The sequence below is a fragment of the Bradyrhizobium huanghuaihaiense genome (assembly GCF_007830635.1).
Classification (GTDB): domain Bacteria; phylum Pseudomonadota; class Alphaproteobacteria; order Rhizobiales; family Xanthobacteraceae; genus Bradyrhizobium; species Bradyrhizobium huanghuaihaiense.
The window spans coordinates 110,589-165,462 of sequence record NZ_VLLA01000011.1; the positions used below are offsets into that span (position 1 = coordinate 110,589).

The following is a 54,874-nucleotide window of genomic DNA, read 5'->3' on the forward strand; positions in this document are numbered from 1 at the left end:
CACCCGGCCTGACCTCGAATCCGGCCCCCTGGGAGGCTGAACCGGTTGATATCTCTACATAGTATAGGGCGGGGCGCCACGCTTGCCATTGCGCGTCCCCGGAATTCGACGTAACCAGCCGCAAACCCACTGGAAATCGGGCATGACCGACCGCAAAAACGGCCTCACTTACGCCGATTCAGGCGTCGATATCGATGCGGGCAACCGCCTGGTCGACCTGATCAAGCCGATGGTGCGCGCCACCGCGCGCCCCGGCGCCGACGCCGAGATCGGCGGCTTCGGCGGCCTGTTCGACCTCAAGGCGGCCGGTTTCAAGGACCCTGTCCTGGTCGCCGCCACCGATGGCGTCGGAACCAAGGTGAAGATCGCGATCGAGACCGGCCTGCATGGCGGGATCGGCATCGACCTCGTCGCCATGAGCGTCAACGACCTCGTGGTTCAGGGCGCCGAGCCGCTATTCTTCCTCGACTATTTCGCCTGCGGCAAGCTCGACCCGGAGGCCACCGCCGCGATCGTCGCGGGCGTCGCCGAAGGCTGCCGGGAATCCGGCTGCGCCCTGATCGGCGGCGAGACCGCCGAGATGCCCGGCCTCTACAAGGACGGCGATTACGACCTCGGCGGCTTTGCCGTGGGCGCCGCCGAGCGCGGTACCTTGTTGCCGCGCAAGGATATCGCCGCGGGCGACGCCGTGATCGGTCTCGCCTCGTCGGGGGTGCACTCCAACGGCTTCTCGCTGGTGCGCAAGATCGTGGAACAATCCGGCCTCGGCTTCGAGGCTCCGGCGCCGTTCGCGCCCGTGATGACGCTGGGCGGCGCGCTGCTGACGCCGACGAAGCTCTACGTCAAATCCTGCCTGCGGGCGATCCGTGAGACCGGCGCGGTGAAGGGGCTCGCCCACATCACCGGCGGCGGCTTCACCGACAACATTCCGCGCGTCCTGCCGAAGGACCTCGGCGTCGGCATCGACCTCGCGCACCTGCCGGTGCTGCCGGTGTTCAAATGGCTGGCGGCGCAGGCCGGCATCGCCGAGTTCGAGATGCTGCGGACTTTCAACTGCGGCATCGGCATGATCGCGATCGTCGAGCCCGACAAGGTCGACAAGGTGATCCAGGTGCTCACCGACGCCGGCGAGACCGTGGCGCAGCTCGGCACCGTGATTCCGGCCGAGGGCGAGCACCGCGTCGTCTATAACGGTCACCTCGATCTGGCGCTGTGATGAAGCGCCGCGTCGCCATCCTGATCTCCGGTCGCGGCTCCAACATGGCCGCGCTGATCAAGGCCGCAAGCTCGGCTGATTTCCCGGCGGAGATCTCGCTCGTCATCTCGAACAAGGCCGATGCGCCCGGGCTCGAACGGGCCAAGGCGAGCGGCGTCAAAACGCTGGTGATCGAGAGCAAGCCGTTCGGCAAGGACCGCGCCGGCTTCGAGAAAGTGCTGCAGGCCGCGCTCGACCAGCACGGCATCGAGCTGATCTGCCTCGGCGGCTTCATGCGCCTGTTCACGGCCGAGTTTACCAGAGCCTGGTACGGGCGGATGCTCAACATCCATCCCTCGCTGCTGCCGTCCTTCCCCGGCCTCGACCCGCACGGCCAAGCCTTGCGCGCGGGCGTGAAGCTGTCCGGCGCGACGGTGCACTTCGTCATCCCCGAGACCGATGCCGGCCCGATCGTGATGCAGGGCGCGGTGCCCGTCGGCGACCACGACACGGCGGACACGCTGTCGGAGCGCATCTTCGAAGTCGAGCACCGCATCTATCCCGAAGCGCTGCGGCTGCTTGCGACCGGCAAGGTCCGGATCGAGGGTGATGTCTGCAGGACGGCGGGAAGCTCTGCGTCGGAGAATTTTCTCGTTGCGCCGGTGGTGGGCTGAGGCGGGCACCTCAGGCTTACTCGATGTAACCTGCTACCTCGCCATTGCGGATATATCCGTAGATTCTGAAACCCGCGGCAGTTTGCTCTCCAGCAAATCGGATGCGGCCTAGGATTGCGCGGACAAGTTCGCGTTGATGCGCCGTCTCGGTAGATAGCTCGGCCCATTCCATCCATTCCCATCCGCCGCTCGTCCAGTGATGGAACCATTCGCCATCCCACTGGCTCAGATTTCCCGTTTCCAAGTTCTTGCAACGAAATCGAGGTTGATCGGAAGGGGCAAGGGCGAGCATTGCCTCCCGCAACTCGCGCCATTTTGTGTCGTTGGCGACCGAATAATAATCGGACTGCTGAGCCATGCGCCCGCCCCAAACAAAATCCCCCGGCAGAGCCGGGGGCAACGTCATGATCTCTCGCGTGTCGCTTTTAGAAAAATCAGGAGACCTTGAGGTTCTCCGCGGATGCTTTGCCGCGGTTCTCCACGAGGTCGTATTCAACCACCTGGTTCTCGTTGAGGGTCGAGAGTCCAGCGCGCTCGACGGCGGAGATGTGAACGAACACGTCCTTGTCGCCACCATTCGGCTTGATGAACCCATAGCCCTTGGTCGGGTTGAACCATTTGACGGTGCCCTTTTGCGGCATCCTCAGTCTCCTCCACTAGATAGAAAAAAGACGCGGCCGCTTTTTCGCGTGCCACGCCACAAACGGGCTTCCGGAAGTCTGTTCGAGTCTCATCGTCGCGAAACGCACAGTCGAGCGGCCAATTCCGATTGTGTCGGATATTGCAACATGAAAATCGCGCGTTAGCAAGCCGCGCGCGATTTTCAAGAGCCGGGCGGGTGCCATTGTCTGCTATTTGCGACCTGTGGCCGCGGAACCACAATCGAGGCAATAGGCTCGGTAACGGCGTGCCAACAGGTTGACCCTCCGTGGCAGTTCGGCACAAATCGCCGCACACGCGAGCCGCTCGTGTTGCATTTTTGCGGACCGCCCTTTGCTTCGGGATTAGTCGTCATGCGCTGCACCTCGCAGCCCACCGGAACACGGCAGACGATCGGGCTGGACCGCGTCCGCCGGATCGCGGCAGCGGTCGCCAAGATCCTTGCAGCCAAGACCTTTGCAGCCAAGACCTTTGCAGCCAAGACCTTTGCAGCCGTGGCGGTGGTGCTGGTCGTGACGATGTCGGCGGTGACGCCCGTCCTCGCGCAAAGTCCGACACCCACTCCGACCCCGACGCCCACGCCGTCGCCGACCCCGGTCCCGATGCCCACCTCGACGAACTACGATCAGTCGGCCGGCAACAGCATGCTCAATTTCGGCTCGGGATTTCTGGAGCGGCTGGGCAACCAGGCTTCCGATGGTTTCAACCGGTCGTTCCGGACCAATCCCGGAGGCGGCGGCGCGTCCGCGACCACGGAAGATCCGCGCTACCGCACCTGGTTCGAGGGCTACGGCATCTCGGTCCGCACCGACGCCCAGGGCGACTTCGTCGGCGACAAGCGCAAGACCTTTGGCGGCGTCGCCGGCTTCGGCGCGCGCATCGCACCCGGTGTCAACATCGGCTTCTCGATCGACCAGAGCCACACCGACATCGACGTGCCGCTCGCGCTGCAGTCGGCAACGCTCGATCTGACCCAGCTCGGCTTCAACGGCTCGGTCGACAAGGGCCCGTGGACCTGGGCCTTCGCGGTGGTTCATGGGGTCGGCAAGGTCCGTTCCAGCCGGGATACTGGATTTGGTTTCGCGACCGCCGGCTATCGCGCCGCCGTCGACGGCGCGCTGACCGAGGTCAGTTACTACTGGACCAAGGATCAGATGCGCATCGTGCCCAAGGGTGCGCTCGAATATGTCCGCGCCACCAGCGCAGCGTTCCAGGAGGCCGGCGGGCTCGATCCGCTCAATGTGGGCTCGACGGCGCTCTCGCGCGCACGCGTGATGATCGGGGCGGAGGTCGGGCGCTATTTCATCTTCGACCAGAAGATCCTGGACCTGTCGGCGTACGGTAAGTTCGTCGACAATTTCTACCAGAACCTGGGATCGGTGCAGGTCAGCCTCGGGACCCAGAGCATCATTGTCCCCGGCATCGGCGAGAGCCGTTACGGCATGGATGCGGGCGGCTCGGCCTCGCTCAGCCTGACCAACACCGCGCGGCTCTACATCAACTACGATGGCAAGTTCCGCAACGAGTTCACCTCGCACCAGGGCACGGTCGGATTCGAATATCGGTGGTGATTTACGTCGGCGTTGCCGCGACGTAGCCGGTCAATCCAAATCCCTCGCGCGCGGCCGTCATCATCGGCACCAGCGCGTCCGGATGGATGAACTCGTCGCGGAAGCAGGGATAGGTCCTGGGATCGAAGATCTTCTTCAGCCAGTCGACCACGATTTTGTGGCGCTCGGAGGCGCGAAACTCCCTGTGATAGGTGAGCCAGAGATCGGCGTGGTGGCTGACGCCGAGATCGACCGCAACGAGCGGCGCGCCGAGCGCGATCGACACGGTCGGCAGGAAGCCGATGCCGGCGCCGCGCTCCACTGCATAGAGTACGCCGACCGACGAATTGGTCTTGATGCCGACGATGCCCTCGAGCGATTTCAGCCCGAGCACGCGGGCGTAGGCGCCATCGTCGACCTGCGGCGCACTCTGCTTGATGATGCGATGGTCCTGCAGATCGGCTAGCGTTGCCGGCAGGCCGTACAGCTTCTCGTACTCCCTGGAGACGAAGGGATAGATGTGCAGGCGGCCGAGCTTGGCGACGATCAGATCGGGATTGGTCGGCGGCTCGAGCTGGATCGCGATATCGGATTCGAGCCGCGCGACGTCGGCCTGCTCCATCGCGCAGCGCAGGTCGACGGTGATCTTGCGATAGGTCTTCTGGAAATCGATCAGCCGCGGCAGGATCCAGAAATTGCCGGGACCTTCCGTCACCGCGACGCGCACGGTGCCTGTCGTATCGTTCGACGAGCGCGATGCGCGGCGGAAGACGTTGAAGGCATGACGCTCCATGTGCGCGACGTCGGCGATCATCGCGGTGCCTTCGTCGCTGAGCGTGAGCCCGCTCTGGTCGCGCAGGAACAGCTTGCAGCCGATGCTCTCTTCGAGCCGATCGATCCGGCGCATCAGCGTCGTGGAGGTGAGGCCGAGCTCCTCGGCGGCGTTGCGGAAACTTTTATATTTTGCGCACGCTAAAAACAGCTTCAAATCATCCCAGGACGCGCCCAGGGCTTCTTCACGGTGCTGCATCATCGCAGCACCCCGGTGCAATAACTGCTGCATACTCCTGATCCCCAACCGCTAAGCTCGTCGTAGCGGGGCATGAAAGCCGCGAACGATAGAGGGACGATCCGGGTATGGAAAGAGGCTCGTTTGCCGCAAGGCATGATTTCGACGCGTTGCCGCTCAGTCCGGAGGTCGACGTCCGCTGCGCGCAATTTTCCGAAATTGCGATGCTTTCGGAGATGGCGCACCGGCTGGTGCCGGGCGTGCAGATCGGGACGGCGGAGCTTGCGAAATATTACACGTTCGATCCCCAGAGCATCCTGACATTCAGCCGGAAGGGCCGTCTGCTCGGCGGCATGGCCTTCCTGTTTCTCAACGACCGCGGACACGATGCGTTGCTGCTCGACGAGATCTGCCTCACCGCGCCCGAGACGCACTATCTCGCTTCCGCGCGGGAAGACGTTGCTGCGATCTATATCTGGGCGATCGCCGCGACGGGGCGCGGCATCGCGGGTCTCGGCAAGGCCGCGGCTCATCTGCGACAGGTAAGATTTCGCAGCGCGGATTGCTATGCGCAGCCGTCAACCGTGGCCGGACGCGACATCATGAAAGCGACCGGATTCGAGCCGGTCCCGAGCTTCCAACCCGACCTGTGGTGCTACGAACGCCCCTGGCATCGGCAGCCGATGCACATGCCGGGCGCGATCGTCCAAGCAAGGAGTTTTGCAGATGCACGGCACTAGGATTCCTCTCGCCAAGCCCGACTCTCGCGCCATTACCATCCGCCTCGCGCGCGATCCCAGCGATCTCATGCTGGTCACCGCCATCCGCTCGGCGGTCTATCTTGCCGAGCAGGATTGTCCGTTCGAGGAGGAGTTCGACGGCAACGACATGGTCGCGGCGCATTTCATCGGCTATGTCGGCAACGAGCCCGCAGGTTGCCTGCGGGTGCGCTTCTTCGGCGATTTCGCCAAGGTCGAGCGGCTCGCGGTGCGGCACCAATACCGACGCTCGCGCGTCTCGTTCAAGCTGGTGCAGGCGAGCGTCGACTATGTGAAGCGCAAGGGCTTTCGCAAGATCTACGGCCAGGCGCAGGATCGGCTGGTCGATTTCTGGGCCCATTTCGGAGCCAAGCCGCTCGGCCACAACCGCAAGATCACCTTCTCGGATTTCTCCTACACGGAGATGCTGCTCGAGATCGAGCCCGGGCCGGACGCCATCACGCTGGACAGCGATCCTTACGTGATTATCCGTCCCGAGGGCGATTGGGACCGTCCGGGCGTGCTCGACGCCTCGGCGGGGCGGGCAGTGACCTCGCCGCTGCGAGACCTCGCACTCGCCGATCGCTGAAACTGGTGCAGCCAAACGCAAGACAATGCTGGCCTCCATCACCGACGACCCGCCGATCCTGGTCTGTGCGGATCTCCAGGTCGAATATCTGACCCCCGGGCGGCGCCACGTCATCCTCGACGGCGAGGCGGCCACCATGCGCTGCCTGGAACTCGTGGCGCTATGGCGCGACAAGCTCTGGCCCGTGATGCATCTGAAGCGCATCGCCCAGGCCGCCTGGTTCAATCCGGCATCGAGGCTGACCGATTGGATCGCCGAGGCGAAGCCGCGGCCGGGCGAGATGACGTTCGAGCATCCGCTGCCCTCGGGCTACAGCTCGTCGCGGTTTGTGGACTACATGTCCAATATCCGCAATGCCCGCTGCGTGCTGGTCGGCTTCTCGCTGGACGAAACCATCCTGGCCACCGCTGTCGACGGGTTTCACCGCAGCCATCGCTACCAGGTGGTAGCCGACGCCGTGGCCTGCCGGCAGCCGGGCATGGGCGATGCCGCCGCCTATAAGCAGGCGGTGGTGAATGTTGTCGGAAATTTTGCTACAATCCAGTCCAGCGCCGAACTGATCAAAACCAGCGGCGCCGTTGCGGTGTAGGCGGCCGCGGTCGGCGGGTGGGGTGGGACATTGTCACGGGGAGAAGAGCTCAAGGAGCTGGCGAGCGAGCTGTCGCGCGCAGCCGAGAGGGCGCGCCGCATCGGCTTGCCCACGACGGTCTATCTGCTTTCGATGGCGATCGTCGAGGTGAGGGAGGCCGCCGTCGCGGCCGACGAGGGCGATGACGACAGCGCGGCCTGAGAACTGCCAAGTCTGAGCTACAAGTCTGCAAGCCACAAGTCTGCAAGCTACCCGTGTGCGGCTTTCTGCAACGCTGCTGAGCGCTTGCTGCCGACGAATTGGCGTTGCAAGTTTTCCCTCGTCGCAATAGCCAAGTCATTCGATCATCACGTGACGAAGCTGGCCGCGCCCGGCGACGCGACTATTCGAAGGATTTCGCAAATGTCCATGCTGCCCAATTCGCAAGAGGCCCGGGATGTAGCCTACCAGCTCCATCCCTACACCAACGCGCGCACCCATCAGCAGGCCGGTCCCCTGGTGATCGAACGCGGCGAGGGGCCTTACGTGTTCGACGCGGCGGGCAGGCGCTATTTCGAGGCGATGGCGGGCCTGTGGAGCGTCGGGCTCGGCTTCAATGAGAAGCGTCTGGTCGAGGCGGCGCACAAGCAGATGCAGGCGCTGCCGTTCTATCACACGTTCTCCGCCAAATCGCACGGACCCTCGATCGATCTCGCCGAGAAGCTGGTCGCGCTCGCGCCTGTGCCGATGAGCAAGGTGTTCTTCACCAATTCCGGCTCGGAAGCCAACGACACCGTGCTGAAGCTGATCGCCTATCGTTCCAACGCGCTCGGCCAGCCCCAGCGCAAGAAGATCATCAGCCGCCTGCGCGCCTATCACGGCGTCACCATCGCGTCCGCCAGCCTCACCGGTCTTCCGAACAACCACCGCTCGTTCGACCTGCCGCTGCCGAACATCCTGCACACGGGCTCGCCGCATTTCTACAAGGACGGCGCCCCCGGCGAGAGCGAGGAAGCGTTCGCCACGCGCCGGGCCGAGGAGCTCGATGCGCTGATCCAGAAGGAGGGCCCGGATACGATCGCGGCCTTCTTCGGCGAGCCGGTGATGGGGGCGGGCGGCGTCATCGTGCCGCCGGCGACCTATTGGGACAAGATCCAGGCGGTCCTGAAGAAGTACGACATTCTGCTGGTCGCCGACGAGGTGATCTGCGGCTTCGGCCGCACCGGCAAGATGTTCGGCTGCGAGACCTATGGCATCAAGCCCGACGCAATTGTGGTCTCCAAGCAGATCACCTCGAGCTATTTCCCGCTGTCGGCGATCATGATGAACGACCGCATGTTCGAGCCGATCGCGGACGAGAGCAACAAGATCGGCGTGCTCGGCCACGGTTTCACCGCGGGCGGCCATCCGGTCGGCTCGGCGATCGCGCTCGAGAACCTCAAGATCATCGAGGAGCGCGGCCTGGTCGCGCATGCCGCCGAGCTCGGCGGCTACATGCAGGGCAAGCTGCGTGAGCTCACCAGCCACCCGCTGGTCGGCGAGGTCCGCGGCGTCGGCATGATCGCAGCGCTCGAGCTCGTGCTCGACAAGAGCCGCAAGACCGCGGCGGCAACGCCCGGCGCGGTCGGCGGCATCGCCAGCCGCATGCTGCAGGAACGCGGCGTGATCTCCCGGAACATGCTGGATGCCATCGCCATCTGTCCGCCGCTGATCACGACCAAGGCGCAAATCGACGATCTGGTCGCCGCGATCGCGGGCGTGCTGAATGACATGAAGGGCGAAGTGGCGAAGCTGACGCCGGCGTAGGGCTGATCTCGTCAGCTTTGGACGAAGCGATACGCCATAAATTCGGTGTCGTCCCGGCGAAGGCCGGGACCCATACCGCGTGATCTATCGAGGTCGGGTAGTCGTCGTACCGATGAACAAGTAACCCCCAGTCTTCGCCAAACCACTCCCTGTGGTTATGGGTCCCGGCCTGCGCCGGGACGACGTTGGGGAGGGGTTACGGCCTACGCCCGCTGCACCCCGATCACGCGGCCCTTCTCGATCGCCAGCGCGAGCTCGCCGCGCTTGAGCTTCAAGGCGGCCTCGCCGAACAGCTCGCGGCGCCAGCCGCGCAAGGCGGGCACATCGGCTTCGTCACTGGCCGCGATCTCTTCGAGGTCGTCGACCGTCGCGATCACCTTGCTCGCCACGGCATGGCGCTCGGCGGTCATGCGCAGCAAGACCTTCAACAGCTCGACGATGGCCGCGCCGTTGGAATTGTTGCGCGGCTTCTCCAGCTTCGGCAGCGTCGCGAAATCCCGCGCCAGCCCGCGCTCGACCGCGGCGACGATGTCCGAACCCCATTTGGATTTCTCGAACCCCTTCGGCACCGAGCGCAGATGGGCGAGCTTCTCCAGCGTGTTCGGCGCGTGGGTTGCGATGTCGGTGATCGCCTCGTCGCGCAGCACGCGGCCGCGCGGTACGTCACGGCTCTGTGCCTCCTGCTCGCGCCAGGCGGCGACCTCCATCAGGACGGCGAGGTCCTTCGGCTTGCGCACGCGCGTCTTCAGCCGCTCCCAGGCGCGCTCGGGGTGGAAGTCGTAGGTCCTGGGCGAGGTCAGGATCTCCATCTCGATCGAGACCCATTCGCTGCGGCGACGCTTCTTCAGGTCGGCATCGAGCGCGGCGAAGACGTCGCGCAAGTGCGTGACGTCGGAGACCGCGTAGTGCATCTGCTCCTTGGTCAGCGGCCGGCGCGACCAGTCGGTGAATCGGTGGGTCTTGTCCGGGCGGTGGCCGGTGACCTTCTCGACCAGCTGGTCATAGGCGATGCTGTCGCCGTAGCCGAGCACCATCGCGGCGACCTGGGTGTCGAACACCGGATGCGGGATGATGTTGGCCTGATGCCAGATGATCTCGATGTCCTGCCGGGCGGCGTGGAAGACCTTCAGCACGCCCTCATTGGCCATCAGCTCGAAGAACGGCTTGAGGTCGATGCCGGGGGCGAGGGCGTCAATGACAACAGCTTCCTCGGCGCTGGCCATCTGCACCACGCATAGCAGCGGGTAATAGGTGGTTTCGCGCAGGAACTCGGTATCGACGGTAATGACGGGGTGCTTGGCCAGCCGGCTGCAGGCAGCCGCGAGGTCAGCGGTGGTGGTAATCAAATCCATGAACGGCCCATGACACTTGACATCAGCCGTTCTGCCGAAAGTGCTGTGATGTCAAGGGCCTTGGAGTGAATTCGAGCCTTGCATCGGGCCGGAATCGCCTCTTTCCGACGAAATTCCTATTCGTAGCGGATCCGGTGCGAGGATTTGCGGGCGCAGGGCAGTGCCACCACGACCACGCACATGGCAACCAGGGCCAGTCCCAGGAACTCGAAAACCAACAGATCCACGGCGAAATCTCCAGAAACATTGATAGATTTGTCGGGGGTGCGTTGAGGGTCTGTTAATTGCGATGGTTACCGCCGGCAGGGCGGGCCGGATGGTGGACGGGAAGTTAATGGAGGACGCGGTGCGTAGGGTGGATTAGCCGAAGGCGTAATCCACCACTGTTCATATCCGAGGACGCCGAAGAGGTGGATTACGCCCGCGGACTGCGCTTTCGCGCAGCCGCAGGCTAATCCACCCTACGAAGCCCCTTACGGCAGCTTCAGCGAGGTCTCCGCGTTGTACGGCTTCAGCGTCTCGTCCGCGGCCTTCTGGGCGGCGGCGAGGGCCTCCTTCGGCTGCTTCTTGCCGTTGAGGACCAGCATCACCTCGTCCTCGAGGTTCTTGCGGACCGGGACGGTCTTGTAGGTCGCAAACCACGGCTTTGCGACGTCGAGCTGCTCGACGGCGGTCTTGGCGTCCGGGTTCTTGTTGAGGAAGTCGACCATCTCGGGCGTCTTGTAGGCGGCCATGTTGGGCGCGAAATAGCCGGTGGCGCGGCTCCACCAGCCGCTCTTCTCGGGCGAGGTCATCCACTTGATCAGCGTCCAGGCGGCCTTCTGCTTGTCGGCTTCCTGGCCGGCCGGAACGATCAGCGAGGCGCCGCCGATCGGCACGGCGTTGCGGACGTTGCGCGGGATGAAGGCGACCTTGTAGGCGAACTTGGCGTTGTCGCGCACATAGGTCAGCGAGCCCGTCGACAGCATCATCATCGCGGCGTTGCCGGAGATGAAGGAGGTGCTGACGGCAGGGCCGGGCGTGGCGCCGGGCGGATGCACCTTGTGCTTGGCGACGAGGTCGTTCCACCAGGTCAGCGCGCCCAGCATCGAGGGCGTGTCGTAATAGACCTCGCCGCCGAACTCTTCGTTGTAGTAGCGCCCGCCATTGCTCATGGTGAGCGTTTCCATCATCCAGCCGCAATAGTCGTAGGCGCAGGGGATCGCGATGCCCCACTGGGTCACCTTGTCACCCTCGCGCCTGGTGAGCTTCTTGGCCCACTCGGTGAGCTCGGCCCAGGTCTGCGGCGGCTTGTTCGGATCAAGGCCGGCTTCCTTGGCCTTGTCGGCGTTGATGTAGAGCAGCGGCGTCGAATTGTGGAAGGGCACGCCGTAGACCGAGCGGTTGATCACCGCGTTGCCCTGCAGCGCCGGGAAGAACTGGCCGAGGAACTGGTCCTTGGTGGTGCCGTCGGCGGCGATCAGGGGATCGAGATTGGTGAGCTCGTTCTCGATCTGCATGTCGAGCAGGAAGTTCGCCGACATGATCACGGCGGCGGGCGGCTTGCCGGCCTTGATCGACGCGCGCGTCTTGATCAGCGTGTCGTCGTAGGAGCCGGTGTAGACCGCGGTCGCCTTGATCGCGGGATGGGTCTCGTTAAACTCCTTGATCAGGCTGCCCATGTCGCGGGCGAGCTTGCCGTCGACGGGAACGGGAAAGAACAAATCGATCTCGGTCGGACCTTCGCCGGCGAGCGCCGGGAAGGTGAGGGCGCCTGCCATAGAGCCTGCCATGGCGAGGCCAAGCATGAGCCTGCGGGAAAACAGCATCGAAGAATCTCCTATTTGATGCCTGAGGTGACGAAAGAGCTGATGAAGCGCTTCTGGAAGATCAGGAAGGTGACGAGCAGCGGCGCGATCACCATCAGCGTGCCCGCGGCGATGGTGCCCCAGGCCTGGGTGCCTTCGGCGGTCTTGGTGAACACCGAGAGGCCGACCGTGAGCGGCCGCTTGTCGGGCGAATTGATCACCATCAGCGGCCACAGGAAGTCGTTCCAGTGGCTGGTCACGGAGATGATGGCGAAGGCGGAGAAGCTCGGCATCGACAGCGGCACGTAGATGTGACGGATGCGCTGGAACAGGCTGGCACCGTCGATCAGCGCCGCGTCTTCCAGCTCGGTCGGGATCGCCTCGAACGCCTGGCGCATCAGGAAGGTGCCGAAGGCCGAAGCGAAGAACGGCATCATCACGCCGGCGAGCGTGTCGTAGAGGCCGAGCTGTGCCACCAGTTTCAGGTTCGGCACGATCAGCAGCACCGGCACCAGCATCAGCTGCATCAGGAACAGGTAGAAGATCAGCGTCTTGCCGGCGAAGCTCAGGCGGGCGAAGGCAAAGCCAGCCAGCGTGATCGTGAAGAACTGCACCAGGAGGATGCCGCTGCAGATGATCGTGGTGTTGAGGGTGTAGCGCGGGAAATCGCCGATCTCCCAGGCATCCCTGATATTGTCGAGCGTGGGCTTCAGGCTCGGCATCAGCTCGGCCATGGCGTTGATGCCGTCCGAGGCGGGGCGCAGCGTTGCCACGCCCATCCACAGGAAAGGGATCAGCCAGACGATCGCGAGCAGCACGGTCAGGAGGAAGCCGAGCTTGGGCGTGATCTCGCCGCGGGTGGCGAGCGGTGCGTCCTTCCACAGCGCATCGAACAGCTTCATGGCCCGCCCTCCCGGTTCGCCATGGTGCGGAAGGACAGTGCGGTGAGGCCCATCAGCGCGGCGAGCGTCAGCAGCGTCGCCGCCGAGGCCTTGCCGACGTCGTAGTGCTCGACCGCCTGCTGGTAGATGTAGAACAGCACGAGATTGGTCGAGTTGGACGGCCCGCCCTGGGTCATGACGAAGACGTGGTCGACCTGCGTCACCGCGTTGAGGATTGCGATGACGGTGACGAACAGGAAGGTGGGCTTGAGCTCCGGCAGGATGATGTGGCGAAACCGCTGATAGGGCCCCGCGCCGTCGAGATGCGCCGCCTCCATGACATCCTCGGGCACGGCCTGGAGGCCGGCGAGGAAGAACAGCATGTAATAGCCGGCGTTCTTCCAGACCGTGATGATCATGATCGCGTAGAGCGCGATGTCGGGGTCGCCGAGCCAGTTCGGCAGCACCGGCAGCAGCCGGCCGATGTAATAATCGAGCAGGCCGACATTGGGCAGGAAGATGAACAGGAACAGCGCTGAGGCGGCGACCATCGGGATCAGCACCGGCAGGAACAAAGCGGCGCGCAGCGCGCTGTTCACGGCATGGGTGCGGGACAGCGCCAGCGCGAACAACAGCGCAAGTCCGATGCTCGGGACCGCCGTGCCGATTGCGTAGATCAGATTGTTGACGACGGCGCCGGTGAAGGCGGGGTCGGTCAGCACCGCGCTGATATTATCGAGGCCGACGAAACGCACCGGCGCCTTGGGCGTGGCGCGCTGATAGAGCGCGTCGATGAGGACGCGTCCCATCGCGCCATAGGTGAACAGCGCGAGGAAGACCAGCGAGGGCAACAGCAGAAAATAGGCAGGCAGCGAGGCTTTGAGGCGGCTCGAAAACCGCTTCAGGACGTGCAGACGCGGTGCCGCCGACGTCGCGACCGGGAGAGCCGCGGGTTCAGCGAGGCTCATCTCATCGCGCCGGGAAATTGAGCGCATAGTCGCGGCCATCCACTCCTGCCGGTGGCTCGAAGGGGAAGCGCAGACTGGTGTCGAGGAAGTCGTGGCTGTGCACGACCAGGTTCTCCTGGTCGATCAGCACGACGCCATAGGCCGGCGGCTCGTGGCTGGCGAGGTGGTCGGTGGCCGCAGCGTCAAGCTCGAACCAGACCTGGTGGTTGGTGCCGCGCAGCGTCGAGAACGGGATCTTGCCGTAGCTGCCGAAGATCGGCCGGTGCACATGGCCGAAGAAGAGATGGCGGATGCGTGAGCGATAAGGCGCGATGACTTCCGCGAATTCGGCGCTCTGCTTCAGCGCGATCTCGTCCATCGCATGGACGCCGACCGGGAAGGGCGGATGGTGCATGAACACCACGAATTGCTGGTCCGTCGGCGCAGCAGCCAGCGTGCTCGCGAGCCAGCCGAGGCGCCTCTCGCACATCTCGCCGGCGTGGCTGGTCTCGTCCAGCGTGTCCAGGAAGACGAACAGGCCATGCTCGGTGGTGCGCGTGCCCTGCACGAAGCCGTTGGCATCGCGCGGCGCGGCTTTCAGGCTGTCGAGACAGGTCACCCGCTTGTCGTGATTGCCGACCATGGCGATGTACGGAATTTTCAGCGCCGCCATCGCCTCGGCGAAATTGGCATAGGATTCAGCTTCGCCCCAATGCGTGAGGTCGCCGGTCACCACCGCAAACGCAGCGTCGGACTGGTGCTTGTTGATGTCGGCAATCGCCGCATCCAGCCGGGCGCGCGGATCGAGCCCATAGAGCTTCAGCCCGGGGTTCGCGAGATGCGTGTCGGTGATGTGGATGAACTTGAAGGGCATGGGGCGCTTTGTCGGGACGGTTGGAGGATGGGCGCCTCCGGCAAGACGGCCCTGCCAGCCCGTTAGAGCGCGTGTGTTTCAGTTTGATGACAGCGGTTCCCGAGGACGGGGCGTGTCCACAACGCCCGTCGGACAGGAATGGAGTAGCGCAAGGCGTAATCCATGCCGTGGATCAATTAGAGATGGTGGTGCGCGGCAGAGCCCGCCTCAGGTCCCGCAGAACGTCTGCAGCACCCGCTGGTCCGGCAGCGGCGGATCGGCGTAGGCCGCATACTCCGGCTGGTCCTCGTATGGCTTGGCCAACACCTTCACCAATTCTTCGAACGGCGCGTAGTCGTCATCCTTCACCGCGGCCTGGATCACGGCCTCGACGCGGTGGTTGCGCGGAATGAAGATCGGGTTGACGGCGTGCATGGCGGCCTGCCGCTCGGCCGCGCTCTGCGGCTCCAGCGCAATACGCGCGCGCCAGCGGGCGGCCCACTCGTCGAAGGTTGCGGGATCCATGAACTGTGCGCGGACGTCGGCGCCGTCATCGCCCGCGGCGTTGCCGAGCTTGCGGAAGGTGAGGGTGAAGTCGGCCTGGTTCTTGGGCATGGCGTCGAGCAGGTCCTGGATCAGCGCTTCGTCGCCATCGCGCTCCGTGAATAGCCCGACTTTCTTGCGCAGGCCGGCCTGATAGGCGGCGCTGAACGTTTCGGCGAAGGCGCCTAGGATGTCCTGGGCTTCCGCGACGGCCTTTTCCTGATCGTCCGAGAACAGCGGCAGCAGGCATTCGGCGAGGCGTGTCAGATTCCACAAGCCGATGCGCGGCTGGTTGGCATAGGCGTAGCGGCCCATCTCGTCGATCGAGGAAAACACCTGCGCGGGATTGTAGGCGTCCATGAACGCGCAGGGGCCGTAATCGATGGTCTCGCCTGAAATCGATGAGTTGTCGGTGTTCATCACGCCATGGATGAAGCCGACCAGCAGCCAGCGCGCGACGAGGTCGGCCTGGCGTGCAACGACGGCAGCGAGCAGGTCGTGATAGGGCCGCTTCGCGTGGAGCAGTTCCGGATAGTGGCGGGCAATGACGTGGTCGGCGAGCCGGCGGATCGCCTCGGTGTCGCGGCGGACCGCGAAGAACTGGAAGGTGCCGACGCGGATGTGGCTGGAGGCGATGCGCGTCAGCACCGCGCCGGGCAGCGCGGTCTCACGGATGACATGCTCGCCGGTGACGACGGCGGCGAGCGAGCGCGTGGTCGGGATGCCCAGCGCATACATCGCTTCGCTGACGATGTATTCGCGCAAGACCGGCCCGAGCGCGGCGCGGCCGTCGCCGCGGCGGGAGAACGGGGTGGGGCCAGATCCCTTGAGCTGGATGTCGCGGCGGATGCCGTCCCTGTCGATGACCTCGCCGAGCAGGATGGCGCGGCCGTCGCCGAGCTGGGGCACGAACTGCCCGAACTGGTGGCCGGCATAGGCCATGGCGATGGGATCGGCCCCGGCGGGAACCGTCTTGCCGGCCAGGATCTCGGCGCCTTCGGGGGTCTCCAGCAGGTCCGGATCGAGCCCGAGCTGGACCGCCAGCGGCCGGTTCAGCTTGATCAGCCGGGGCGCGGCGACCGGGGTCGGCGCGACGCGGGCATAGAAGCTGTCCGGCAGCGCCGAATACGAGTTCTGGAAGGGGAAATGGACCGTCATGGCCTCAAGATAGGGCTGGAACGGTCATCGGCAAAGGCTCCGGCCCTGATAAGCCAAAAATGGGCGCTTCGAGCCCAAATCGGGCCGTTCCCTTGGTTGCCGCCCCCCGCCTCGTCGGGTAAACCCTGCCGCAACTTCGGACCGGTCGTTTCAGGCCGTCCGATTCGCTTCCTCCGACATTGATTTTGGGACGACCATGCATCGCTACCGGTCACATACATGCGGCGCGCTCCGCGAGAGCAACATCGGCGAGACCATCCGCCTCTCGGGCTGGGTCCATCGCGTTCGCGACCATGGCGGCGTGCTGTTCATCGACCTGCGTGACCATTACGGCCTGACCCAGTGCGTGGTCGACCCGGACTCGCCGGCGTTCTCGCTGGCCGAAAAGCTGCGCTCGGAATTCGTGGTCAAGATGGACGGCAAGGTCCGCCGCCGCCCCGAAGGCACCGACAATGACGACCTGCCGACCGGCAAGGTCGAGGTCTATGTCAGCGAGATCGAGGTGCTGGGCCCGGCCGGCGACCTGCCGCTGCCGGTGTTCGGCGACCAGGAATACCCCGAAGACATCAGGCTCAAATATCGCTTCCTGGACCTGCGTCGCGAGAAGCTGCACCAGAACATCATGACGCGCGTCGAGATCATCAAGTCGATGCGCCGGCGCATGGAGGGGCAGGGCTTCTTCGAGTTCAACACGCCGATCCTGACCGCGTCCTCGCCCGAGGGCGCGCGCGACTTCCTGGTGCCCTCGCGCATCCATCCCGGCAAGTTCTACGCGCTGCCGCAGGCGCCGCAGCAGTACAAGCAGCTGCTGATGATGTCGGGCTTCGACCGCTATTTCCAGATCGCGCCCTGTTTCCGCGACGAGGACCCGCGTGCCGACCGTCTGCCCGGCGAGTTCTACCAGCTCGACGTCGAGATGAGCTTTGTCACGCAGGAAGACGTCTTTGCGGCCATGGAGCCCGTCATCACCGGCGTGTTCGAGGAGTTCGCCAAGGGCAAGCCGGTGAGCAAGAACTGGCGCCGCATTCCGTTCGCCGAAGCGCTGCGCAAATACGGCAGCGACAAGCCGGATCTGCGCAACCCCATCGAGATGCAGGACGTCTCCGAACACTTCCGCGGAAGCGGCTTCAAGGTGTTCGCGCGCATGCTCGAAGATCCCAAGAACCAGGTCTGGGCGATCCCGGCCGCGGGCGGCGGCAGCCGCGCGTTCTGCGACCGCATGAACTCGTGGGCGCAAGGCGAGGGCCAGCCCGGCCTCGGCTACATCATGTGGCGCGAGGGCGGCGAGGGCGCAGGTCCTCTCGCGAACAACATCGGGCCCGAGCGCACAGCCGCGATACGCGCGCAGCTCGGCGTGAAGGAAGGCGATGCCGCCTTCTTCGTCGCCGGCGATCCCGACAAGTTCTGGAAGTTCTCTGGTTTGGCCCGCAACAAGGTCGGCGAGGAATTGAACCTCACCGACAAGGAGCGGTTCGAGCTCGCCTGGATCGTCGACTTCCCGATGTACGAGTACAACGAGGACGACAAGAAGGTCGACTTCTCGCACAACCCGTTCTCGATGCCGCAGGGCGGCCTGGAGGCGCTGAAGGGCCAGGATCCGCTGACCATCAAGGCGTTCCAGTACGACATCACCTGCAACGGCTACGAGATCGCCTCGGGCGGCATCCGCAACCACGTGCCGGAAGCAATGGTGAAGGCGTTCGAGATCGCAGGCTACGGCGAGCAGGAAGTGGTCGACCGCTTCGGCGGCATGTACCGCGCCTTCCAGTACGGCGCCCCGCCGCATGGCGGCATGGCCGCCGGCGTCGACCGCATCGTGATGCTGCTCTGCGGCACCACGAACCTGCGCGAGATCTCGCTGTTCCCGATGAACCAGCAGGCCATGGACCTCCTGATGGGCGCACCGTCGGAAGCCACGACAAAACAGCTCCGTGAGCTGCACATCCGGGTGAACCTGCCGCAGAAGTGAGGCTTCGCCTCTCCCCGCAATCGGGGGAGGCTGCCTCCACATCGTCATTGCGAGCGAAGCGAAGCAATCCAGAATCTTTCCGCGGAGGGACTCTGGATTGCTTCGCTGCGCTCGCAATGACGGGGAGGGACCTTCGTGAGTTCAACTGCTACCGCTTCCGTAGCGACAAGACCTACATCCCTGTCGATGCCTCGATCCTGAATTGCGCCAGCGCGACGATCGGCTCGTGGTTCAGCGCGTCCACGAGTTGGAGCATCGGCACCTTGCCGAGTGGCGTCAGCTTGATCGTCAGCGTTTGCCCAGACGTTTGGACGAAGCCGGCAAGTGCATCCACCGCCACCCGGACATCGACATTGGATGCCGCGATTCTTTCGCCCTGAGCCCTTATCATCTCGACGATTGCGCTGCGCGCGGCGTCGCGGCTGACATTCTGCATGCGCGAGAACTGAGCCACGACGAGATCGACGACGCCGTTGTCGCGCAGAGAGAGCTCGAGCGTGCCGGTCTCTATCGGCGCCATCTCACTCATAGCCTCCATCGGGTCGGTCGTGGTGAACAGCCCGCGCGGCACCTTGGCGAGCGCCAAGCTCGCCTGCGCCCGGGCGAGGTTGCCGAGATCGATGGTAGCCGGCGCGAGCGCGAAGGCCCCCGAGGATTCCGTCCAGGCCGCACCGAGATCGAGGTCGATCGCAAGCTTGTCCACACCCGCCATGATCAGCGGCTGCAGCGCAGGATTGGCGGGATCGGTCGGCGTAACCATCTTCACGACCAGATTGGCCTTGCTCGGGATCGACCCGACCAGCTGGCCCCAGTTCAGGCTGATCGTGTCGATGGTGAAGAGCTGCCGCGTGTTCTTATAGGGCGAGACCACGCCCTTGATCTCGGCGCCTTCGAGCACCCGGAACAGTCCCAGCATCTGATCGGGCGAGGGAGGCTGTCCGGGATTGGCGAGGCCGGCCGCCCAGCGGATCAGGTCGACCATTCTGAACGATTTGAGCGCGAAGCGCTCTACCCTCAACTGGCCCTGAGGTGTCGGCGCATCAAGGCCTTCCAGGGCGAATTCAGTCTGGTCGTATCTTACGGCCCTGAGCCTTGCCGTCCCTTGTGGCGTCTCGACCGACTGCTTGCCAATTTCGATCTTGCCAATCTGAAGACCTTCAAGGAAGTCGGCGATCTTCACCATCGAGTCGCGCGACTGCGCCGGCGTCAGGATCGCGTGGTCTGCCGGCACCAACCCCATGATTTCAGCCAGGCGGAATTTTGATGGCCGGATCGCAATATCGTCGACGATGATGCTGTCGGTCTGCACGCGCACGCCCGGCGCCGCCGTCACTGTATAGGAATCGGCCGAGAGGCGCCGGTAGATCCTGTGGAAGCTGTCGTCACCGGACTGTTGCGGATCAAGTGCGACTGCGACGGCGCTTGCGTCGAAATCGTAGGCCGCCACGCCGGACAGCTCGCCGGTCATCTTCGCAGGCTTGCTCGGCTGGGTCAGGTCGAGTGTATAGGTGATGCGATCTGTCTTCGCCGTTTCGACCTTGCCGCGATTGATGTTCTGAATCGCCAGACCCGAATAGACGAAATCTCCATTGCCCGCTTTGCCGGTGCCGGCATCGACGTTGACGGTGATGGTCGGGGCCATGATCGAGGACGCCGAGACCGTCGCGTATTGCAGCAGCGCGAACCGGTACATGTCGATCAACGAGCCGGACAGCGGAGCGCTGTTGGCCGCACGGGTCGGACCGGTAAAGTTGCGAGCTGCAATCTGGGGAATCTTGTAGGTCGCCTTCACCTTGGTCCGATCGGTGTAGGTGATGGCGACTTCGACACCTCCCAGCTCGATGCTGTCAGCCGAGAAACGATCCTCGTCTGCCTGACGTACCCCAAGCGCAGTCACCTTTGCGATCTTGAGGAGAGCCAGCTCCGGCTGGCCGGGCTCGATCACGACATCCTCGATCGTCAGCGTCCGGGTCGCGAGCTCGAACCCGATCTTGCCATGGCCCGCCTTGCCGCCGCCCGAGCGCATCCGCTCGAACGCCGCCTCGACCTCGTTCGTCGCCCGATGCTGAACGTAGAGATTGAAGCCGAACCATCCGCCCGCGGCGAGCACGGCTGCCACGATCAGGCCGATCAGGATGCGCTTCATTCCCAGCTCCAGTTGCCCGTTTTGCACTGCGCAACCTGCCATATTCGCGAAACGCCGCCCGGTCCAGGGAAAGCTATGATTTTCAAATATTTGACCGCGCGCCCTGTTGATGGGGGCGCAATCCGATGTTGCCACCGGGGCGCCGGCCGTGCTTCATCCCGTTTCCACGACCCGGAAATACCCTCCGCTTGGACGATTGCTCCGGATCGTGCATTTTGAGGCCGGTAACGCGAGGCGAGACACCGCATGTCGTCCTATTCCGATGATCTCCACCAGGCGGCGCTCGCCTACCATCGTCTGCCGCGCCCCGGAAAGCTCGAGATCCAGGCAAGCAAGCCGCTTGCCAACCAGCGCGACCTCGCGCTGGCCTATTCCCCGGGCGTTGCCGCCGCCTGCACCGAGATCGCCAAGAACCCGGCGGAAGCCGCGACCCTGACCACCCGCGCCAATCTGGTCGCCGTGGTCTCGAACGGCACCGCGGTGCTCGGCCTCGGCAATATCGGCCCGCTGGCCTCCAAGCCGGTGATGGAGGGCAAGGCCGTCCTGTTCAAGAAATTCGCCGGCATCGACGTGTTCGACATCGAGATCGCCGCCGACACCATCGACCGCGTGGTCGAGACGGTGGCGGCGCTCGAGCCGACCTTCGGCGGCATCAATCTGGAAGACATCCGTGGACCGGAATGCTTCGAGATCGAGGCGCGCCTGAAGGAGCGCATGAAGATCCCGGTCTTCCATGACGACCAGCACGGCACCGCGATCATCGTCGCTGCCGCCATCACCAACGGCCTCCGCCTGAACGGCAAGAAGCTGTCGGACGTCAAGATCGTGGCGTCGGGGGCAGGGGCCGCGGCCATCGCCACGCTCAATCTGCTCGTGTCGATGGGCGCGCAGCGCAAGAACATCTGGGTCTGCGACATCGATGGTCTCGTGCACGAGGGCCGCAACACCTCGATGGACCGCTGGAAGGCGGTCTATGCGCAGAAGACCGACAAGCGTACGCTCGGCGACGTCATCGGCGGCGCCGACATCTTCATCGGCCTGTCGGCACCGGGCGTGCTCAAGCCGGAGATGGCGCAGGCGATGGGCGAGAAGCCGCTGATCATGGCGCTCGCCAATCCGACCCCGGAGATCATGCCGGAGGAGGCGCGCAAGGTGCGCCCCGACGCCATGATCTGCACCGGCCGCTCCGACTATCCGAACCAGGTCAACAACGTCCTGTGCTTCCCCTTCATCTTCCGCGGTGCGCTCGACGTCGGCGCCAGCGCCATCAATGAGGAGATGAAGCACGCCGCGGTCGAAGCCATCGCCCAGCTCGCGCGCGAGGCGCCGTCCGATGCCGTCTCCCAGAGCAGCCTCGACACCGGCGAGACGGGCGGCTTCGGCCCCGGCTCGCTGATCCCCAGCCCCTTTGATCCACGGTTAATTCTACGCATTGCGCCGGCGGTGGCGAAGGCGGCGATGGAGTCCGGCGTCGCGACGCGCCCCATCACCAATTTCGACGAGTATCGCGCGCTGCTCGAGCGCTTCGCCTTCCGCTCCGGCCTCGTCATGAAGCCGATGTTCGCGAAGGCCAAGACCCAGCCGGTGCGCGTGATCTATGCCGAAGGCGAGGACGAGCGCGTGCTGCGCGCCACGCAGGTGGTGCTGGAGGAGAAGTTGGCGACGCCGATCCTGGTCGGCCGTCCATCGGTGGTGGAGGCGCGCATCAAGCGATTCGGCCTGTCGATCAAGGCAGGCAAGGATTTCGACCTCGTCAATCCCGAGGACGATCCGCGCTATCGTTCCTACGTGCAGTCCTATGTCGAGGTCGCCGGCCGCCGCGGCGTGACGCCGGATGCGGCGCGTACGGTGGTGCGCACCAACAACACGGTCATCGCCGCGCTCGCGGTGACGCGCGGGGAGGCGGATGCGATGCTCTGCGGCGTCGAGGGCCGCTATATGAGCCATCTGCGCCATGTCCGCGAGATCGTCGGCTTCTCGCCGGGGATCAGCGACTACGCCGCGCTGGCGCTGCTGATCACCAGCAAGGGTGCATTCTTCATCGCCGACACGCAGGTCCGCCCCAATCCGAGCGCGGAGGAGCTCGCCGAGATCGCCTCGCTGGCGGCGGTCCACGTCCAGCGCTTCAACATCAAGCCGAAGATCGCCTTCGTCTCGCATTCGGATTTCGGCAGCTACGACACCGAATCCTCGCGCAAGATGCGCCGCGCGACCCAGCTCTTGAAGGATAAGCATCCGGAGATCGAGGCCGATGGCGAGATGCAGGGCGACACCGCGCTCTCCGCCGCTGCGCGCCGCATGGTCCTGCCGCACTCCAAGCTCGAGGGTGAGGCCAACATCATGATCATGCCGACGCTGGACACCGCCAACGTCGCCTACCAGATGATCAAGTCGCTGGCGGACGCGCTTCCGGTCGGCCCGATCCTGGTCGGCCCGGCGCGCCCGGCGCACATTCTCACGCCGTCGGTGACCGCGCGCGGCATCCTCAACATGACCGCGGTTGCGGTCGTCGAAGCGCAGGAACGCGCGGCCCGGCAGCAGCCGACGCTGTTTACGTAAGTGCGGTGGTGCAATCCCTTCTCCCCTTGTACAGGGGGAGAAGGGGGACCGCACGCGTGGCGCGCTTTTGAATTGCTCGCAGTTCGTCATTTCCCCGTTTGAAAACCGCAGACGGACTCTTCATAATCCTGGGAAGCGACCCGCGCTTAGCGTTTTGCCAAGAGGCCGATCATGCCAGCGTTCGTGACTTTCGGGCGGATCCTGTTCGCCGTGCTGTTCATCTACACGGGCGCCACCAAGCTCTTTGCCATCCAGGCGACCGCCGATTTCATCGCGACAAAGGTCGTGGTGCCAGACATCGTCGCGCCCTACGCCAAGCAGATCGAGACGGCGACTGCCATGACGACACCGCAGCTGCTGGCGATCGCGGTGGGCGGGCTCGAGGTCATCGCGGGCCTGATGATCGCGCTGAACTTCGGCGCGCGCTTCTTTGCGATGCTGCTGATCATCTACGTCGCGGTCGCAACCGTCCTGTTCTACGATTTCTGGAACCAGGTGCCGCCCGACAATGCCAAGATGCTGGTCGATGCGCTCAAGAATCTCTCGATCATCGGCGCGCTCTGCATGATCATCGGCTACGGCCGCACCACGCGTCCGGCCGAGGCGGCCTACGGGGACGTGTAGGGGCTGCGCTCATAGGGCTCCGGGGACACAAAAGAGGTGGATTACGCCAGCGGACTAGCCTTGGGCTAATCCACCCTGCGCCATGGCGTGACGGTCACGTCATGCGCTGCATCGAGCAGGTAGGGCGCGCCCGGCTTCATCCCGTGGGAGGCCAGCACCTGGTGCGGCGTCCGCTCGGGCACGCCGACAAAACAGCCTTCGCCGCCGGGAAGTCGCACATGGGGGGCTTCCGACAGCCAGAACGTGTCGTAGCGGTCCATGAACATGTCGAACACGACGGGGCCACCGATGATCGCGACGGTGCCGGAGGCGACGTCGGCAAAGGCGCAGGCCTCCGCGAAGCTCGCGTGCTCCGGATTCCACAATGTCGCGTTGGGCATCTCCGGATCGACGGTGAGCGCCCTGATCTTGCGGGTCAGGATCAGGCGCTTGCGCTTCGGCGAATTCGGCTGCTGCTCGTGCGAGCGCCGGCCGTGCACGATCAACGCGGCGCGATCGAGCGCCTGCTCGAAGAACAGCTTGTCACCTTCGAATTTCAACGTCTCAGGCATGATGTGCGACGGATCGGCGAGCATGCCGTCCGCGGAGACGATGACGTAGCCTTCGATACGGAAAGACAATTGCGACGGCTATTCGGAAACGGTCGTCACCACGGAATTGACCGGGCGCTGGCTCACCGTCGGCAGCTTGACGTCCTTAAGCAGCTCCTGGTCGTATTCGGGCAGCGTCGATGCCGGGAATTTCGCGCGCATCGCCACCACCTTGTAGCCGCCGGCCTTCAGGCGCTTGAGCAGCTCGGGCAGGGCTTCGGCGGTGTGCTTCTGGAAGTCGTGCATCAGGACGATGCCCTTGCCCTTGGCGTCGAGCTTCTTCATCACGGTCTCGACCACCTTCTCGGGCTTGGAGGCCTTGAAGTCGAAGGAGTCGATGTCGCAGGAGAAGATCGCGGTGTTGCGGTTGCCGAGATAGGTGACCATCTCCGGCGGATGCTGGAGCGCCGGGAAGCGGAAGAACGGCGAGGGCGAGATGCCGCCGAGCGCCCACTTCACCGCGGAAAGACCCTTCTCGATCTCTTCCTTGCGCTGCGCTTCGGTGAGCTTCTTGTTGTTGAGGTTGGCGTGCGACCAGGTGTGGGTGCCGACCGTGTGGCCGGCAGCATAGACCTGCTTCAGGATCTCCGGCTCGTAGGTCGCGTGCTTGCCGATCGAGAAGAAGATGCCGGTGGTGCATTCATCGGCGAGCGCCTTCAGCACGGCGGGCGTGTTCTTCGGCCAGGGGCCGTCGTCGAAGGTCAGCACCACCTCCTTGTCACGCAGGAAGTCGAGCTCCTTGAAATGCTCGAAGCCGAAGCCTGGACCGCCCGTGGTGTCGATCTCGACCGTGCGGGCGACGCCGAGCGCGCCTTGCGTGTTGCAGGCCGCGCGCGCCGGCTGCGGCGCCTGTTTCGGCGGGGGTGGATTGACGAAGCCTGCCGGCGCGGCGGCTGCTGCGGGTGCAGCTGCCGGAGCCGCAGCGGGCGCTGCGGCGGCCGGTGCTGCCGCCGGTGCGGCTTGGGTGGCGGCGGCGGGCTTGGCGGCCGGCGTCTGCGACCATGCCGCGCCCGTCATCGCTAGAGACATCGCGCTTGCCAAAATCAGTCCTGCCGCCACGCGCATGATGTTGTCCTCGAGATTGATCCCGTTGTTCCGCCGTGGCTTTTCACCTCCGGCCAAACCTTCCCGCCCCAAACGATCCTAGCCTAGATGGTGGGCCCTCGCCATTGCAACGGCTGTTTGGCATCCCGCCACAATTGTGCCCAACCCGATTGGGCCCGCGTCGTGTCAGCTGGCGGCCAGCGACTTGGCGACCGCCGTTTTGACCCGCGTGTCCGTCGGCTCGACCGCGGAGGGAAACACCTCCGCGATATAGCCGTCGCGTCCGATCAGGTATTTGTGGAAGTTCCAGCGCGGAACTTCCCGCGGGCGCGCCTCGGCCGCCCATTTGTAGAACGGATGCGCCTTCGCGCCGATCACCACGGCCTTGGCCGCGATCGGGAAGGTAACGCCGTATTGGTGGTGCGCGGTCTCCGTGATCTCGCCAGCGCCGCCGGGCTCCTGGCTGCCGAAATCATTGGAGGGGACGCCGATCACGGTGAGCCCGCGCTCGCGAAACTCGCCCCAGAGCTCCTGCAAGCCCGCATATTGCGGGGTGTAGCCGCAGAGCGAGGCGGTATTGACCACCAGCAGCGGTTTGCCAGTGAAGGCGGCAAGACGGATGTCGTCGCCGGACAGGGCCGGGAAGGTGAAGGCATAGGCCGATACCCGGCTCATGCCGCCCTCGGCGTAGGCGCGCGTCATCGGCGCGGCTGCACCTGCAAGCGCCGCGATGAGCAGTGTCCTGCGATTCATCATGACGGCGTCCCCCGAAATGATCCGGGACGGATGTTACTCCACCGGCACAATCGGACCGCTCAACACCGCGTTATCTCTTGCTAGTACAGGCGGACGATGAAATCGGTGCCTTCGCCGGTCTCGCCCTGGTTGATGCCCTGGTCGGAGACGATGATCGAGCCGCCGGAGGTCAGCATCTCGTTGATCTTCGCCATGGTGTCGGCGGGGACCGAGATGCGGTCGAGCGCCTCAGTCGGGCTGTCCGGCGTCACCACCGGCTTTGCGGCGACGGGGATCAATGCGGCGCCACCCTTGCGGCGCGCAACACGGCCGTCATCCTCGCGTGCGGCGGAGCGGGCGGTGACGGGCAGCGACACCACCGACCAATGCAGCGCATTGGAATCGGCCTTGTCGATTTCGGCGGTGAAGACATGCGTGCCGAGCGGCCGGTCGCTCGCTGAGATCGTGACCGGTACCTCGAACAGCGGCGAAAAATTCTGTCGCACGTAGAGCTTGGAATCCTTGCGGCTGATGAAGACGGCGATCTGACCGGCCCGCTTGAGCGCATCCGGCTTTACGACCGGAGCGGGATCGGCGGGGCGGGTCTCGTCCTTCTTCAGGTCGGGCGAGGCGGCCACTGCCGGCGCATCGGGCTTCTTGGCGGAGTCGGCGGCTTCAGTCTTTGCAGGCTCAGTCTTCGCCGTCTCGGGCTTTGGCGCGTCGCTCTTGGCAGCCTCGACCTTGTCGCCGGTCGCCGTCGGAGCCTTGGGCGCTTCCGCGGCCTCGGCGATCTTCGTCTCGGACGTCGCCGGCATGTCAACCTTGTCGGCCGATGCGGCAGCCTCGCTGCGCGCCGGTGCGTTGCCGGTCGTGATGTCCGACATCACGGTGTGGCCGACCGACGAGCGCAGCTCCAGCATTGCCTCGGCGCTGGCGGTCTTGGTCTCGAGCGGCTTGGCTTCGGTGACCTTGGCGGCCGCGCCCTTGTCGGCCTTGTCGCCGGCATTGGTCTGCGGCTCCAGGCTGGCCGCGGGCTGCGGCGGCACGCGCAACGAGGCGAGCAGCGGATGCTGGAAGCTGTGCGGCGTCATCTCGGCGGGCGAGACGATGACGCGCGCACCCATCTTGGTCCAGTTCCACATCTTCACCGCGAACGCCATCGGCATGCGGATGCAGCCGTGCGAGGCCGGATAGCCCGGCAGCACGCCGGCATGCATGGCAACGCCGGACCAGGTGATCCGCTGCATGTACGGCATCGGCGCGCCGCTATAGATGTTGGAGTGGTGGAATTTGTGCTTCTGGATGACGCTGAAGACACCCATGGGCGTCGAATGGCCCTTCATGCCGGTCGACACCGGAGATTCCGCGAACACGCCGTTGGTGTCGTAGACCGTCACCTTCTGCCGGTCGATCGAGACGACGATGACGAGGGGACCTTGCGGCTTGCTGCCGGCTTCCTTCTCGGCGACGATCGCTTTCTTGCCCGCGGCGCCGCGCTTCTGCGGCGGCTTCTGGCGCGGAATGTCGGGATGCCGATCCTGCCGGGCGTAATAGGACCCGTCGGAATAATCCGTCCAGTAGTAAAACGCTGCGTCAGCCTGGCTTGCCGTACCGATCGCACCCGCCGCCGCCAAAATGGCGACCTGCCAAATCCGCGCTGGCTTGGCAGCAAAACCGGATACGCTCACGCTGTTCATCCTCGAATCCATAATCCAAATCATTAGTCTCGCAGAGGGGATACGCGTTCACCAGCAGAGCGGTTCTGCCATCAGCTAATTTTGTCCTAGACGTATCAAAAAAGCCTCACGGACCGGTAAACGGCGGCCGCGCCCGGCTTGCCGTCATCTTCCTGACCGGCCGGCCGATGCCTACATTGCGGGGACTTGTTACCGGAGAACTTCATGTCATCTCGTTTCCCCGGTCTTTCCGGCATCCGCTTGAAAGGCCTAGCTTTATTCCTCCTGGCCCTGGTCGTGCCGCTGGCTTCCGCATCCGCCGCTGATGAGCCCGATCTGATCTTCCGCCGCTCCACCGTGTTCAAATGGATGAGCCCGAACGACAAGCTCGCGACCTATGGTCTCGACGACCCCGAGGTCGAGGGCGTCGCCTGCCATTTTACCGTGCCGGAGAAGGGCGGTTTCAAGGGCTGGCTCGGCCTTGCCGAGGAGGTCTCTGACATCTCGCTGGCCTGCCGCCAGGTCGGCCCGATCAAGTTCAAGGCCAAGATGGAGCAGGGCGATGACATGTTCCGCCAGCGCCGCTCGCTGTTCTTCAAGAAGATGCAGATCGTGCGCGGCTGTGACGCCAAGCGTAACGTGCTGGTCTACATGGTCTATTCGGACAAGCTGATCGAGGGTTCGCCGAAGAACTCGACCTCGACCGTGCCGATCATGCCGTGGGGACCGGCTGACGCCAACGTCCAGAAGTGCGGTGAATTTTTCACTCAGTGACGCACTTGCGTTCACTCCAGTGACGCTCTTGCGTTCACTCAGTGACGCTCTTTGCGTTCACTCAGTGACGCGTTCGCGGCTGACGCGCGGTTTTGCGAGATGCGAGCCGGTCAGCCGCACGAACATCTGCGGTGCGGCTTCGAAGCCGCGGCTTGATTGCAGCGCCATTTCGTTCGCCGAAGTGGCGCGGTTGCGAACAGGTCGTTGATCCCCGCGGTCCGTCCGCAGGTCCGTCTCGCGCGGCGTTGCGCGATCTTGCGCCATCATGATGGCCATTCCTCACGTGGATGCGCCCGGTGATCCCGGCGTCTCGGTTTCGATGGCTTGGGTCGCGGCCGAAGCGTCCCCGGTTCGACGGGACCCAGCCTTCGTTGGCTTCTCTTCAGCAGAAAAACGTAAAACGCATGTGAAGCGTGCAAGGCGGGCGCATGACGATGCCGGCGTCCGGTACCGTTGCGCACCGCGAGAGCGCCTTGCGAGGCCGCTTTGAGTTGCGGTGCAACGTGACTGAAATGATTGGCATTTTTCGAGAATTGTTTCGTCGCCTCGAACGGGACGAAACAATTCGCACGCGGATGAAACCATTTTCCGCGTTTGGCGCATCACGCGCGAAACCGCCCATGGTTATCAGCTTCACAACGACGACGGCGCACTGCCGGCCACGGAATTGAGGGACAAGACCATGCGCGCGCTCAGCTTTATCCTTGCTTTCGGCTTTGTGCTCGCCGGTTCCTCATTCGCGGGCATGCCCGACGGCAATCTCCCTGGCATCGGTACTTTCCAGTACACCGGCTCGCCGGTCGTGACGCCTGCGCCGCATCCGATCGTTGTGGCCGCACGCTTCTGATCGCGAACGAAACAATCAGCCGGCAATGGCCATCATGTTGCTTCGTTTCTGCGCCGCAGCGTTTATCGCCCTCCTGACGATCAATTCCGTGCAGGCGCAGGTGCGCGCGCCGTCGCGGCTGCCGGATCCACGCAGCGAATTCGTGCGCCAGTGCGCGCCGCGCATGCTGGGACGCTGGGAGCATCCGGAAGAGGTCTGCGGCTGCCTGCACGACCATGCCGCCGCTGTGGTCGAGGACCGCGATTTGCGCGAAGCGCTGCTGCGCGGCATCAGCGAGACGGGCGTGCCGACGATCGAGACCGATTGGGTGCCGACGTCAAAGCAAAGCGAGATCGGCCCGACCTTCACCAAGATCGCCAAGCCGACCCTGCAGTGCATGTTCGATCCGGCGAAGTAGCTTCTCAGCTCATCATTTTGTTTTCGGCCCTTGCCGCGGCACGCAGGAACTCGTGCGCGAGACGCCCTTGTCGGTCATCTTTGCGCCGCGCACTTCCTTGACCTGTCCGGCCGGGCAGGTTCCGTCGTCCACGAGCACGCGCTGGCCGAGCTTCAGATCCACGATGTCCTGCTCGCGTCCGATGGTGGCCGCGCGTGCCGTCGAGGCAAGCGCGATGGAGATCAGGAGCGAGAAGCAGGTCGCCTGGCGCAGCAGCATGATGTGAGGTCCCAGCATCGATGCCGCAATCTAGGGAGGGACGGGCGATTCTCATAGTGAAGCTTCGTCACGCCCGGCGGGCCGACTTGCTCCTTGCGCTCAAGGCCGCGCGCGATTCCCGTGCGAGCCGCTCGGCGGATGCCACGAGTTGTGGTACCGCATGCCCGGAAAATCCCAGCACGAAGCCGGGCAGGGGCCGTGCGCGCGAATAGGTGTCGGCGAGTAGCCAGCCCTCCGCCCCGGCAGCCTGCTTGGCCGCTGCTGCGACCGACAGTTCGACCGATGGATCGAACCGGGCGACAAGATGCAGGCCCTGCGACGGCACCGGCACGGACAGCAGGCCGTCAGACCTCGCCTCCAGCGTCCCGGCCAGCGCATCGCGCGCCTCGCGATAGAGCTTTCGCACCCGTTTCAGGTTCGCGGCGAAGGCGCCGGAATTGAGCATGTCGGCCACCGCGCCTTCCATCAGCGTTCCGGGAAAGCGGTCGAGCGCGGCCCGCGCGGCGGTCACGTCGCTGATCAGGCGCTCGGGCAGGGCGCAATAACCGATGCGCAGGCCCGGAAACAGCGTCTTGGCGAACGTGCCCATGTAGATCACGCGCTGGAGGTGGTCGATGCCGGCAAGCGACATCAGCGGCGCGCCGTCATAGCGGAACTCGCTGTCGTAATCGTCCTCCAGCACGAAGGCACCGGCCTGCCTCGCCCAGTCCAGCAGCTCCAGCCGCCGCGGCATCGACATCTGCACGCCAAGCGGAAACTGATGCGACGGCGTCACATAGGCCGCGCGCGCGGAGGGCGCCGCAGTACGTCCCTTGGCAATGCGCATGCCGTGCTCATCCACTGGGACGGCGACGGCGCGATAGCCGCAATGCGCGATGGTTTTTCGCGCGGCGGGGTAGCCAGGGTCCTCGCACCACACTTGATCGCCCGCCTTCAGGATCGCACTCAGCACGATTCGCAGCGCGTGCAGCGTGCCCGAGGTCAGCATGATCTGATCGGGATCGCAGCGCAGGCCGCGCGCCGACAGCAGGTGGTCGGCAATCGCAGCACGCAGCTCGCGGCTGCCGCGGGGATCGCCATAGTGCAGGTGCTCGGACCCGAATGCGCGCATGCGGCGGCCGACGAAAGCGCGAAACCGTTGCACGGCACGCTCGTCGATATGGGTGCAGCCGAGCGCGAACGCGCCTTGGCCTGGCGTCTCCACCTTCACCTTCGGCTTCTTCGGCTCGGTCGCGCGCGCCGGAATCCGCGCGACGACGAAGGTGCCGGAGCCCACGGTTGCGTCGGCAAAGCCGTCGGCGATCAGCCGTTCGTAGGCGGTGACGACGGCGTTGCGCCGAAGGCCCGTTTGCGTCGCCAGCGTCCGCGACGGCGGCAGCGACTCGCCGGGCTTGACGAGGCCGGAGACGATCATCTCGCACAGCGCCTGGTACAGCCGGTGCGCGGCGGAGGCGCCAGCCGTGATGTGCGCCCCGGTAAGATCGAGCGGCAGCTCGGCTTTGGTGGCCGCGGGAGAATTGGTCGGAATTTTTCGCATGGAATTGGCACTATCGCAGACCAAATCGGCCGCTACAACTGGTCTGGAATTGTTCCAAGCCCGACAGGAGCGGCCGTGAGCCAGACCGAGAGCCAAAATTCCTATCCGACCTCAACGCGCAACCAGGTCAAGCGCCGTCACGACCGCGGCTTCTACGATCACGACACGGTTCATCGCATCCTGGATTCCTCGATGCTCTGTCACGTCTCCTATGTGATCGACGGCCAGCCCTATTGCACGCCGACCTTCTTCTGGCGCGAGGGGACGAGGCTCTATTGGCACGGTTCGAGCGCGAGCCGCATGTTGCGCAACCAGACCAAAGGCGAGCGAGTCTGCCTGACGGTTGCCCATCTCGATAGCCTCGTGCTGGCGCGTTGCGGCTTCAACCATTCTGCCGATTATCGCGCGGTGATGGCGTTCGGCACCGCCTATCTCGTCACCGACTCCGAGGAAAAGGAACGGGCGGTGATCGCCATGGTCGACCGTTTCTTCCCGGACCGCACCGCGAGCCTGCGGGCGAGCAGCGCGCAGGAGATCAAGGCGACCTCCTTCATAGCCATGGAGATCGAGGAAGCCTCGGCAAAAATCCGCGCCAAGGGCGTCGCCGATGACGACGAGGATTATGCGTTGCCGATCTATGCCGAGCGCATTCCCGTGCGCACCGTGCTCGGCGCGCCGGAACCTTGCGCGCGCCTGCTCGACGGCGTGAACCGGCCAGCGACGCTCAATGGCTATTCGGAAGGCCGACTGCTCGAAGATGCATTGCGGGATGCATATTTTGTGGAGTACCCGAACGGCTGAAATCGGCTAGCTTGCGCGCTCCCTGGGATCATTGAAATGCCTGGAGTTGCCTGATGAATGCCGAAACGCAGCAAAGGATTCTTGACGCCGTCGACGCCGGCTTCGAAGCCCAGCTTGCGACCACACGTGATTTCGTCGCGATCCCCTCGACCCGCGGGGCGGAGGGACCGTGTCAGGACATGATCGGCGACCTCCTGCGCGAGCGCGGCTATGAGGTCGACGACTGGCACATCAATGTCGACGATCTCAAGGATCTGCGCGGCTTCGGCCCGATCGAGCACGATTTCTCCAAGGCCCGCTCGGTGGTGGGGACCTACCGTCCGCAAACGAATGGCGGCAAATCGCTGATCCTCCAGGGCCACTGCGACGTGGTGCCTGCGGGGCCTCTGGAGCTGTGGGACACGCCGCCGTTCTCGCCCGTCACCAAGGACGGCAAGATGTTCGGCCGCGGCGCCTGCGACATGAAGTCAGGTACCATCGGCGCGCTCTATGCGCTCGATGCGATCAAGGCGGCGGGCTTGAAGCCGACCGCGCGGATCCATTTCCAGTCCGTGATCGAGGAGGAGAGCACCGGCGTCGGCGCGCTCTCGACGTTGCAGCGCGGCTACCGCGGGGATGCCTGCTTCATCCCGGAGCCGACCGGCGGCAAGATGGTGCGCTCGCAGGTCGGCGTGATCTGGTTTCGCCTGCGCGTGAAGGGACACCCCACCCACGTCGCCTTTGCCGGCTCAGGCTCCAATGCGATCATGGCGGCCTATCATCTCGTCCACGCCCTGCAAAAGCTCGAGATCGAATGGAACGAGCGGGCCAAGGCCGACCGTCATTTCAAGACGCTGAACCATCCCATCAACTTCAACCCCGGGATCATCAAGGGCGGCGACTGGGCTTCCAGCGTTCCGGCCTGGTGCGACGTCGACTGCCGCATCGCGATCCTGCCGGGCTGGTCCGTCGCCGATCACCAGAAGGAGATTTTGGCCTGCGTCGCTGCCGCCTCGCGCAATCACCGCTTCCTCGCCAACAATCCGCCGGAGATCGAATGGTCGGGCTTCCTGTCGGAAGGCTATGAGCTGACCGACGCGGCGGAGCCAGAGGCTGCGTTCGGCAAGGCCTTCAACAAGGTCTATGGCGGCATGCCGGAGGATCTCGTCTTCACCGCGCTGACTGACACCCGCTTCTACGGCCTGAATCATGGCATCCCGAGCCTCTGCTTCGGCGCCAGCGGCGGCGAGATGCACGGCTTCAACGAGTATGTTGAGCTGGACTCGCTGAAGAAGACGACCAAGGCGATGGCCTTGTTCATCGCGGAATGGTGCGGGGTGGAGAAGGCGTAGGCCTCTCCGCCGTCATTGCGAGGAGCCCTTGCGACGAAGCAATCCAGGCTGCCAATGCGGAGGCAGCCTGGATTGCTTCGCTGCGCTCGCAATGACGGATGATAGTGCTGTAGGGTGGGCAAAGGCGCCCTTGCGCCGTGCCCACGAGTTCTACCCGACATGACCAAGTGCGTGGGCACGCTTCCGCCTTCGCTCTTCGAGCTATGGCGGACAAGTCGCTTTGCCCACCCTACGGTATCTCGGCTGGGGCGCCGGTTGCCCGAAACAATGGCGCGCCCAAATCCTTTAAGCTTAAAATAAAGACTAGGATGCCGGCCGCGCCGGTGGCAGACTGGCGCCCGGCTTGTCCGCCGTAGCTCGAAGAGCGAAGGCGGATTTCGCAAGGCCTGGTTCGCCGAGGAATGAACGATGCGCGATTGGGATGATGCTTACGCCAATTCGGCCCATATCCCGGGCTCGGACAAGATGCCCGCGCAATGGGCCGAGCGGGCGGCGGCCTACCGTGCTGGACTGAAGGATTTTCGCGCCGATATCGCCTATGGCTCCGGTGAACGCCAGACGCTCGACCTGATCCTGCCTGACGGCGACAGCAAGGGCCTCGTCGTGTTCGTCCATGGCGGCTACTGGATGCGTTTCGACAAGTCGACCTGGACGGATCTGGCCGAAGGCGCGCGGCATCATGGCTGGACCGTGGCGCTGCCGAGCTACACGCTGGCGCCTGCCGCCCGCATCTCCGACATGACAGCCGAAATCACCGCCGCGATCGCCAAGGCCGCCTCGCTCGTTTCCGGCCCGATCCGGCTTGCAGGGCATTCGGCCGGCGGCCATCTCGTCACCCGCATGCTGTGCGACGACAGCCGGCTCGAACCCGCCGTCTTCAACCGCATCGCCGGCACGCTCTCGATCAGCGGCCTGCATGATCTGCGCCCGCTGCTCAAGACGAAGATGAACGGCACGCTGCGTATGACCATGGAGGAGGCGACGCTGGAAAGCGCGGCGCTGCACCTGCCGCGCGGCCATTCGCCGGTGACCGCCTGGGTCGGTGGCGGCGAACGGCCCGAATTCATCCGCCAGTCCGACCTGATGGCCAATCTCTGGACCGGCTTCGACGTGCCGACACGCCTCGTGGTCGAGCCTGCGCTGAACCATTTCACTGTCATCGACGGGCTGAAGGATCCGTCGTCGCAGATCACCGCGCGCCTGATCGGCCTCGATTGACGAGGCCGGTAATGATCGATCGGGAGGGCCAGCCATGACGTCCAGCGATTACGATCCCGCAAGCGAAGGCGCCGAGACCGATTTCGCCCGGCGGATGTCCTATGGCAATTATCTCGCGCTCGATGCGATCCTCGGCGCGCAGCATCCGCTGTCGGAGGCGCATGACGAGATGCTGTTCATCATCCAGCATCAGACCACAGAGCTGTGGATGCGGCTTGCCATCCACGAGCTCAGCGCCGCACGCCGCGCCATCGCCAAAGACGAGGTTGCCCCTGCGATGAAGATGCTGGCGCGGATGTCGCGGATCTTCGAGCAGCTCAACAACGCCTGGGACGTGCTGCGGACCATGACGCCGAGCGAGTACACACGTTTCCGCTCGCAGCTCGGCCAGTCCTCGGGCTTCCAGTCCCGCCAGTACCGGCTGATCGAATTTTTGCTGGGCAATCGCAACCATGCGATGCTGAAGCCGCACGCGCACGATGTGGAAACGACAAAACTGCTCGAATCTGAGTTGGCGACCCCAAGCCTCTATGACGAGGTCCTCAGGCTCGCCGACCGCAACGGGCTGAAGATGCCGGCCGCGGTGCTGGCGCGGGATGTTCGCGAGACCCACAGCTTCAACGAAGGCGTGCTGCAAGCCTGGCGTATCGTCTATGAGGCGCCGGAGACGCACTGGATGCTCTACGAGCTCGCCGAGAAGCTGGTCGATTTCGAGGATTATTTCCGGCGCTGGCGCTTCAACCACGTGACCACGGTCGAGCGCGTCATCGGCTTCAAGCGTGGCACCGGCGGCACTGGCGGCGTCAGCTATCTCAAGCGCATGCTCGAGGTTGAGCTGTTTCCCGAACTCTGGCGCGTCCGCACCATTCTGTGAAAATGCCCATGACCAGATATCGCGTCTATGACGACACCAAGGCTCTGTTCCATCTGCCTGACGGCGTGATCTATCTCGACGGCAACTCGCTCGGCGCGCTGCCGCTTGGCGTTGCCGAGCGCGTCAATCGCGTCATCACGACCGAGTGGGGCAACGAGCTGATCCGCGCCTGGAACAGTGCAGGCTGGTACGCTCAGCCGCGCCATGTCGGCGATCGCATCGCCCGGCTGATCGGCGCGGAAGCCGGCTCGGTGATGGTCGGCGACACGCTGTCGCTGAAGGTCTATCAGGCGCTCGCGGCGGCGCTCGACATGAACGCATCGCGCAAGGTCGTCCTGTCGGACACCGGCAATTTCCCGACCGACCTCTACATGGCCGAGGGCCTGATCGCGACGCTCGGGCGCGGCCATCAATTGCGCCTGGTGGCACCGGAGGAGATCGAGGCGTCGTTGTCAGAGGAGATTGCGGTTCTCTACATTACCGAGGTCGACTATCGCACCGGCCGCCGCCACGACATGGCGAAGCTGACGGCGAAAGCGCATACGCTCGGCATCGTTACCGTCTGGGATCTCGCCCATTCGGCCGGCGCGCTGCCGGTCGAGCTCGCCGGCTGCGGCGCCGATTTCGCCGCGGGCTGCACCTACAAATACATCAACGCCGGCCCCGGCGCGCCGGCCTTCCTCTACGTCGCGCCGCGCCACGCCGATACGGCGCGTGCAGCCTTGTCGGGGTGGATGGGCCACGCAAAACCGTTTGCGTTCGAGCTCGCTTACGCGGCCGCCGGCGGCGTCGAGCGCATGCGCGTCGGCACGCCGCCGGTGCTGGCGATGGCGGCGCTGGAGGCTTCGCTCGATATCTGGGACCGCGTCGACATCGCCGAGGTCCGCGCGCGATCACTGGCGCTCGGCGATCTCCTGATTGCGGAAGTCGAACGCCGCTGTCCGCAGCTCAAGGTCGTCACGCCGCGCGAACATGAGCGCCGCGGCTCGCAGGTCTCCTTCGCCTTCGACGGCGGTTACGCCGCCATGCAGGCGCTGATCGCCCGCGGCGTCATCGGCGATTTCCGTGCGCCCGACATCATGCGGTTCGGGATCACGCCGCTGTATATCGGCGAGAGCGAGATCATGAGGGCGGCCGAGATCGTCGAGGAGGTGATTTCAGGCGAGGTGTGGCGGCGGCCGGAATATCAGGTCGTGAACGCCGTGACGTGAACGGGGAGGACCGGCGCCGCGGGCGGATCCTCCCCCCGTGTTCATGCGCCGAACGTGCCGTAAGGCGCGAAATGCGGGTCGTAGGACGGGCTCTTGATGATGCTGTGGAGCTGCCGTCGGCGAGCCCCCATGTTGCCGCCGTCATAGAGCGGGAAGCACATCGCGTCGTTCATGAGTTCTGCCAGCGGGTGCATGTCGGTGTAGCTGTCGACCCCGACCAGGCGCATGCAGTCGTAGACGACGTCCACGCAGGTCTCCGAGCAGAACACTTTCGTCATCACGGCGAGCTCGTGCGCCGTTCCGCCCGACAGATCGTATTGCTGGCAGGATTTCCAGGTCAGGTAGCGGCAGGCCTCGATCTTCATCTTGATGTCGGCCAGCATGTAGCCGACGGTGGGATAGTCGATGATGGGGTGGGGCCCGGAGCGGGCGTCCTTCCTGGCAAAGGCGAGCGCGTGATCGAAGGCGGCGCGCATGACGCCGACGCAGGCGGCGCCGATCAGCGCGGCGGTCCAGGCGAAGTTGGTGGACACGATCTTGATCCCGTCGCCGGGCTTGCCGATGATATTGTCGGCGGGAACGCGGACATTCTCGAACTTCATCCGCGGCGAGATCGTCGCCCGGTGGCCCGCCGTATCAAGAATTCCCGTCACCTGCACGCCGGGCAGGTTGCCCGGCACCATGATGACGGCGAGCGACTCCTGCGCGCCCTTGCTCGGATCGGTTCGGCACACCACGGCATAGAGATGGCAGTTCTTGCCGTCCCAGCCGGTCCCATTCGTCGTGTAGTGCTTCTCGCCGTTGATGATCCATTCGTCGCCCTCGCGCCTGGCAAACGTCTTCACGCCGAAGCGCGGATCGGCAGCATCGAAGTTCGCGCCGCCCGTCACCTCGGTGAAGGCGAGCGCGCCGAGCCGGGTTCCATCCTCGATGAAGTCAGGCAGGAAGCGCTGCTTCTGCGCCCCGGTGCCGAAGAACACGATGGGTTTGACGCAGAGACCGGTCCCGAGCAGCGTGCTGGGCACGTTGACATCGACCGCGGCCAGTTCTTCGGCGGCGATGGCGAAGTCGAGTGCGGGAACGTCGGTGCCGCCAATCTCCTTCGGAAACAGTCCTTTGACGAAGCCGGCTTCGACCGCCTTCTTGTGAAACGGCCGGGTTGCATAGAAGCGCTCGTCCGGCTTGCTGTACTGGCGGATCGTCGGCCGGACGTCCTTCAGCACGGTGTTGGCGAAGCTGCGTGCGCCTTCGCGAAGCGCGGCCTGCTCCGGGCTGAGCGTGAAATCGATAGGCATGGCTTCCTCCTCAAGACGTCGAGACGTGTTGACACGCCGTCCCATGGCGCGCTGCGATCGACGGGAGGAAGGCTATGCGCGGTCGTAACGACGGTCTTGCCCGACAGCGCCCGGGCTTTGTGCTGACAGTGAACAGACCGTATTGGGCAGTCGTTCTGTCTCATCGGTTGCCGAATGTTTGTGCTGCATGCTGGTGTCGTTCTGGCATGGAAAGTGCTTTTTTAGATGCCAGTGTCACTCTGTGTCGAGGATTTGCCATGGAGACCTGGACCACGAACGATCTGCCCGAGCGGGATCAGTTCAGCTATTGGAGAGAGGTCCTCTGCGAGGCCTATATCGCGCTCAATCCGGTGCGCGAGCCCGCGGCGGGCGGCTTTGCCGGGCATGTCACCGCCCATCCGCTTTCGACGATCAACGTCACTACCATCTCGTCCGGCCGTCAGAAGATCTATCGCGGGCGCTCCGAGATCAGCCGCATGCCGACGGAAGTCTATTTCCTCAATCTCCAGCTCCGGGGGCAATGCTGCATGCAGCAGGGCGGTCGCGCCGCGCTGCTCAATCCCGGCGAGTTCTCGATCGTGGATTCGACCGAGCCTTATCTCAACGACTATTGCAGTGACGATTGGGAGCAGTACTCGTTCCGGATTCCGCGGCACCTGCTGCGTCCGCTGCTGCGCAATCCCGACAAGGCGACGGCCACGATCGTCGCCGACAATGGCGGCATCAGTACGGTCGCCATCGATCTGCTCAAGTCGATCGTCCGCAATGTGGAACGGCTGTCGCCGACCGGAGCGACCTTGAGCAGCAGCATGGTCGAGCTCGTGGCCATGTCGCTCGGTGCGACGCAGACCGCGCAGGAGATGGCGCGAGGCTCCGCGCGGCAGGCGCTATGTTGCTCGCTGGTCACTCACATCGAGACGAACGTCGCCGATCCCGAGCTGGCGCCGGCCAAGGTCGCCGCCCATTTCGGCATCTCCGTGCGCTATCTGCACAAGGTGCTGGAGGAGGGCGGTCGATCGTTCGGCCGCCTGGTCCTGGAGCAGCGCCTCGAGCGTTGCGCCAGGGATTTCGCGAAGCAGAAGGCGGACAGCGAGACGGTGACCGAGATCGCCTTGCGCTGGGGCTTCAACGACCTCTCGCATTTCAGCCGGACATTTCGCCAGCGGTTCGGAAAGACGCCGCGGGAATATCGCAGCGAGGGCGCGTGAACCGCCGGCGCCTCGTCAGGCGGCGCGCTCCAGCCGCCTGAATGCGCTGTCCATGTAGAGCAGGGGATCGACGTCCTGCTCGGCGTGTCCGACCTGCAAGACCTCGCCGAGAAAGATGGTGTGGGTCTCGTAGGCCAACCGTTGCACCACCTTGCAATCGAACGCGGCGAGCGCCGAAGCCAGCACGGGCGCGCCGGTGATCTGCGTCCGCCAATCTCCGGACGTGAACCTCTCTGCGCGGCGCAACGATTTCGAGAAGACGTCAACAAGTTCGAGGTCAGCGGCGGCCAGCAGGTTGACGGCATAGACGCCGGACCGATCGATGACGTCATGCGCCGAGGCGTTCCTGTTGATGCAGATCAGCAGGGTCGGCGGCGCCGTGCTGACCGAGCTGATGGCGGTTGCGACCAGCCCGGCACGCTGTCCGGCGGCGGCGCTCGTGATGAGCGCGACGCCGGAGGCAAATCTCCGCATCCCCGACTTGAAGGCGTCGGCCCTCGACATCGCGTCGAAGGCAGGCTCGGAACGGTCCATGACGGTCTCGTTCATCATGCGCGTTCCGTCTGCCACTTGACGCCGGTGCTGCCTGCGCTCTTCTCGCCGCCGCCCTTGAAGGCGCCGCGATAGCGCGCGGCGGGGTGTCGGTCGTTCAGCCGGCCGCCGCTGCCGGGGAACATCTTTTCGCGCAACGTGCCCGGTGCGTATTCGCGCTGGGCAAGGCCGCGTTTCTGCAGCACCGGGATGACGTGTTCGATGAAGTCGCGATAGGAGCCCGGAAAATACTGGCAGATCATGTTGATGCCGTCGACGCCCGCATCCTGCCAGGCCTCGAGCTGGTCGGCGATGCTCTCGGGCGTTCCGACGATGCGGCTGTTGTAGGACAGCGCGTAGGCGAGATCCTGGACGCGCACCTTCTTGCCGGGGTTGCTGGCCTCGAACATGCTGATGAATCCGCGCAGGCCCTCGATGTTGGCTTGTTCGATCGGCATGTCGCGGTCGAGCATGCCGAGGTCGATGCCCATGTCCCGGCTGATATGTGCGGCGAGGCCGTCATAGCTGACGCCCTTGTCGATCTCCTCGGATTTGCGCCACGCTTCTTCCTCCGTGCTGCCCACGACGAAGGAGAAACCCTGGATGAACTTCAGGTCCTCCGGCCGCCGTCCGTGGGCTGCCGCGACGGCGCGGGTCGCCGCGATACCTTTGCGCGCGCCTTCGATGGTCGGATAGAGCACGAAAGTGCCTTCCGCATTACGGGCGGCGAAGGACTGGCCGACCGGCGAGGCGCCGGCCTGATACAGCACCGGCGTACGCTGCGGCGAGGGCGAGCAGAGATGCGGCCCCAGCACCCTGTAGCGCTCGCCGGAATGGTAGATTCGGTGGATCTTGCTGGCGTCGGCATAGACGCCGTTCTCCCTGTCGCCGAGCACGGCGCCTTCGTCCCATGAGCCTTCCCAGAGCTTGTAGACGACATCCATGTACTCGTCGGCGCGGCGGTAGCGCTCGTCGTGCGGAATGATCTCGTCGAAGCCGAAATTCTGTGCGGCGTTATGGCTGACGCTGGTGACGATGTTCCAGCCGATGCGCCCGTTGCTGAGATGATCCAGCGTCGACAGCCGGCGCGCGAAGCTGAACGGATGCTCCGACATGATGGAGCTGGTGAAGGTGAGGCCGAGGTTCTCGGTGACGCCGATCAATACCGCGGAGAGCGCGGCGGAATCGTTGCAGGGGATCTGCAAGCCTTCCCTAATGTAGGTGTCCCACGATCTTTGTAGGCCGGGTCGATGCCGATGACGTCGGCGAGGAACAGCGCGTCGAAGCAGCCTTGCTCGAGAAGCTTGGTCAGCTCGATCCAGGTGCTCAGCTTGTCGAAATGCATCTGCGTGCTGTCGGGGTGGCGCCAGAGCCCGTGATAGATGTGGGAGACGACATTCATCGAGAAGCAGTTCAGGATCAGACGATTGCGCATGGACAAGCCTCTGGGTTGCGAAGGTTTCGTCGGATCAGAGGCTAGCGACGTGCCGGTGGAGCGTCTTGCTTACGCGCGCCCGGCGTTTGTGCTGGGAGGGAACAGCAGGGGCAGCTGAGCATGAGGTGTTCGAGAATCGAATTCGATGTCTCCGCAAGCGTCATTGCGAGCGTAGCGAAGCAATCCAGAATCTTTCCACGGGGCAGTCTGGATTGCTTCGCTGCGCTCGCAATGACGAGGTTGCAGAACGCTTCAAATCTCCGTCCGTCACCCTGAGGCGCGAGCCGCGGTGCGCAGCAGCGTGAGCGAGCCTCGAAGGACGACGGCCCGGCTGTATCTCGGCCGTTCATCCTTCGAGGCTCCCTGTGCGCCGCTTTGCGTCGCACGGCTCGCATCTCAGGATGACGGAGCTGCCGACAGAGCTCGCTGTTACACGCGCTCGCCCCACAACGCCGCAACGATCGCATCCAGCCCATCCGTCAGCGCCGCCGGTCCCGGCTGCAGGATGATCGGCGACTTGATCTCGACGATGCGGTCGTCGCGGACGGCGGGGATGTCGCTCCAGCCAGCGCGCGCGTGGATGCGGGCAGGGACGACCTTCTTGCCGCACCATGAGGCGAGGATGATGTCGGGTGCGGCTTCGCGCACCGCCTCCGTCGAAACGATCCGATCCTTTGCCGCCTGCCGATGGCGCAATTCCGGAAACACATCCTCACCGCCGGCGATCTCGATCAGCTCGGAAACCCAGCCGATGCCGGAGATCAGCGGATCGTCCCACTCCTCGAAATAGACCTTTGGCCGCGGCGAGGGGCGGCGTGCTGCCGCGATTGCGGCAAGGCGGCGTTCGAAGCTTTGGGCCAGTTCCTCTGCGCGCCCGCCCGCACCGACCAGCGCACCCAGTGTCCGGATCATCGCCAGGATGCCAGCGACGTCCCGCTGGTTGAAAACGTGGACGTCGACGCCGGCCCGCACAAGATCGGCGACGATGCCGGCCTGGAGATCGGAGAAGGCCAGCACCAAATCCGGCTCCAGCGCCAGGATCTTCGGGATGTCCGCGGAGACGAAGGCCGACACCCGCGGCTTCTCCCGCCGCACCTGCGGCGGACGGACGGCGTAGCCGGAGACACCGACGATGCGGTCCTGCTCGCCGAGCAGGTAGAGTGTCTCGACCGTCTCTTCGGTCAGGCAGACGAGGCGGCGGGGCGGGTAGTGGAGCATGGTGGACCATATGCGCTCATGCCGCTGCGGATGTCACGGCGGCCATTACCTCGGACGTCATTGCTTTGCCGCGCGAAGCAATTCACGCTGAGAACACAACGAATTGGGAGGAGATCCGATGACGCCGCTCGAGAAACTTAAAGCGATGAAGATGCCGTTCGCCGAGCTCAAAGGCGTCGAGTTCGTCGAGGCCGAGAAGGACCGCGTGGTGGCGCGGATGACGGTCCGGCCTGATCTCTGCACGCTGCATCACACCATCCATGGCGGCGCGCTGATGGCGCTGGCCGATTCCGTCGGCGCTGCGGCGACCGTGATCAACCTGCCCGAGGACGCCAAGGGCACGACCACGCTGGAGAGCAAGACCAATTTCATCGGCGGAGCCAAGGAGGGGGCCACGGTCATCGCCACCGCCACCCCGGTCCACCGGGGCCGGCGGACCCAGGTTTGGACCACCCGGCTGGAGACCGAGGACGGCAAGCTGGTGGCCGTGGTGACCCAGACCCAGCTGGTCCTGTAAGACTACGGGGCCTTGATTTTGTTAACGAAATAGTCGTTCCCGATGCCGCTAAGTTGGGCAGGCTCCCGCCTTGAAAAGCGTGTTGCGATGCACAATATAGGGAGCCTAGGGATTCGAACGCCTCCTCGAGGGACACCAAGAGGAGTTTTGACGTGGTACTTGAAGACACCGCCCGCGCGACGTCCGTTCCGGGCTATGTGCGGACCCTGAGCCAGCAGGAAGAATTGCCGCTTCTGCGCGATCACCTGCTGAGACTCGATGCCGAGAGCCGGCATGACCGTTTCAACGGCTTTCTCGACGACAGCTTCATCGAGCGTTACGCCGCCCGCTGCGCCGAGGACGGCACCGTCATCGTCGCCTATATCGTCGATGGCGTGGTCCGCGGTGCAGCCGAGCTACATCCGCCGGAGGGTGATTCGCTGCCCGAGGTTGCCTTCAGCGTGGAAGCCTCGGCGCGGCGCCAGAACGTCGGCACCATCCTGTTCAGCCGCCTGATCGCGGAAGCGCGCTGGAAGGGTTTTAAGCACCTGCGCATCACCACGGGCGCCGAGAATCACGCGATGCGGGCGCTCGCCAGGAAGTTCGGCGCGCATCTGCAATTCCGCCACGGTGAATCGACCGGCACGATCGATCTCACCAAGACGACCGAGGACGAGCTGGCCGATCTCGCGGCCGCGCCGTTCAAGGCTGGGCGCGCGCTTCTCAGCTTCAACTCGACCTGCTGGAAGATCATCTCCAGCATGTACGGCAATCGCGCCGCCTAGTTCAAAGGCCGGCTGGAATCAAAAAAGCGGACCGGCAAAACCGGTCCGCTTTTGTATGTCGGATCGAGAAATAAACGCTCAGGTGCCGGTGCGCGTCGCGGCGCTGAAGCGGCGAACGACGCGGCGTTCGACCACCACCGAGCGCTGCGCGCCCTGTTCGCCGGCGATCACGCGCGTGGCGGTGATGCGGCTGTTGGTGCGGGCCTGCTTCTTCACCTCGGCCTGGACGACATCGAGCGGCATCCCCATCAGAGCTGCGGCGATCTCGGCCTGCTGCTCCTGGTCGTCGGTGATACCGACGGCGGCGAAGATCGCCTCGTCCAGGGTCGGCGGATCGTGACGCACGCGCCGCGTGCCATATTTGGTATTCCAGTCTGCGCTCATGGGGGCCTCGTTTCGATCCGGGATACCTAGTGCCGCCTATGTTGCATTGCAATATGAAATTGGTGTGGCATCTCAGCTATTCACCACTTGCATCGATCCGGTGTCAGGGTGGTGGCGGAGCACCGGCATCGGCCTCGTCCCGGTGCTGTGGCCAGCGCTTCAGGGCGGCGTGTCCAGCCTCAGTAAGCCCGTAGATTCCCCGCTCGGCACGCTCGAACCAGCCATACACATTGTTAAGCAAGATCTTGCCGGCATCGGGACAGCGCACACGCAGCTCGCGCACGGGCCGCGGGCCTGTCGCGAGCTCCGACGCGCAAGCCAGCGCCTGCTGCCGGTAGGCCGTCATGATCGGCGCGCGCGTGCTGCCGCCGAGCACGGGATCGCCCTGGCGGCGCTGATGCTCGGCAACGAGCCGTGAGCGAATCTTCGGCTCGCGGCGCGGGGCCGCCGTCGGCGGCTTCACCAGCACCTCGACCTGGCCGCGGTCGGTGACCCCCAGCATGCCGAAGCCGAGGCGGCGGCAGAGATTGCGGTAGCGCGCGTCGCTCTCGCGTCCCTTGCCACGCGCGGACATTTTTGCGGCGATCCAGACTTCGTCGCCCGCCGGTGCGCGGTCGACCGCCTGCAGGATCAGCTCGAGATTGAAGGCGAGCTTGAGTTCGCCGATCACCACCACAGGCGGATCGCCGGCGCTGAGGCCGACGAGATCGCAGCCGCCGATCTCGCCCTTGACGGTGAAGCCGAGCTGTTCGAGGAAGCGTTTGACGGGCAGGTAGAGCGCGGTTTCCACTTGTGGTCCGATCGAAGAATCAGTTGCGTGCAGTCTAGAGCCTTCTCGGCTCCGATTGAATCCGAGCCTCGCCCGGACGTTCCGATCTGAACGCAGCTACACCCGCCCGCCGACCGGGATCAGCGCGCCGGTGATGCCGCTCGCCGCGTCGCTGGCGAGGAACAGGATCACCTCGGCGAGTTCCTGCGGCGTCACCCACTTGGAAAAATCCGCCTTCGGCATGTCGGCGCGGTTGGCCTTGGTGTCGATGATCGAGGGCAGCACCGCGTTCACGGTGACCTTGCCCTTCCACTCGCTGGCGAGCGCCTCGGTGAGCCGATGCACACCGGCCTTTGAGGCGGCATAGGGGCCCATGCCGTTGCCGGCCTGGAGCGCGCCCATGGCGCCGATGTTGACGATGCGGCCGGCCCTGGACGCGGCGAGATGCGGTAGCGCTGCGCGCGAGGTGTTCAGCGCCGTCAGCACGTTTAGCGCATACATGCGTTGCCACGTCGTGATGTCGCCGTCGCCGACGGTCTCGAAGGCGAAGCCGCCGGCGATGTTGATCAGTGCGTCGAGCCGGCCGAAATGCTTCGCTGCCGCATCGATCGCCGTTTTCGCCTGTGCCGCGTCGGACAGATCGACGCCGCCGATCTCGATGCGCTCGGGCGTCGCCGCTAGTTGCGAGGGCGCATGATCGATGCCGGCGATGCGCGCACCGCGGGACTGCGCGATGTCGGCAACCACTTTGCCCAGCGCGCCGAGCACGCCGGTGACGACCAGAACCTTGCCTTGCATCATCGTTCTCCCGGCGCAGTGGCTTATGTTTGCAGATAGCGCGCCTTCAGTGCGGTGCGCTCTGCTGTGCCGAGCTTGAGCCCATCGCGCAAGTAGGTTTCGAGATCGCCATAGTCGCGCCCGACGGCTTCGAAGGCGGCCGCCAGGTACGAGGCCTCGACCGAGCCGATCGCGTTGAGAACGTCGGCGGGAAGATCGGCGGCGTTCGATGGGTCGCGCTTGTAGTGCTGGTTGGTCAAAAGGTAATCCTCGGCAATGACGTCCTCGGGCACGCCCAGCGCATGCAGGATCAGCGCGCTGGCAAAGCCGGTGCGGTCCTTGCCGGCGGTGCAGTGGATCACGAGCGGAGCGCGGTCTTCGAGCAGATGGCTGAACAGCGCGCGAAAGCTGTGCGTGTTGTGGCGAACATAGTTGCGATAGGATTCGCGCATGAGTTCGAGCGCGACCGGTGCGGTCAACGTGCCCTGCGCGAGCTCGGCGCGCAGCGCGGCGACGACCGTCGGCTCGATCGGCAGCGAATACACCGCGATCTCGTTGACGACGCAGACGCCGGCCGCGCGCTCCTCGACACCGCGAAAATCGAATGCGCTTCGGACGCCGAGCGCGCGCACGATCTCGACATCGGCTGCGGTGAGCTGCCCGAGATGATTGGAGCGGAAGATGTGCCGCCAGCGCGTGGTGCGGCCGTCGGCGGTCCGATAGCCGCCGAGATCGCGAAAGTTGCTGGCGCCTTGCAGGGCGAGATGGCGGGCAGGGGAGTCTTTCAGGGAAGAGTCTTGCATGGGATCAGCTTGGGTTATGGTTCCAACGGACGCACGGCGGGCGTCCTTGAGGTCTATTACAGGGGGCGATCATGGGCCGGCACAAGGCCATTGTTTTGGCGATCACCACGCTGGCGGTCGGATTTTCGGGAGTGCGGCAGGCGGATGCGCAGACCTTCCGGACCTACCGCTGCGCCGATGGTACGCAGTTCATCGTGGGATTTTATGACGACGACAAGCGCGCCTTCCTCCAGATCGACGGCGCACCCGTCACGCTCGCCAAGCGGCTGTCGGTCTCGGGCGCACGCTATTCGGGGGCGGGGATCACGCTTGTTATCGGCACGACCGGAACGACCACGGTCAAGCATCTGAAGCGGCCGGTCACGGCCTGCGCAGTGATCGAAAAGCCCGGGATCTAGCCGGGGGGACGACTGGAATCAAAAAGGGCCGAAACACCGTTGTTTCGACCCTTTTTCAAACTGCCGCCGGCTGCTTGCGAGAGCGCGGCGGTACCAAACCAGCAGCTGGCATTAGCGTTCCCATTTGGGCTTGGCTTCGTCGACCGCATCCTGGTGGTACCAGCTCTCGCTGCAGATCGAGACGTTCGCGGGAAGCGAAGCGTGATCGGCGGGAAGGCGGGTCTCGCCATAGCGGCGTCCGGCGAGAGCTGAGCGGCCCCCGACAGGGAATTGGTAGATCTTCGCAGATCCGTGACTCAGACCATTGTTCATCATTGCGATTCTCCTTGGTCGAAGCGCCTTTGCCTCCATGGTGCGCCCGACTCGTTCGATTGTGGTTACTGGAATCCCCATATCGGCCGCGCATCCCGAATTGGAAAGTGCTGAAAAGGAGATCAGTTGCGGCCTATTTTGTAGGCACGCAGCTGCCTGCACCCCCAAAGGCACCGTATGAGTGGCTAACGCCTAGGCCATTCCAAAGGTTGCTAGGCAGGGGCCCGGGGCTTTACGAAAATTGCCGGACGTTGATGCGCGTTTCATCGGCACCCCCCGGCGCCGGTCGGCCTGCTCCAGAATCAGGCGTTTTCTGCGGGATTTTTGCGGTGCAGCTTCACGCGAAGGTGCGCGGCTATGACGCAGGTCGCTGTGGACGGTTTGCCGGCGTCGCGGCGAGGCCGGCTGCCGTGGAAAACCTCCCGCACTGCGGCCTTTTGGCACGTTAAATGCTTGTAGAGGGCCGGCCGATGATGGCCGGGTACAAAACGTGCGGGGGCCCCAGGGCCCCCAACCTTTCGCATCATCTACAGAGAGGCTCAATGACCAAGTATAAGCTCGAGTACATTTGGCTCGACGGATATACGCCGACTCCGAACTTGCGCGGCAAAACTCAGATCAAGGAATTCGCGTCGTTCCCGACGCTTGAGCAGCTTCCGCTCTGGGGCTTCGATGGCTCCTCCACCCAGCAGGCCGAAGGCCACAGCTCCGATTGCGTGCTGAAGCCGGTCGCCGTGTTCCCGGACGGAGCGCGCACCAACGGTGTGCTCGTGATGTGCGAAGTCATGATGCCCGATGGCAAGACCCCGCACGCCTCCAACAAGCGCGCCACCATCCTCGACGATTCCGGCGCCTGGTTCGGCTTCGAGCAGGAATACTTCTTCTACAAGAACGGCCGTCCGCTCGGCTTCCCCGAGTCCGGCTATCCGGCTCCGCAGGGCCCGTACTACACCGGCGTCGGCTACTCGAACGTCGGCGACGTCGCCCGCAAGATCGTCGAAGAGCATCTCGACCTCTGCTTGGCCGCCGGCATCAACCATGAAGGCATCAACGCTGAAGTCGCGAAGGGCCAGTGGGAATTCCAGATCTTCGGCAAGGGCTCCAAGAAGGCCGCTGACGAAATGTGGATGGCCCGCTACCTGATGCTGCGCCTCACCGAGAAGTACGGCATCGACATCGAATTCCACTGCAAGCCGCTCGGCGACACCGACTGGAACGGCTCGGGCATGCACGCCAACTTCTCCACCGAGTACATGCGTACGGTCGGCGGCAAGGAGTACTTCGAGGCGCTCATGGCTGCCTTCGACAAGAACCTGATGGACCACATCGCCGTCTACGGCCCGGACAACGACAAGCGTCTGACCGGCAAGCACGAGACCGCGCCGTGGAACAAGTTCAGCTACGGCGTTGCCGATCGCGGCGCCTCGATCCGCGTTCCGCACTCCTTCGTCAACAACGGCTACAAGGGCTATCTGGAAGACCGCCGTCCGAACTCGCAAGGCGACCCATACCAGATCGCTTCGCAGATCCTGAAGACGATCTCGTCCGTGCCGACCGACAAGAAGGCCGCGGCCTAAGATCCTCCCGGCCCGGGCTGGGGGCTGGCCCGGGTTGGCTCACAATCCGCCGGAGCTGCAAGGCTCCGGCGGATTTTTGCATTCTGATGACAGCCATCCCCAACGATGCGCGGGGCTGCGCCGCGCGAAATTTGTCCGCCGCCGTCGAAAGCGGGATAGAGTGCCCTGGATGCGCGCTGGGGCCGGGGACACGGCTGGTGTTTGAGGGTTTCTACAAGGTGCGGTTTCAGCTCGGCGACGCCGTCGGCCGGAGCGTGATGCATGCCGGCAACGGCAAGATGCTCGGCGGCAATTCGGCTTTCGCCCATATCGGCACCTACGAGAAGACCAACGAGGGCGTGGACGTCGTGATCAAGACGGTCCGGCACAATCCCGATCCGAACTACCGCGCCATGGCCGGCACTGATGATGCGACCCTGCTGGCGAAGGGCTGGGCCGATGGCGATCTCTATCGCTTCAAGGGCGAGCTGAAGGAACTGCCGGGCGTGCCGTTCCAGTCGGTGATGACGCCGATCACGGAGGACGAGGTGCCGATCGCCGGCGGCGTCGGCGAGGGCGGCATCGCTGACGGCCTCTACTCGGTGCATCTGCGCATGCTCGACGGCATCGACGGCGGCCTCACCGGCGTGGTGCTGCTCAACCAGGGCCGCATCCTCGGCGGCGATGCGGCGTTCTACTATCTCGGCAGCTACACCGCCGCGAAGGGCCGCTGGAAGGGGCAGATCCTCAACCAGGAGCACACGCCCGCCAAGGACGATCCGATCTTCGGCGGCCACGAGGTCGGCATCGGCTTCTCCGGCAGCTATGACGCCGAGGAGGCGGTGCTGGAGGCGACGGCGCTTGCGGGCAAGCGATCCTTGCGCCTCACCGCCGCGCTCAAGCTGATGCACCGCGCCTGAACGCTTTTCCGGGAATTCACATGGCAAACACCATCCGCATGCTTTCGACGCTCGGCCTGGCGGGCGCGATGCGCAGCCTGTCCTCCGCCTTCGAGACCGCCAGCGGCATTCATGTCGATGCCGACTTCGCGCCGACCCTGGCACTGCTCAAGCGGCTGCGCGAGGGCGAGGCCGCCGATCTCGTCATCCTCACGCGCGAGGGGCTCGACGAGGTGATCGGCGAGGGCCGCGTCGTTGCCGAGAGTGCAGCCGATCTGGCGCGCTCCTATGTCGGCATTGCCGTGCGGGCAGGGCAGGTGCATCCTGATATCGGCAGCGAAGCCGCGCTGCGCCAGAGGCTGCTCGCCGCGCGGTCCGTTGCCTATTCGCGGCTCGGTGCGAGCGGCGTGTACTTCGCCCAGCTGATCGTGCGGATGGGGATCGCGGCCGAGATCAATGCCAGGGCCACCATCGTCGAGCAGGGTTTTACGGCAGAGCGGCTCGTCAGCGGCGAGGCGGACCTTGCCGTGCAGCAGATCAGCGAGCTGAAGCAGGTCGGCGGCATCGAGGTGGTCGGCCCGATCCCGCATGAGCTGCAAACGCCCGCCGTCTTTTCCGCCGGCCGCATGGCGAACGCGAACAATGCCGTCGCGGCCGACCGGCTGCTGCGATACCTGGCCTCACCGGAGGTCGTTCCTGTCCTCCGACAATCCGGGCTCGAGCCTTGAATTTGCCGGAGCGGGGACGCAACGTGTCGTCCATGCGAACTCATCTCCTCGCCATCGCCGTCGCACTCGCCGCGCCCCTCGCAGCTCACGCGCAATCGGCCGACCTCGTCCTGTGCGAGCGGGTTGCGGCCGATCCCAGCGATCCCGACAAGCCGGCCGACGTGAGGGGCGTTGCGGAGATTGCTGCCTCCGACGTTGCGACCGCGATCAAGTTCTGCAGGCAGGCCGCACCGTCATCGCGCCGCGCGATGTTCGCGCTGGGGCGCGCCTATGCGGCCAACCGGCAGACGGCGGAGGCGATCGCCGCCTGGCGCAAGGCGGCCGACAAGGGATCGAGTGCGGCGATGGTCGAGCTCGGCGTGCTCTACGGCACCGGCGCCGGCGTCGCCAAGGATGAAGCGCAGGCGCGCAAATTATTCGAGAAGGCGGCGCAAGCCGGTAATCCCCGCGGCGTCAGCAACCTTGCCGCGCTCGGCAGCGCAGGTGGCGCAGCGCCGGCCGATCCCGCCCAGGCCCGCGCGCTGCTGGGCAAGGCCGCCGAGACCAATGCGGAGGCGCAGTACCAGCTCGGCCTGATGCTGTCTGAAGGCGATGGCGGCGCGAAGGACGACGTCGCGGCGCGCGCGCTGTTCGAGAAGGCGGCGGCGCAGAACCATCCCGGTGCGCTGGAGCGGATGGGCGCCTTCGCGGAAGGCGGCCGCGGTGGGCCCAAGGACAAGGACGCCGCAAAGGCCTATTACGAGCGCGCCGCAGCGCTCGGCGACGACGATGCCAAGAAGGCGCTGGAGCGCATTCGCTGTCCCTATGCGATCAAGGACAAGCAGGGCAAGCTCGTCACCACGCTGTGCTTCTAAAGCGCGATGAGATCGCGCTTAGATTCTTTGTTTGAGCATGATCTTTTCGGAAAGCCGCTGCACACTTTTCCGGATCATGCTCTAGCTCACTTCATGTAGTAGGCGAGATTGTTGCGGGCGTCGCGATAGGTGGTATCGAGAAAGTCGGGATACTCGGCGGCGGCCTGCGCCACGGCGCGCACGACGCAGGCCCAGAAATCGCCGTCCCATTTGAAATGCGCTTCAGTCGCGCTCTCGAACTTGACGGCGGTGATGATGGCCTTCCGGATCGCATCGTCGTCGGCATACGGATGGGCCCGCTTCACGTAGCCGAACATCGGTCCCTCATGGGCGTGGTCGCGATCGTAGCGGTATTTCTCCGCCATCTGCTGCGGCGTCAGGGTGCGGTTGATGCGGACCTCCTCGGCGGTCGGGCGCCCCTCGATCGAATCCAATCGGTAGCGCCAGCGCCAGAGTTCGAAGGCGGCATCGAGCAGCGGCTGCTTCGCCGCACTGGCGATGAATTCGGCGATCTGCTCTTCGGGGGATGGCTCTGTCTGCTGCATGCGCCTTGGTCGCAAGCTTGCGCCTGACGGTTCGAAGCAGGGGAGGAACCGGCTCCGGCGCCGGTCGTTGAACCCCGATCAGCAGGAGGCCCGATCATGATCCGCAAACTGGCATCCGGCGAATACCGCCTCTATTCACGCAAGGTGAATCCGAAGACCGGCAAGCGCCGCAACCTCGGCACCTTCAGGAGCCGCGCGGCGGCCGAGAAGCACGAGCGCGAGGTGCAGTATTTCAAGCGTCACTGAGGCCCCAAAGCAAAAAGTCGAAAAACAACCCCATGCACAGTAGGCGGGGCACTGAAATCACAGCGAAATCCCGGTCTGCTGATTTTACGAAATCAATTTGACCCGTCGGGCAAAACAGGGGCATAATGGCACCATGGCAGAGCGCGGCCTCCCGGGGAGCCCTGCGCGGAAAAGCCGGGTGGAATCGGTGCGGCAGCAGTGCTAGGTAGCCGACGATTCCTTTTGATTTTGCGGGCGAATTGCGTTGCTGGACGGTCTCTACAAGGTTGAATACGGCGTCAACGATGCGGTCGGCTGCAGCATCATGTGCCTGCATGACGGCAAGATGCTGGGCGGCAATTCGGGTTTTGCGCATCTTGGCACCTATGTCGAGCGCGACGGCGAGATCATCGCCGAGGTCATCACCGAACGGCACAACCTCGATCCCAACTACAAGCCGCTGATGGGGGCGGACGTCGCCAAGATCGGGGCGCGCGGCCGGCTGCACGGCAACGAGATCCGTCTGCAGGGCGGCGCGGACACCATGCCGGGCGCCCATTTCTGGGCCAACATGACGCGGCTCGACGACGGGGCGCTGCCGCCACGCGGTGCGATCGGGCCGGGCGGTATCGCCAACGGGCTCTACGGAATGGGCCTGCGCGCGCTCGACGGCGTCGATGCCGGCCTGTCCGGCGTGATGCTCCTGATCGACGGCCGCATTCTCGGAGGCGATGCGTTCTTCTATTATCTCGGCTCCTATTCCTCGGCGGACGGCCGCTGGAAGGGCGAGATGCTCAACCAGGAGCACACGCCGGCGAAAGGCGAGAACCCCGTGTTCGGCGGCTACGAGGTCGGGATCGGCTTCTCCGGCACCTGCACGGAAGACAGCGGCGAGCTCGAAGGTATCGCGCTCGCCGGCAAGCGCAGCCTGCGGCTGGCAGCTTCGCTCAAGCTGATGCGGCGGGCTTAGGGGCGCACACGCATTGGCATAGGGTATCCGCTTGGTGAACTGAAGCAGGCCTCACGCCTCGCCCAAGCCAATCTCAGCAAGTGACCCGTTTCGGACATTCTCTCAACGGCCGGCGAGCTGAATAGCGCCGGCCGGCCTTGGGCATCATGCATCGCTCACGGGCGAACGCGGACGATCGTATTCCCCTTGCGCCGCCCGGTCGGATTCAAGGCGGCGACCGCATCGTCGAAGGTCGAGACCTTGCCGATGTTCGTCCGCAGTCGTCCGTCGCGCACCCGCTGGACGATCTCACTCAGTTGGGAACGATCGGGCTCGACGACAAAGTCGAGTGCCAGTCCGTCGGAGGGCCGCGCCTCGGCCCGGCCCGACGATGGTGACCAGTATTCCTCCGGCTCGTATCAGTCCTGCGGACCGCTTCTGGATGTCACCGCCGATGACATCGAACACCACATCGACTTTGCCGACGTCTTCCAGGGCGTCGTTGTCGAGATCGACGAACTCCTTCGCGCCGAAGTCGAGCGCCGTCTGACGGTCGGCGGCGCGTCCGGAGCCGATGACGTGGGCGCCGGCCTCTCGTGCGAGTTGCGTCACCATCGAACCGACCGCGCCGGCCGCGCCGTGTGCGAGGACGCTTTGCCCCGCCCGAAGACGGCCATGCTGGAACAGCCCTTGCCATGCGGTCAGGCCCGAGACGGGCAGGCTCGCGCCTACCGTGAAGTCGACGTCACCCGGCAGCGGCGCGAGGTTGCGTGCCTCGATCGCTATATACTCGGCCAGCGTGCCGTCGCGATACCAGTCCGCGAGGCCGAACACCCGCTGTCTGATTGACAACCCCGTCGTGCCATATCCGAGAGAGGTGACCACTCCGGCCAGCTCGTGCCCAGGGATCGACGGTGCTCGGTCGTGCTCGAGGCGATCGGTCCAAGTCGAGGGCCACGTCAGCTCGGTCGGGACAAATCCCGACGCATGAACCTGAACAACGACATCGTTTATCAATGCCTGCGGCTCGGGCCGGTCGACCAGCTTCATGCCCGCCGTTCCCGCGGCCTGTTCCGTCACAACGATCGCCTTCATGGGAATATCTCCTCGGTCACTGTTTCTCTGGTGCAATGGGCGTGTAGCTCACGAAACTCAATATTTCGGGGACCGATTCACTCCGTCGCCCTCGCGCACCCACCTTGTTGAGGCTCTGACCTGATCGCCTGTGCATACCAACGTTCGGCCGCCATCATCCTGGCCCGCGCCGTTTTCGTCCTGCCCTGATAAGGCGGTCGATCCGAGCATGGATGTCCTTGGTGCGTTCGGCTGCGGCCAGTGAGCGATGATCAGATAGCGGCTCGACACGCGTGTTGTCCCACAGCACAAAGCGACCTTCGGCCGCTCTGATCACATAGCGTGAGTCCGCGATAGGATCGCTCATCCTTCTTTTCAATGCTGTTCTCCAACGGCAGAACGCAGGAAGGTCGATCCGTTTTCACCGTACCGGCGAACAAAAATTGTCTCGATCGCTTTGCCGAGCTGCTCGATTAAGAACGGCTTTCGTAGTACCGGGCAGCAGCGGAAAGGCTCAGGCAGTGCGGGAGATACGTAGCCGGTCGCAAACAGAAACGGCAGCTTGCGTCTCTCAAGGACGTCGACGATGGGTAGAATGAGCTGCCCATTGATGCTGACATCGAGAATGGCAAGATCGAACCGAGACGACTCGGCTATGGGACGAGCGTCTTCGATGCTCCCCGCTTCTGCGACGACGCGATGGCCAAGTTCT

Annotated in this window: 59 protein-coding genes and 1 pseudogene (1 of these 60 running past the window's edge); 29 read left to right on the forward strand and 31 right to left on the reverse strand. The window is 64.6% G+C overall.

The window, feature by feature from the left end; all coding sequences use genetic code 11:
* Positions 1–142: 142 nt before the first annotated feature.
* The gene (gene purM, locus IQ16_RS22470) at positions 143–1,216 is read left to right on the forward strand and encodes a phosphoribosylformylglycinamidine cyclo-ligase (RefSeq protein WP_018645413.1); all 1,074 of its coding nucleotides are present in this window, start codon (positions 143–145) and stop codon (positions 1,214–1,216) included.
* Positions 1,216–1,869: a phosphoribosylglycinamide formyltransferase gene (purN, locus tag IQ16_RS22475; RefSeq protein ID WP_026312379.1), complete on the forward strand. Its 654-nt coding sequence runs from the start codon at positions 1,216–1,218 to the stop codon at positions 1,867–1,869. Before purM ends, purN begins: the two co-directional genes overlap by 1 nt.
* Before the next feature lie 16 nt (positions 1,870–1,885).
* On the opposite strand, the gene IQ16_RS22480 is transcribed toward purN, so the two are convergent.
* On the reverse strand, positions 1,886–2,275 hold the full coding sequence (locus IQ16_RS22480) for a DUF6678 family protein (RefSeq protein ID WP_018645415.1): 390 nt from the start codon (positions 2,273–2,275) through the stop codon (positions 1,886–1,888).
* Between the two features lie 28 nt (positions 2,276–2,303).
* The gene (locus IQ16_RS22485) at positions 2,304–2,510 is read right to left on the reverse strand and encodes a cold-shock protein (RefSeq protein WP_018645416.1); all 207 of its coding nucleotides are present in this window, start codon (positions 2,508–2,510) and stop codon (positions 2,304–2,306) included.
* Between the two features lie 372 nt (positions 2,511–2,882).
* Between IQ16_RS22485 and IQ16_RS22495 the strand changes: the two genes are divergently transcribed.
* Entirely contained in the window at positions 2,883–4,100 is a 1,218-nt protein-coding gene (locus IQ16_RS22495; RefSeq protein ID WP_026312381.1) for an autotransporter outer membrane beta-barrel domain-containing protein, read from the forward strand.
* 1 nt (position 4,101) lies between these two features.
* Here the strand turns inward: IQ16_RS22495 and IQ16_RS22500 are convergent, their stop codons facing one another.
* Complete coding sequence (locus tag IQ16_RS22500) at positions 4,102–5,142, reverse strand: LysR family transcriptional regulator (protein WP_018645419.1); 1,041 nt, start codon at positions 5,140–5,142, stop codon at positions 4,102–4,104.
* A 74-nt stretch (positions 5,143–5,216) separates the two neighbouring features.
* Between IQ16_RS22500 and IQ16_RS22505 the strand changes: the two genes are divergently transcribed.
* From IQ16_RS22505 to IQ16_RS22520, 5 genes are all read left to right on the forward strand, one after another.
* Complete coding sequence (locus IQ16_RS22505) at positions 5,217–5,828, forward strand: hypothetical protein (protein WP_018645420.1); 612 nt, start codon at positions 5,217–5,219, stop codon at positions 5,826–5,828.
* Positions 5,815–6,435, forward strand: a complete 621-nt coding sequence (locus IQ16_RS22510; protein ID WP_018645421.1) for a GNAT family N-acetyltransferase — start codon at positions 5,815–5,817, stop codon at positions 6,433–6,435. Before IQ16_RS22505 ends, IQ16_RS22510 begins: the two co-directional genes overlap by 14 nt.
* A 25-nt stretch (positions 6,436–6,460) precedes the next feature.
* Positions 6,461–7,024: an isochorismatase family protein gene (locus IQ16_RS22515; protein ID WP_018645422.1), complete on the forward strand. Its 564-nt coding sequence runs from the start codon at positions 6,461–6,463 to the stop codon at positions 7,022–7,024.
* A gap of 30 nt (positions 7,025–7,054) precedes the next feature.
* Positions 7,055–7,225, forward strand: a complete 171-nt coding sequence (locus IQ16_RS45760) for a hypothetical protein (RefSeq protein WP_018645423.1) — start codon at positions 7,055–7,057, stop codon at positions 7,223–7,225.
* A gap of 201 nt (positions 7,226–7,426) precedes the next feature.
* Positions 7,427–8,809 (forward strand): aspartate aminotransferase family protein, encoded by a 1,383-nt coding sequence (locus IQ16_RS22520; RefSeq protein ID WP_018645424.1) that lies wholly within the window; start codon positions 7,427–7,429, stop codon positions 8,807–8,809.
* A gap of 203 nt (positions 8,810–9,012) precedes the next feature.
* Here the strand turns inward: IQ16_RS22520 and rnd are convergent, their stop codons facing one another.
* The 6 genes from rnd to IQ16_RS22550 form a co-directional block, all read right to left on the reverse strand.
* Positions 9,013–10,161 (reverse strand): ribonuclease D, encoded by a 1,149-nt coding sequence (gene rnd / locus IQ16_RS22525; RefSeq protein WP_018645425.1) that lies wholly within the window; start codon positions 10,159–10,161, stop codon positions 9,013–9,015.
* Positions 10,162–10,634: 473 nt separating this feature from the next.
* Entirely contained in the window at positions 10,635–11,969 is a 1,335-nt protein-coding gene (locus IQ16_RS22530) for an ABC transporter substrate-binding protein (protein ID WP_145831758.1), read from the reverse strand.
* An 11-nt stretch (positions 11,970–11,980) separates the two neighbouring features.
* On the reverse strand, positions 11,981–12,850 hold the full coding sequence (locus tag IQ16_RS22535) for a carbohydrate ABC transporter permease (protein ID WP_018645428.1): 870 nt from the start codon (positions 12,848–12,850) through the stop codon (positions 11,981–11,983).
* A complete protein-coding gene (locus IQ16_RS22540; protein ID WP_018645429.1) occupies positions 12,847–13,797 on the reverse strand; it encodes a carbohydrate ABC transporter permease in 951 nt (316 codons plus the stop codon). The genes IQ16_RS22535 and IQ16_RS22540 overlap by 4 nt, the downstream gene beginning before the upstream one ends.
* A gap of 1 nt (position 13,798) precedes the next feature.
* The gene (locus IQ16_RS22545) at positions 13,799–14,650 is read right to left on the reverse strand and encodes a phosphodiesterase (protein WP_018645430.1); all 852 of its coding nucleotides are present in this window, start codon (positions 14,648–14,650) and stop codon (positions 13,799–13,801) included.
* Positions 14,651–14,857: 207 nt separating this feature from the next.
* Positions 14,858–16,330, reverse strand: coding sequence for a protein adenylyltransferase SelO (locus IQ16_RS22550; RefSeq protein WP_018645431.1), 1,473 nt, complete (start codon positions 16,328–16,330; stop codon positions 14,858–14,860).
* A gap of 196 nt (positions 16,331–16,526) precedes the next feature.
* Between IQ16_RS22550 and aspS the strand changes: the two genes are divergently transcribed.
* Positions 16,527–18,299: an aspartate--tRNA ligase gene (gene aspS, locus IQ16_RS22555; protein ID WP_018645432.1), complete on the forward strand. Its 1,773-nt coding sequence runs from the start codon at positions 16,527–16,529 to the stop codon at positions 18,297–18,299.
* A 172-nt stretch (positions 18,300–18,471) separates the two neighbouring features.
* Here the strand turns inward: aspS and IQ16_RS22560 are convergent, their stop codons facing one another.
* Entirely contained in the window at positions 18,472–20,445 is a 1,974-nt protein-coding gene (locus IQ16_RS22560; protein ID WP_018645433.1) for a hypothetical protein, read from the reverse strand.
* Between the two features lie 246 nt (positions 20,446–20,691).
* Here IQ16_RS22560 and IQ16_RS22565 point away from each other — a divergent pair, with 246 nt between their 5' ends.
* Entirely contained in the window at positions 20,692–23,004 is a 2,313-nt protein-coding gene (locus IQ16_RS22565) for an NADP-dependent malic enzyme (RefSeq protein ID WP_018645434.1), read from the forward strand.
* A gap of 171 nt (positions 23,005–23,175) precedes the next feature.
* Positions 23,176–23,628 carry a DoxX family membrane protein gene (locus IQ16_RS22570; RefSeq protein WP_018645435.1) on the forward strand — a complete coding sequence of 151 codons (453 nt, stop codon included), beginning with the start codon at positions 23,176–23,178 and terminating at the stop codon, positions 23,626–23,628.
* A gap of 65 nt (positions 23,629–23,693) precedes the next feature.
* Here IQ16_RS22570 and IQ16_RS22575 read toward each other — a convergent pair whose 3' ends face one another.
* From IQ16_RS22575 to IQ16_RS22590, 4 genes are all read right to left on the reverse strand, one after another.
* The gene (locus tag IQ16_RS22575) at positions 23,694–24,248 is read right to left on the reverse strand and encodes a dihydrofolate reductase family protein (protein WP_018644755.1); all 555 of its coding nucleotides are present in this window, start codon (positions 24,246–24,248) and stop codon (positions 23,694–23,696) included.
* A 9-nt stretch (positions 24,249–24,257) separates the two neighbouring features.
* A complete protein-coding gene (locus IQ16_RS22580) occupies positions 24,258–25,283 on the reverse strand; it encodes a polysaccharide deacetylase family protein (protein ID WP_026312263.1) in 1,026 nt (341 codons plus the stop codon).
* Between the two features lie 165 nt (positions 25,284–25,448).
* On the reverse strand, positions 25,449–26,018 hold the full coding sequence (locus IQ16_RS22585; RefSeq protein ID WP_018644753.1) for a glutathione peroxidase: 570 nt from the start codon (positions 26,016–26,018) through the stop codon (positions 25,449–25,451).
* A gap of 80 nt (positions 26,019–26,098) precedes the next feature.
* On the reverse strand, positions 26,099–27,694 hold the full coding sequence (locus IQ16_RS22590; RefSeq protein WP_020607961.1) for a L,D-transpeptidase: 1,596 nt from the start codon (positions 27,692–27,694) through the stop codon (positions 26,099–26,101).
* 204 nt (positions 27,695–27,898) lie between these two features.
* On the opposite strand from IQ16_RS22590, the gene IQ16_RS22595 reads away from it, so the two are divergent.
* Positions 27,899–28,447 (forward strand): CreA family protein, encoded by a 549-nt coding sequence (locus IQ16_RS22595; protein ID WP_018644751.1) that lies wholly within the window; start codon positions 27,899–27,901, stop codon positions 28,445–28,447.
* Between the two features lie 57 nt (positions 28,448–28,504).
* Here the strand turns inward: IQ16_RS22595 and IQ16_RS22600 are convergent, their stop codons facing one another.
* On the reverse strand, positions 28,505–28,714 hold the full coding sequence (locus tag IQ16_RS22600; protein WP_026312262.1) for a hypothetical protein: 210 nt from the start codon (positions 28,712–28,714) through the stop codon (positions 28,505–28,507).
* A 415-nt stretch (positions 28,715–29,129) separates the two neighbouring features.
* Between IQ16_RS22600 and IQ16_RS45765 the strand changes: the two genes are divergently transcribed.
* Together IQ16_RS45765 and IQ16_RS22605 are read left to right on the forward strand one after the other, a co-directional pair.
* Positions 29,130–29,294: a hypothetical protein gene (locus IQ16_RS45765; RefSeq protein ID WP_018644749.1), complete on the forward strand. Its 165-nt coding sequence runs from the start codon at positions 29,130–29,132 to the stop codon at positions 29,292–29,294.
* Positions 29,295–29,328: 34 nt separating this feature from the next.
* Entirely contained in the window at positions 29,329–29,691 is a 363-nt protein-coding gene (locus IQ16_RS22605) for a hypothetical protein (protein ID WP_026312261.1), read from the forward strand.
* A 12-nt stretch (positions 29,692–29,703) separates the two neighbouring features.
* Here the strand turns inward: IQ16_RS22605 and IQ16_RS22610 are convergent, their stop codons facing one another.
* Both IQ16_RS22610 and pdxR read right to left on the reverse strand, forming a co-directional pair.
* The gene (locus IQ16_RS22610) at positions 29,704–29,949 is read right to left on the reverse strand and encodes a DUF6719 family protein (RefSeq protein ID WP_018644747.1); all 246 of its coding nucleotides are present in this window, start codon (positions 29,947–29,949) and stop codon (positions 29,704–29,706) included.
* A 67-nt stretch (positions 29,950–30,016) separates the two neighbouring features.
* Positions 30,017–31,486, reverse strand: a complete 1,470-nt coding sequence (pdxR, locus tag IQ16_RS22615; protein WP_018644746.1) for a MocR-like pyridoxine biosynthesis transcription factor PdxR — start codon at positions 31,484–31,486, stop codon at positions 30,017–30,019.
* Between the two features lie 75 nt (positions 31,487–31,561).
* Here pdxR and IQ16_RS22620 point away from each other — a divergent pair, with 75 nt between their 5' ends.
* The 5 genes from IQ16_RS22620 to kynU all read left to right on the forward strand — a co-directional run bounded on the left by IQ16_RS22620 (position 31,562) and on the right by kynU (position 36,921).
* The gene (locus tag IQ16_RS22620; protein ID WP_018644745.1) at positions 31,562–32,287 is read left to right on the forward strand and encodes a pyridoxamine 5'-phosphate oxidase family protein; all 726 of its coding nucleotides are present in this window, start codon (positions 31,562–31,564) and stop codon (positions 32,285–32,287) included.
* Between the two features lie 53 nt (positions 32,288–32,340).
* Entirely contained in the window at positions 32,341–33,618 is a 1,278-nt protein-coding gene (locus IQ16_RS22625) for an ArgE/DapE family deacylase (protein WP_018644744.1), read from the forward strand.
* Between the two features lie 408 nt (positions 33,619–34,026).
* A complete protein-coding gene (locus tag IQ16_RS22630) occupies positions 34,027–34,836 on the forward strand; it encodes an alpha/beta hydrolase (RefSeq protein WP_018644743.1) in 810 nt (269 codons plus the stop codon).
* Between the two features lie 34 nt (positions 34,837–34,870).
* Positions 34,871–35,710: a tryptophan 2,3-dioxygenase gene (gene kynA, locus IQ16_RS22635; protein WP_018644742.1), complete on the forward strand. Its 840-nt coding sequence runs from the start codon at positions 34,871–34,873 to the stop codon at positions 35,708–35,710.
* 8 nt (positions 35,711–35,718) lie between these two features.
* Positions 35,719–36,921, forward strand: a complete 1,203-nt coding sequence (kynU, locus tag IQ16_RS22640) for a kynureninase (protein WP_020607960.1) — start codon at positions 35,719–35,721, stop codon at positions 36,919–36,921.
* Positions 36,922–36,962: 41 nt separating this feature from the next.
* Here the strand turns inward: kynU and IQ16_RS22645 are convergent, their stop codons facing one another.
* Positions 36,963–38,216 (reverse strand): acyl-CoA dehydrogenase family protein, encoded by a 1,254-nt coding sequence (locus IQ16_RS22645; protein WP_018644740.1) that lies wholly within the window; start codon positions 38,214–38,216, stop codon positions 36,963–36,965.
* 257 nt (positions 38,217–38,473) lie between these two features.
* Between IQ16_RS22645 and IQ16_RS22650 the strand changes: the two genes are divergently transcribed.
* The gene (locus IQ16_RS22650; RefSeq protein ID WP_018644739.1) at positions 38,474–39,424 is read left to right on the forward strand and encodes an AraC-like ligand-binding domain-containing protein; all 951 of its coding nucleotides are present in this window, start codon (positions 38,474–38,476) and stop codon (positions 39,422–39,424) included.
* 15 nt (positions 39,425–39,439) lie between these two features.
* Here the strand turns inward: IQ16_RS22650 and IQ16_RS22655 are convergent, their stop codons facing one another.
* The 4 genes from IQ16_RS22655 to IQ16_RS22665 form a co-directional block, all read right to left on the reverse strand.
* Positions 39,440–39,976 carry a flavin reductase family protein gene (locus tag IQ16_RS22655; protein WP_018644738.1) on the reverse strand — a complete coding sequence of 179 codons (537 nt, stop codon included), beginning with the start codon at positions 39,974–39,976 and terminating at the stop codon, positions 39,440–39,442.
* Positions 39,973–41,160, reverse strand: a complete 1,188-nt coding sequence (locus tag IQ16_RS22660) for an NtaA/DmoA family FMN-dependent monooxygenase (RefSeq protein WP_244635811.1) — start codon at positions 41,158–41,160, stop codon at positions 39,973–39,975. Before IQ16_RS22660 ends, IQ16_RS22655 begins: the two co-directional genes overlap by 4 nt.
* On the reverse strand, positions 41,115–41,390 hold the full coding sequence (locus tag IQ16_RS46630) for a hypothetical protein (protein ID WP_244635813.1): 276 nt from the start codon (positions 41,388–41,390) through the stop codon (positions 41,115–41,117). Before IQ16_RS46630 ends, IQ16_RS22660 begins: the two co-directional genes overlap by 46 nt.
* Before the next feature lie 429 nt (positions 41,391–41,819).
* The gene (locus IQ16_RS22665) at positions 41,820–42,608 is read right to left on the reverse strand and encodes a cobalamin-binding protein (protein WP_018644736.1); all 789 of its coding nucleotides are present in this window, start codon (positions 42,606–42,608) and stop codon (positions 41,820–41,822) included.
* Between the two features lie 118 nt (positions 42,609–42,726).
* Between IQ16_RS22665 and IQ16_RS22670 the strand changes: the two genes are divergently transcribed.
* Positions 42,727–43,125 (forward strand): PaaI family thioesterase, encoded by a 399-nt coding sequence (locus IQ16_RS22670; RefSeq protein ID WP_018644735.1) that lies wholly within the window; start codon positions 42,727–42,729, stop codon positions 43,123–43,125.
* Between the two features lie 152 nt (positions 43,126–43,277).
* Complete coding sequence (locus IQ16_RS22675; protein ID WP_018644734.1) at positions 43,278–43,889, forward strand: GNAT family N-acetyltransferase; 612 nt, start codon at positions 43,278–43,280, stop codon at positions 43,887–43,889.
* 78 nt (positions 43,890–43,967) lie between these two features.
* Here the strand turns inward: IQ16_RS22675 and IQ16_RS22680 are convergent, their stop codons facing one another.
* From IQ16_RS22680 to IQ16_RS22695, 4 genes are all read right to left on the reverse strand, one after another.
* Positions 43,968–44,273, reverse strand: a complete 306-nt coding sequence (locus tag IQ16_RS22680; RefSeq protein ID WP_018644733.1) for a hypothetical protein — start codon at positions 44,271–44,273, stop codon at positions 43,968–43,970.
* A gap of 103 nt (positions 44,274–44,376) precedes the next feature.
* Complete coding sequence (locus IQ16_RS22685) at positions 44,377–45,063, reverse strand: DUF2161 domain-containing phosphodiesterase (RefSeq protein ID WP_018644732.1); 687 nt, start codon at positions 45,061–45,063, stop codon at positions 44,377–44,379.
* A gap of 96 nt (positions 45,064–45,159) precedes the next feature.
* Positions 45,160–45,840: an SDR family oxidoreductase gene (locus tag IQ16_RS22690; protein WP_018644731.1), complete on the reverse strand. Its 681-nt coding sequence runs from the start codon at positions 45,838–45,840 to the stop codon at positions 45,160–45,162.
* Between the two features lie 23 nt (positions 45,841–45,863).
* On the reverse strand, positions 45,864–46,607 hold the full coding sequence (locus tag IQ16_RS22695; RefSeq protein WP_026312259.1) for a tyrosine-protein phosphatase: 744 nt from the start codon (positions 46,605–46,607) through the stop codon (positions 45,864–45,866).
* An 86-nt stretch (positions 46,608–46,693) separates the two neighbouring features.
* Between IQ16_RS22695 and IQ16_RS22700 the strand changes: the two genes are divergently transcribed.
* The gene (locus IQ16_RS22700; protein ID WP_018644729.1) at positions 46,694–47,020 is read left to right on the forward strand and encodes an MliC family protein; all 327 of its coding nucleotides are present in this window, start codon (positions 46,694–46,696) and stop codon (positions 47,018–47,020) included.
* Between the two features lie 111 nt (positions 47,021–47,131).
* Here IQ16_RS22700 and IQ16_RS22705 read toward each other — a convergent pair whose 3' ends face one another.
* The gene (locus tag IQ16_RS22705) at positions 47,132–47,335 is read right to left on the reverse strand and encodes a DUF2735 domain-containing protein (RefSeq protein WP_018644728.1); all 204 of its coding nucleotides are present in this window, start codon (positions 47,333–47,335) and stop codon (positions 47,132–47,134) included.
* Positions 47,336–47,874: 539 nt separating this feature from the next.
* Between IQ16_RS22705 and IQ16_RS22715 the strand changes: the two genes are divergently transcribed.
* From IQ16_RS22715 to IQ16_RS22730, 4 genes are all read left to right on the forward strand, one after another.
* Positions 47,875–48,909, forward strand: coding sequence for a glutamine synthetase beta-grasp domain-containing protein (locus tag IQ16_RS22715; protein ID WP_018644727.1), 1,035 nt, complete (start codon positions 47,875–47,877; stop codon positions 48,907–48,909).
* A 197-nt stretch (positions 48,910–49,106) separates the two neighbouring features.
* Positions 49,107–49,808, forward strand: coding sequence for a GrlR family regulatory protein (locus IQ16_RS22720; RefSeq protein ID WP_018644726.1), 702 nt, complete (start codon positions 49,107–49,109; stop codon positions 49,806–49,808).
* Between the two features lie 20 nt (positions 49,809–49,828).
* On the forward strand, positions 49,829–50,515 hold the full coding sequence (locus IQ16_RS22725) for a substrate-binding domain-containing protein (protein ID WP_018644723.1): 687 nt from the start codon (positions 49,829–49,831) through the stop codon (positions 50,513–50,515).
* 32 nt (positions 50,516–50,547) lie between these two features.
* Positions 50,548–51,369, forward strand: coding sequence for a tetratricopeptide repeat protein (locus tag IQ16_RS22730; protein ID WP_018644722.1), 822 nt, complete (start codon positions 50,548–50,550; stop codon positions 51,367–51,369).
* A gap of 86 nt (positions 51,370–51,455) precedes the next feature.
* Here IQ16_RS22730 and IQ16_RS22735 read toward each other — a convergent pair whose 3' ends face one another.
* On the reverse strand, positions 51,456–51,914 hold the full coding sequence (locus IQ16_RS22735; RefSeq protein ID WP_018644720.1) for a hypothetical protein: 459 nt from the start codon (positions 51,912–51,914) through the stop codon (positions 51,456–51,458).
* A gap of 96 nt (positions 51,915–52,010) precedes the next feature.
* Between IQ16_RS22735 and IQ16_RS22740 the strand changes: the two genes are divergently transcribed.
* A complete protein-coding gene (locus IQ16_RS22740) occupies positions 52,011–52,160 on the forward strand; it encodes a hypothetical protein (RefSeq protein WP_007591825.1) in 150 nt (49 codons plus the stop codon).
* Positions 52,161–52,404: 244 nt separating this feature from the next.
* A complete protein-coding gene (locus IQ16_RS22745) occupies positions 52,405–53,109 on the forward strand; it encodes a hypothetical protein (RefSeq protein WP_018644719.1) in 705 nt (234 codons plus the stop codon).
* Positions 53,110–53,264: 155 nt separating this feature from the next.
* Here IQ16_RS22745 and IQ16_RS22750 read toward each other — a convergent pair.
* From IQ16_RS22750 to IQ16_RS22765, 3 genes and pseudogenes are all read right to left on the reverse strand, one after another.
* Positions 53,265–54,183 (reverse strand): annotated as a pseudogene (locus tag IQ16_RS22750) (NADP-dependent oxidoreductase).
* Between the two features lie 154 nt (positions 54,184–54,337).
* Positions 54,338–54,529: a hypothetical protein gene (locus IQ16_RS22760; RefSeq protein ID WP_145831762.1), complete on the reverse strand. Its 192-nt coding sequence runs from the start codon at positions 54,527–54,529 to the stop codon at positions 54,338–54,340.
* 8 nt (positions 54,530–54,537) lie between these two features.
* Positions 54,538–54,874, reverse strand: the 3' portion of a protein-coding gene (locus tag IQ16_RS22765; RefSeq protein ID WP_018644718.1) for a response regulator. 65 nt of this gene lie beyond the right edge of the window; only the last 337 of its 402 coding nucleotides appear in the window; the start codon falls outside the window, past its right edge — the gene reads right to left on this strand; the stop codon is at positions 54,538–54,540.

Coding starts and splice junctions, on each gene's coding strand:
- purM (WP_018645413.1), top strand. CDS start 143: ATGACCGACCGCAAAAACGGCCTCACTTACGCCGATTCAGGCGTCGAT.
- purN (WP_026312379.1), top strand. CDS start 1,216: ATGAAGCGCCGCGTCGCCATCCTGATCTCCGGTCGCGGCTCCAACATG.
- IQ16_RS22480 (WP_018645415.1), bottom strand. CDS start 2,275: ATGACGTTGCCCCCGGCTCTGCCGGGGGATTTTGTTTGGGGCGGGCGC.
- IQ16_RS22485 (WP_018645416.1), bottom strand. CDS start 2,510: ATGCCGCAAAAGGGCACCGTCAAATGGTTCAACCCGACCAAGGGCTAT.
- IQ16_RS22495 (WP_026312381.1), top strand. CDS start 2,883: ATGCGCTGCACCTCGCAGCCCACCGGAACACGGCAGACGATCGGGCTG.
- IQ16_RS22500 (WP_018645419.1), bottom strand. CDS start 5,142: ATGCAGCAGTTATTGCACCGGGGTGCTGCGATGATGCAGCACCGTGAA.
- IQ16_RS22505 (WP_018645420.1), top strand. CDS start 5,217: ATGGAAAGAGGCTCGTTTGCCGCAAGGCATGATTTCGACGCGTTGCCG.
- IQ16_RS22510 (WP_018645421.1), top strand. CDS start 5,815: ATGCACGGCACTAGGATTCCTCTCGCCAAGCCCGACTCTCGCGCCATT.
- IQ16_RS22515 (WP_018645422.1), top strand. CDS start 6,461: ATGCTGGCCTCCATCACCGACGACCCGCCGATCCTGGTCTGTGCGGAT.
- IQ16_RS22520 (WP_018645424.1), top strand. CDS start 7,427: ATGTCCATGCTGCCCAATTCGCAAGAGGCCCGGGATGTAGCCTACCAG.
- rnd (WP_018645425.1), bottom strand. CDS start 10,161: ATGGATTTGATTACCACCACCGCTGACCTCGCGGCTGCCTGCAGCCGG.
- IQ16_RS22530 (WP_145831758.1), bottom strand. CDS start 11,969: ATGCTGTTTTCCCGCAGGCTCATGCTTGGCCTCGCCATGGCAGGCTCT.
- IQ16_RS22535 (WP_018645428.1), bottom strand. CDS start 12,850: ATGAAGCTGTTCGATGCGCTGTGGAAGGACGCACCGCTCGCCACCCGC.
- IQ16_RS22540 (WP_018645429.1), bottom strand. CDS start 13,797: ATGAGCCTCGCTGAACCCGCGGCTCTCCCGGTCGCGACGTCGGCGGCA.
- IQ16_RS22545 (WP_018645430.1), bottom strand. CDS start 14,650: ATGCCCTTCAAGTTCATCCACATCACCGACACGCATCTCGCGAACCCC.
- IQ16_RS22550 (WP_018645431.1), bottom strand. CDS start 16,330: ATGACGGTCCATTTCCCCTTCCAGAACTCGTATTCGGCGCTGCCGGAC.
- aspS (WP_018645432.1), top strand. CDS start 16,527: ATGCATCGCTACCGGTCACATACATGCGGCGCGCTCCGCGAGAGCAAC.
- IQ16_RS22560 (WP_018645433.1), bottom strand. CDS start 20,445: ATGAAGCGCATCCTGATCGGCCTGATCGTGGCAGCCGTGCTCGCCGCG.
- IQ16_RS22565 (WP_018645434.1), top strand. CDS start 20,692: ATGTCGTCCTATTCCGATGATCTCCACCAGGCGGCGCTCGCCTACCAT.
- IQ16_RS22570 (WP_018645435.1), top strand. CDS start 23,176: ATGCCAGCGTTCGTGACTTTCGGGCGGATCCTGTTCGCCGTGCTGTTC.
- IQ16_RS22580 (WP_026312263.1), bottom strand. CDS start 25,283: ATGCGCGTGGCGGCAGGACTGATTTTGGCAAGCGCGATGTCTCTAGCG.
- IQ16_RS22585 (WP_018644753.1), bottom strand. CDS start 26,018: ATGATGAATCGCAGGACACTGCTCATCGCGGCGCTTGCAGGTGCAGCC.
- IQ16_RS22590 (WP_020607961.1), bottom strand. CDS start 27,694: ATGAACAGCGTGAGCGTATCCGGTTTTGCTGCCAAGCCAGCGCGGATT.
- IQ16_RS22595 (WP_018644751.1), top strand. CDS start 27,899: ATGTCATCTCGTTTCCCCGGTCTTTCCGGCATCCGCTTGAAAGGCCTA.
- IQ16_RS22600 (WP_026312262.1), bottom strand. CDS start 28,714: ATGATGGCGCAAGATCGCGCAACGCCGCGCGAGACGGACCTGCGGACG.
- IQ16_RS45765 (WP_018644749.1), top strand. CDS start 29,130: ATGCGCGCGCTCAGCTTTATCCTTGCTTTCGGCTTTGTGCTCGCCGGT.
- IQ16_RS22605 (WP_026312261.1), top strand. CDS start 29,329: ATGTTGCTTCGTTTCTGCGCCGCAGCGTTTATCGCCCTCCTGACGATC.
- IQ16_RS22610 (WP_018644747.1), bottom strand. CDS start 29,949: ATGCTGCTGCGCCAGGCGACCTGCTTCTCGCTCCTGATCTCCATCGCG.
- pdxR (WP_018644746.1), bottom strand. CDS start 31,486: ATGCGAAAAATTCCGACCAATTCTCCCGCGGCCACCAAAGCCGAGCTG.
- IQ16_RS22625 (WP_018644744.1), top strand. CDS start 32,341: ATGAATGCCGAAACGCAGCAAAGGATTCTTGACGCCGTCGACGCCGGC.
- IQ16_RS22630 (WP_018644743.1), top strand. CDS start 34,027: ATGCGCGATTGGGATGATGCTTACGCCAATTCGGCCCATATCCCGGGC.
- kynA (WP_018644742.1), top strand. CDS start 34,871: ATGACGTCCAGCGATTACGATCCCGCAAGCGAAGGCGCCGAGACCGAT.
- kynU (WP_020607960.1), top strand. CDS start 35,719: ATGACCAGATATCGCGTCTATGACGACACCAAGGCTCTGTTCCATCTG.
- IQ16_RS22645 (WP_018644740.1), bottom strand. CDS start 38,216: ATGCCTATCGATTTCACGCTCAGCCCGGAGCAGGCCGCGCTTCGCGAA.
- IQ16_RS22650 (WP_018644739.1), top strand. CDS start 38,474: ATGGAGACCTGGACCACGAACGATCTGCCCGAGCGGGATCAGTTCAGC.
- IQ16_RS22655 (WP_018644738.1), bottom strand. CDS start 39,976: ATGATGAACGAGACCGTCATGGACCGTTCCGAGCCTGCCTTCGACGCG.
- IQ16_RS46630 (WP_244635813.1), bottom strand. CDS start 41,390: ATGCGCAATCGTCTGATCCTGAACTGCTTCTCGATGAATGTCGTCTCC.
- IQ16_RS22665 (WP_018644736.1), bottom strand. CDS start 42,608: ATGCTCCACTACCCGCCCCGCCGCCTCGTCTGCCTGACCGAAGAGACG.
- IQ16_RS22670 (WP_018644735.1), top strand. CDS start 42,727: ATGACGCCGCTCGAGAAACTTAAAGCGATGAAGATGCCGTTCGCCGAG.
- IQ16_RS22680 (WP_018644733.1), bottom strand. CDS start 44,273: ATGAGCGCAGACTGGAATACCAAATATGGCACGCGGCGCGTGCGTCAC.
- IQ16_RS22690 (WP_018644731.1), bottom strand. CDS start 45,840: ATGCAAGGCAAGGTTCTGGTCGTCACCGGCGTGCTCGGCGCGCTGGGC.
- IQ16_RS22700 (WP_018644729.1), top strand. CDS start 46,694: ATGGGCCGGCACAAGGCCATTGTTTTGGCGATCACCACGCTGGCGGTC.
- IQ16_RS22705 (WP_018644728.1), bottom strand. CDS start 47,335: ATGATGAACAATGGTCTGAGTCACGGATCTGCGAAGATCTACCAATTC.
- IQ16_RS22715 (WP_018644727.1), top strand. CDS start 47,875: ATGACCAAGTATAAGCTCGAGTACATTTGGCTCGACGGATATACGCCG.
- IQ16_RS22725 (WP_018644723.1), top strand. CDS start 49,829: ATGGCAAACACCATCCGCATGCTTTCGACGCTCGGCCTGGCGGGCGCG.
- IQ16_RS22730 (WP_018644722.1), top strand. CDS start 50,548: ATGCGAACTCATCTCCTCGCCATCGCCGTCGCACTCGCCGCGCCCCTC.
- IQ16_RS22735 (WP_018644720.1), bottom strand. CDS start 51,914: ATGCAGCAGACAGAGCCATCCCCCGAAGAGCAGATCGCCGAATTCATC.
- IQ16_RS22740 (WP_007591825.1), top strand. CDS start 52,011: ATGATCCGCAAACTGGCATCCGGCGAATACCGCCTCTATTCACGCAAG.
- IQ16_RS22760 (WP_145831762.1), bottom strand. CDS start 54,529: ATGAGCGATCCTATCGCGGACTCACGCTATGTGATCAGAGCGGCCGAA.